The sequence below is a fragment of the Candidatus Edwardsbacteria bacterium genome (assembly GCA_018821925.1).
GTDB lineage: Bacteria > Edwardsbacteria > AC1 > AC1 > EtOH8 > UBA2226.
In genome coordinates this window covers 1-42,680 of record JAHJLF010000009.1, presented here as the reverse complement: position 1 = coordinate 42,680, position 42,680 = coordinate 1, and the positions used below count along the sequence as shown (strand labels likewise).

Here is a 42,680-nt window from a genome sequence, read left to right as displayed (position 1 = left end):
CGCCGGGGATGGTGGCGATCACCAGGGCCGCCACATGCATCATGGTAAAGAACAAGGCGGCATGGAAGAACTGGCGGTAGCCCACCTGAAGCTTTTTCCCCGCAAAATCCTCTCCGCAGGCATACTGGCAAAGCTTGGCGCCCTCATCCTTCAATTTTGGGGCCATCACATCGCCCAGCTTGTAGATCAGGTAGGAGACCAAAGCGAAGATACCGAACCCGATGAACGGGGTGATCAGTATATTCCACTGGCTGAAAATTGACATATTGATATCCTCGTTTATTTTTTGCTTTTTATTTCAACATCTTCCCCACGAAAAACACGAAATTTTATTTTTAGTTCATTTCGCGTGTTTAGCGGGTAACGTCCTTACCCCTTTAGCTTGGTCAGGCTGCGGACATCCAGATTTCCGGTGTTCTTATAGGCGTTTATCACCAGGGCCAGGGCCACCGCCACGATGGAGACCTCTATCACGATGAAGGTGATCACCAGGCTCTGGGAGAAGAAGGTCTCCCCCCGGGCATACCCGGCGGTGATGAAGGACAGCACCGCCGATTTGGCCATGATCTCCAGGCCGATCAGCAGTTTGATCATGTTACGACTGGTCAGCAGGCAGTACAGCCCAATGAAGAACAGCAGCCCGACGAATATCAGATTGGTCACTACCATAGTTTGTGCCCTCCATCCTTGGCTTTTTCGGCGTCTATCTTATCCTGGGCGGTCAGTGGTTTCTCGCGGAACAGGGCCAGCACCCCGAATACTCCGCCGAAGATCACCGCGATCTGCCCGATCAGGTCCATGGAGCGGATGCCCCACAGGGTGGCTCCGAAGCTTTTCTCGGCATTGCCGTATCCGGCCGGAACATTGGAGAACAGCCCCTTCATCACCAGCAGATCGATGATGCCGAACAGCACCAGGAACAACGGAAACAGGTACATCGGCCAGCGCGATTCCTTTACCTGCTCCTCCGTCTTGGTCATGGCGATGGTGGAGACGAACAGCACCGTGATCAGTCCGGCCACCACCGAAAGTTCAAACACCGCGGCGTAAGGCGAATCCATCCGGTACAGCACCACCGCCAGCACGGCGCTCATGAAAGCCAAGCTCAGGGCCGCCCGTAGCAGGTCCTTGAAGAACACCGCCATACAGGCGAAACCGGCCAGCATTATCAGCAGTATAAGATTTATTAAGTCCATATTTTCTCCAAAAATATTTCGAAGTTAAGAACGTCTATCAGTAACCCGGACTATTGTCCGAACATTGAAAACCCATTGGCCCCGATGGAATTGGTCAGAGCGGTCATCCCCGGCTGGATCAGCTTGGCCGTGACCCAGGGATAGAACAGGCCCACCAGCAGACACAGGGCCGCCAGACAGAAAGTGGCGAAGGCCATATAGAACGGAACTTCCTTGACCTTCTCTAAGCCCACCGCCAGTTTTCCGAAAAAGGCTTTTCTTTGCATCAGCAGGAAATACCACAGGGTTAAAATGCTGGTGGCGATGGCGATGGCCGCCACTCCGACGTGATTGGCCTCCACCAGGGCCACGATTATCAGCAGTTTGCTCCAGAAGCCGTTGAAGGGCGGGATCCCGGCGATGGAGAAGGTCCCGATGGTGGTGGTCAGGCTGGTGATGGGCATTTTGTGGCCCACCCCGCCCAGCTTGGAGAGGTCTCTGGTGCCGGTGGCGTACTCGGTGGCCCCGGCGTCAAGAAACAGCAGGCTCTTGAAGGTGGCGTGGTTGAACAGATGGAACAGGGCCCCCATGATCCCCAGCGGGGTCCCCAGTCCCAGGCCCACCACAATGTAGCCGATCTGGCTGATGGACGAGTAGGCCAGCATCCGCTTGAAATCGTTCTGCCCCAGGGCGATCAGCGCGCCGATGACCATCGAGGCCACCCCCAGCCAGATCATGGCCTGGGAGACCGAGGCCGGCAGCCCGAAGATGTCGTACACCACCCTGGTCAGGGCGTAGATGCCGGAGACCTTGATCAGCACCCCGGACAGCATGGCCGAGATGGGCGCCGGGGCCGAGGGATGGGCATCCGGCAGCCAGGCATGGAACGGCACCATGGCCGCCTTCAGGCCGAAGCCCATCAGGAACAGGGCCAGGCACAGGCCGATCAGTTTTACGCTCATGCCGGTTCCCACCATCAGACCCAGCTCCTTGAAGTTCATGGTGCCGGTCATCAAATAGATGAAGGACATGGCCAGCAGAATGCCGGTGGTGGCCAGCACCGACAGCATCAGGTACTTGAAGGCCGCTTCCACCTCGTCGTGCTTCTGGCCGAAGGCCACCAAAGCGTATGAGGCCACCGCCGCCACTTCCAGAAAGACATACATGTTGAACAGGTCGACGGTCAGCACCAGCCCGTTCATCCCGGCCACCATTAAAAGGAACAGGGCGTAGTACGATCCCTTGGCCCCGTAGTGTTCCATGTAGTTGATGGAATAGATGCAGGCGAACAGCGAGATCAGGCTGATGGTGATCAACAGCAGCAGCGAAAAACCGTCCAGCATCAGGCCGGCCTTTAAGGGCAGGCCGATGGCCGCGGCATCCCACAGTATGCGGTGTCCGGCCGATATCAGGCGGATCTGGTACAGGCTCAGGGTCAGGAGGGCCGCCATGGTGGCCACCCCCAGGATATCGGGCAGTCCTTTCCACAGCCTGGAAAGCAGCGGCATCAGGGCTGCCATGGCTAAGGGTATGACAATGAATAAAAGCAACATGTTTAAGCTCCGCTATATTATATCATTTGACGTATTTTTACTTTACCAGGACCGCCAGGTAGATTACCAACAGGGCGAACCCGCCCACCGCCCAGGCCAGATAATTGGCATACAGCCCGTTGTGGTATTCCTTGAGCACCCCGGTGGTTACCCCGCCGACGAAGACGATCAGCTTCTCGTAGATGGCGTCTATCCCCCGGTCCACCACCTTGAACACCGCCCAGGCGGCGCCTTTCAGCAGGCCGTTGACGAACCACTCGTAGATGTCGAACACTCTGGCCTCGGCCCAGTCATAAAGCGTATGCATTACCGGCAGGTTGTGGATGGGCTCGGAAGCCAGGTAGGCCTTGCCCTGCCCCTTCTTGACCCCGTACTTGTGGATCAGGGCGGCGATCACCAGGCAGGCCAGGGATACCCACACGATCCAACTGAGGTGGAATACCCAGAACTCCATGGGACCACCCTCATGGCCGGCCATGATGGCTCTTCCCTCCAGCACCGGCTGGATCAGGTATTTTAAGGGCAGTTTGCTGTAGACCCCGAACAGGATACAGCCCAGGGCGATCACCAGCATGGGAACGGTCATGGCCCAGGACGGATCCTTGGGCGATTTATTGGGCATTTCAGGGCTCTGCTGTCCGAAGTAAGTGGAATGCCCCAGCTTTAAGAATGAAGCGAAGGTGAATATGGCGCCGATCCAGGCCGCTATGGGGAATATCATCTTGCCGGTCTCCACCGCGCCGTGGAACACCAGTTCCTTGGAAACGAAACCATTGAAGGGCGGCACGCCGGAGATGGCGAAGGCCGCCACCCAGAAGGCCACCCCGGTGATGGGCATCAGTTTGAACAGCCCGCCCAGTTTTTTCAGTTCGGTGGTTCCGGCCTGCTTCTCCACCGCTCCGCCGGTCAGGAACAGGGTGCACTTGTACATGGCGTGGTTGAGCATGTGGAACAATCCGCCTACGATCCCGGCCGGGACTCCGGTGCCGATGCCCAGGATCATGTAGCCCACCTGGCTGATGGCGTGGAACGACAATAATTTTTTATAATCCTTCTGGACCAGGGCCATCATCACCGCCAGAACTATGGTGATGGCGCCGATGGTCATCAAAAAGATGGACATGGTGCTGTTCATATGAATGGTGAACATCTCCAGAGAGATGCGTCCCAGCAGGTAGATGCCCAGCAGTTTCTCCAGGGCCGCCGGCAGGTAGGCCATGAACGGCAGTGGCGCGTCGATAGCGGCATCAGGGATCCAGGTGTGGAACGGCATGGCGCCGGCCTTGGCCATGGCCCCCAGGCCCATCAGCACGAAGGCGGCCGCCCCCAGTCCCATCGGCTCCAGGTGGATCTCGGACATGGTCAGGGTGCCGGACAGGTGCCAGGCGAAGATGATGCCCAATATCAGGGCGAAATCGGCGATGCCGGCGATCACCAGGGCCTTGGTGGCGGTCTTGAAGGCCTCCTTGTTGCCTATTGAGATCATTCCGTAGAGGGTCGCCAGTAAGGACTCCCAGAAGAACAACATTAATACGAAGTTATTGGAAAGGATGGCCCCGTTGGCCAGTCCGGCGGTCAGCAGGAAGTAAGCAAAAAACTCCTTGGAGCGGTCCTTTCCCTCCATGAAAGAGGCGGTATAAAGGGCCAAAAGGATCTCAAAACCGGCCGCCGCTAAAAGGATGAATTTGGGGAAATGATAGGCCCACAGGTCGAAATTTATCCCGAAGCTGGTCCAGGGCACGAACATTCTCAGCCCCTCGCCCCCTACCTTGAATATCACCACGGCATAATACATGGTAATGGCGGTGGCGATGATGGCCAGGATCTCCTTGCCCCACTTTATGGACTTGGGCAGGATGAAGGTCAGAATCCCGGCGATGATGGGAACCAGGATCGGTATCAGCAGAATGTTTGGATTCATCTCAATACCCCCAATATATCATGAATGGCAGGATTTCCCAAGACGTCGCGGACGGCGATATTGACCAGGTCCATCGGGTATTTGACCAGGATCCCGGCGGCCAGCGAAAGGATGGCCAGGGAGGCCACCACCCAGACCATGGTCGGGGTCCCCTCTTTATGGGCATGAATGCTGGGGTCGCGGGCCTCGCCCAAAAATACCAGGGTGAACAGCCGCATCAGATAGACCAGGGTCAGCAGGGCGGTAAAGATGGCCAATGCGCCGATGACGATATGGTTGGACTTGATGATGCCCTGGATGACCATGAATTTGGAGAAGAATCCTCCGAAGGGCGGCACGCCCACAATAGAGAAGACGCACATGATAAAGGCCACTGCGGTGATGGGCATGGCCTTGATCAGCCCGCCCATCTTGGTGATATCCTTGGTGCCGGTGCCGTGCTCGATGACCCCGGCGGCCAGGAACAGCCCGCCCTTGCCCAGCCCGTGCATCAGGATGAAAAGCAGGGCTCCGGCCACCCCGATGGTGTTGAAGGCGGCCAGCCCCATGAATATATATCCTATCTGGCTGACGGTGGACAGGGCCAGGATCCTCTTTATATTTGTTTCGATCAGGGCCGCGCAGGCCGAGACCATGGCCGACAGCAGGCCTATGATCATCAGGTATGTTTGCCAGTCTCCCGGGATCACGAAGGTGTAGTTGAATATCCGGGCGAAGGCATAGACTCCTATCTTGACCAGCACCGCGGCGTGCAGCAGGGCGGTCACCGGGGTGGGCGCCACGCCGGCGTCAGGCAGCCAGGTGTGGAACGGCAAAGTGGCGCTCTTGGCGAAGATGCCCATGGTTATCAAAGCCACCGCCAGTCCGCCGATGGGGAAGCCACGCATGTCCAGCATATTGAAGGTGCCGGTCTTGGCGTATACCAGAACGAAGCCCAACAGCATGAACACCGCTCCCCCGGCTGTCACTAAGAAGGCCTTGTCAGCCTTGACCACCACTTCCTTATCGCGGAAGAAGCCGATCAGGCGCCAGGAGCAGATGCCGGTGATCTCCCAGAATACGTACATCAGGATCAGATTGGCCGAAAACACCAAGCCCATCATGGCTCCCAAAAACAAAACCACCATCAGAAAATATTCCTGCTGATAGTGGTAGTCCTTGATATAGCCCAGCGAGTAGATGATGATCATGGTGCTGATCAGAGACGAGGCGATGGCCATGAAGACCGACAGCCCGTCCACCACGAAGGTGGCATCCACTCCCAGTCCGATGGCCCTCTGGAAGACGTGGGTCTCGCCCGAGAAGGCCGCCGGTAAAAGCGTAATGGCAAAAAAAGTAGTGGCCAGCCCCAAAACAACCGCCCAGGCGTTACGCCCTGGCTTGGAGGCCAGCCCTATCAAAGGCAAGGTAAAGGCCCCGATGATAGGGACCAATATCGTTGCCAGCAAAGAGAATTCCCACCCCATAAAAACTCCTAATGCTGTATTAAATTGCTAAACTTTGGCAAAGGCCATCTTATTTTTTGCGATGCCGCTTGTGGTGAGTTGGACCGAACCATAAATGATCCGCCTAAGGCGGACTGGTATTGCCAACAAGGCCGTTTTGCGGCCTTTGTGAAGATGCCCAGCGATAGCCTTTAGGCTATCGCGCCCCAAGCAAGGCGCCTATAATGGGTATTTGCCAAAGAGTATTAAATTAAATGGAAACAAGATATTTTACAATAAATGGCCCGGTATGTCAAGGGTAAATTATCCGGCCGGTTTTAGGGGTGGATAACAATTAGTGGTATTAAAGCAGACTGTATGGCACTATCTGTAGTGGCGGATAAGACAAAAAGCCGCCTTTCGGCGAACTCACCCCGGCCATTCCCTTTCGCTCCGAAAATAGAGCAATGACCTGCCCACTTCGCTTGGCACAACAATGATGCAAACCTCAGTGCAGGCTCTCTCTTTTAAAGAGAGGGGTTGGGGCGAGTTAAACAAGTAGCCCCGCAGTAAGGCGGGGTTGATCTATTCCTATCTTAAAAACTAGCAGAATGCAACCATAGTACTAAAAACCACATAAATGGATGACTTCTCTCAATGCAAGTATTTACATTATATTATCGAAATTTATCACATGCATTATTTGATTTTAATGTTTCCATAGCCCGTTTTACATTTTTGCGGGCCATGTTGTAATCTATTATTTTATAAGGATAAATAATTTCAATTTCCTTTATACTTGGAATACGCTGTTTCCGTTTTATTTGTTTACTTATCGGCAAACCAGTCGACCAAAGCACATTGAATTCAGGCCCGATTATAGATATTATCAAATAAATTTGATTCTGAATTTCAGTAATATTTTTGGGTTCAAGTTGAGTAAGCGTTTCTCTGCTGAAATAAATATCAATAATAAGATAAGCATCTGCACCTAAACAATACAATATTTCATCGGATAATTGTTTTTCCCTTTTTTCATCAGCATAATAGCGATATGCCTTCCCATTCGGGAAATAACACGAATCCCCTTTTGTATTCGGATAAAATCTGAAATACCAAAGATATCGGTCGTCATTATTCAGAGCATTATAGATTGAATCGCATTTTTCTTTTGACGTTAGCGGAGAGATTAATTTAAATAATCCCCTAGATGCAAGCTCGCGCTGCACGATCCCGGTCAAACTGTCGCAACACGATTTGTATTGTGCCTTACCCCCCCAAAGGTTATACTTATTATTGATCACGTTGGTGCGATAAAATACAGAATTATCTATATAACTGTCAATTACCTCAGGCGAAATATTAAATAAATCCGAATTATCATATGTGCCATATAAGGAATCGAACAATTCCCAGGTTGGTTTCTTCCCCTTGGCCCTAACAACAGCTTTTACCTTTTCCAAAATTTTATCGGTCTTTATTTGATAACTGTAGGAGTCAACCCATTTGCCCATGCCTGACAGCGAATCTTTCTTTTGTACATCTGCATAATTGCCGACATAGCCTTTGATCAGTTTAGATTTGATTCTTTCCCTAAAATCATCGATGCATCTATCATCTGGAAAATTTGCGCTGTCGAACTCGCATTTATCAGCGTATTCATCAACATAACCGGCAGGCAATAGGGCTATGTTATTTATCTCAGGCGAAGTGAACACTGTGGTTTTATTCTCCCCGTGGGCTGTTACAAAACCTAATATATTCAAAATAAAACAGGCAAAAAGAATTTTCCGCATTTTAACTTCCTTTTTAAATTAATAACATAAATTAGCATACCAAAACCAACCTCCGCCTGTCAACAAGAAACCCCGCCTTTCGGCGGGGTTTCTTCTGAATTCAATATTCTAAATTCCGTATTCCCGGATATTAGTACATATCCCCGTATCCGCCGCCGCCCTGCGGCATCGGCATGGGCTTCTCTTCCTTGGGCTTCTCGGCGATGACGCACTCGGTGGTCAGCAGCAGGCCGGCGATAGAGGCCGCGTTCTGCAGGGCGATTCGGGCCACCTTGGTGGGATCGATCACTCCGGCTTCCACCAGGTCCTCCACCTTGTCCTTGTCGGCGTTGTAACCAACGTTGACCGAAGTGTTCTTCTTGATCTCGTCCACGATCACGGCGCCTTCCACCCCGGCGTTGTTGGCGATCTGCCTCATGGGCTCCTCCAGCGAACGGCGGATTATATCCACCCCGATCTTGATATCGCCCTTGGCCTTGATGGCATCCAGGGCCGGCATGGCGCGAATGAATGCCACGCCGCCGCCGGGGATGATGCCTTCCTCAACCGCAGCTCTGGTGGCATGCAGGGCATCCTCCACCCGGGCTTTTTTCTCTTTCATGGCAGTCTCGGTGGGAGCGCCGACGTTGATGATTGCTACGCCGCCGGCCAGCTTGGCCAGGCGTTCCTGCAGTTTCTCCTTATCGTAATCGGACTTGGTCTCTTCGATCTGGGCGCGGATCTGGCCGATGCGGGCCTGAATGTCCTTGGTCTTTCCGGCGCCTTCCACGATGGTGGTGTTGTCCTTGTCAACGGTGATGCGCTTGGCCCGGCCCAGGTCTCCGATGACGGTATTCTCTAATTTGAAGCCCAGCTCCTCGGAGATGACCTTGCCGCCGGTCAGGATCTCGATATCCTTCAGCATCTCTTTGCGCCGGTCGCCGAACCCGGGCGCTTTCACGGCGCAGACCTGCAGGGTGCCCCGCAGTTTGTTGACCACCAGGGTGGCCATGGCCTCGCCCTCCAGGTCCTCGGCGATGATCATCATCGGCTTGCCTACCTGGGCCACTTTCTCCAGGATGGGCAGCAGTTCCTTCATGGCCGAAATCTTCTTGTCGTAGATAAGTATATAGGCGTCCTCCATGACGGCTTCCATGCGCTCGGCATTGGTCACGAAATAGGGTGAGATGTAGCCCCGGTCGAACTGCATCCCTTCCACGGTCTCCAGGGTGGTGTCCATGCCCTTGGCCTCTTCCACGGTGATGACCCCGTCCTTGCCCACCTTCTCCATGGCGTCGGCGATCAGGTCGCCGATGGTGCGGTCGTTGTTGGCGGAGATGGTGGCCACATTGGATATCTCGGCCTTGCCCTTGGTGGGCTTGGATATCTTCTTGAGCTCGTTGATCACGGTCTCCACCGCCAGGTCGATGCCCCGCTTGAGGTCCATGGGATTGGCCCCGGCGGTGACGTTCTTGATGCCCTCGCGGCAGATGGCCTGGGCCAGCACGGTGGCGGTGGTGGTGCCGTCGCCGGCGATATCGGAGGTCTTGGAAGCCACTTCCTTGACCATCTGGGCGCCCATATTTTCAAAGGGATCTTCCAACTCAATTTCCTTGGCTACGGTCACGCCGTCCTTGGTCACCAGCGGCGAGCCGAATTTTTTCTCCAGGACCACGTTGCGGCCCTTGGGGCCCAGGGTCACCTTGACGGCGTTGGCCAATTTATCCACGCCCCTTTTTAAGGCTTCCCGAGCCTTGACATCGTATTCTATCATCTTGCCGTTTGACATATGATTTTCTCCTTATTCCTCTATATGATTTTTTATTTTCTGGTTTAAAAGCGCCACGTCATACCCGCGCAGGCGGGTATCCAGGTGGATTCCCGTTTTCACGGGAATGACATTTGGCATTCTATTAATTTATTTTTCGTGGATGATGGCCATGACGTCGTCGGACGACATGATCAGGTATTCCACATCGTCGATCTTGACCTCGGTGCCGGAGTATTTGCCGTAAAGCACCTTGTCGCCCTTTTTGATGTCCATCTCCATCCTGGTTCCGGAGTCGGAGATCTTGCCCGGGCCCACCGCTACCACTTCGCCCTCCATGGGCTTTTCCTTGGCGGTGTCGGGAATGATGATCCCTCCCTTTTTGGTTTCCTTGTTCTCTGCAGGCTTAACCAATACCCTGTCGCCTAATGGCTTGATTTTGGTAACCGTTGACATACCGTCCCTCCTGAATTGTTATGGTTTTATTACTTTTTTGAATTTGTGAAATTGAACAACTTATAATTATAATCAAAATTCCGCAGAATTTCAAGTCCTATTATCTTTGCCGGAGATATCTTTTTGCTCTTTTGTGCCCATTTAATTGGTAATAATAAGTTCGTCAGCCGTCAGCAATAGACCTAACATTTTTGTTTGCAACGGAATACAGATCAATGCGTTCAATTATTGCCTGCCCCTTTTCAATATCCTGGCCGGTGAGGGCATTGACTATCTGCCCGATCTTGGCCCCGCTGACGTTCATTTTTAGCCGGACGATAAACCCGCCTTCGGCCAAAATGATGTCCATCACCTGTTTTCTGATATCCGCTTCGATCAGCAGGCTTTTTTTCATTATCCGGATCGGCCAGGCAGGCTGATCTTCAAATTTTGATCTTATGGCCGCAGCATCACCCTGCCATTTGACCATATAATCGGCCGCTTCGGCCAATTCCGATATCGACCGGGCATTGCTCATGATCGGCTTGACGGCCGATATCTCCATTCCCCGGGGCAGATGTTTATTAAGATCATTGATAGACTCTGCCGAAGCCGGGCGGTCCAGCTGGATATCCATGTATTCCCCCCGGCTGGTGATGCCCAGCGGCAGCGGCGGCCCGAAAGAGACCTTGGGATGCGGCGAGAACCCCTGGGAATAGGCGATGGGCAATCTTGCCCGGCTGATGGCTCTCAGCCAGACCCTGGTCATATCCAGATGCGAGATAAATTTTATCTCCGGCCCCTTGGTATATTTTAAACGGAAGCGGGTCTTGGCCAGCGGCGCCGCCTGGGGCAACATCTTCCGCGCCCGCCCGAATCCATCATCCTCTGCATTCTTTTCAATCTTTTGAACCTTTTCAACCTCTTGAACATTTTCATCCTTACTCAGTCCGGCAGCCCGGCACCCTATCCCGCATCCTGTGCAATCACCGATCCGGCAATCCGGAGTAACGAAATTTTGATGGGCCCTTTCCCTTTCGGCCAGCAGGAATTGTTGTTTGACCCCGTAATCGATATGGCCCCAGGCCAGCGGCTGGCCGGTATCCCTAGCCCCGGTGTAGATAGCGCTATCGGTGCCGGACTCGGTCAGGGCCTCCTGCCACTTGAGCCAGGAGAAATGCTCGCTCCACTGGTCGAACTTGCAGCCCTTGCGCCAGGCGGCTTCTATGGCAGCTGACAATTTCCGGTCGCCCCGCGATAATATGCCTTCCAAAGCAGATGATTCGGGGTCGTGCCACTTGAATTGCACCCGGGCGCTTTTGAGCCCTTTGTTAAGATGGCCGATCTTGTCCCTGATGACCTGCAGATCGTCCTGGGCCTCCCACTGAAATGGGGTCTGCGGCTTGGGCACGAACGGCGAGACCGCCACCTTGATGCTGATGCCGAACCCGGCCGCTTTTCGGCACAAGGCGATCATGGCGTCCAGGTCCTCCTGGGTCTCGGTAGGCAGGCCGATCATGAAGTACAGTTTGACCATCTTCCAGCCGTTTCCCTTGGCCAGCTTGATCACCGCCAGCAGATCGTCATCCGACAATCCTTTGTTGATGACATCCCGCAATCGCTGGCTGCCGGCCTCCGGAGCAAAGGTCAGCCCGGATTTTTTTATCTTCTTCAGGGCCAAGGCCACCTCCTGATTGAAGGAATCCAGCCGCAATGACGGCACCGAGATGGAAACCCGCCGGCTGGCAAAACAGCCGTTGAGCTTATTGAGCAGTCCCAAAAAATCGGGGTAATCATTGGTGGACAGCGACAGCAGCGAGATGTCGTCCCAGCCGCTGGCGGCGATGCCCTCCTTGGCCAGCTTGACTATGTCCTCCTGGGAGCGGTAGCGCACCGGGCGGTAGATCATCCCGGCCTGGCAGAAACGGCATCCCCTGGTGCAGCCCCGGGTGATCTCCACTGTAAACCTGTCGTGGGTCACTTCTACCAATGGAACTATGGGGGGATGCGGGGCATCCTCTATCTTCAGGTTTGGGATGGTGCGTTTTTTTATCGAGTCGCTTGACGAGTGAATGGCCGGAACATAGACCCCGGATATCTTAGCCAGCCTTTCTATCTTCTGTTTTCTATCTTCTTTATTTTTCTTGGCCTCCCGCATGGCCTGGCAGATCTCAATTATGACCTCCTCACCATCGCCGATGACAAAACAGTCGAAGAACGGAGCCATCGGCTCGGGGTTGGCGCAGCAGGAACCGCCGCCGATGACGATGGGGTGGCCCTCCCTGCGGTCAATTGATCTGATGGGCACCTGGGCCAGATCCAGCATATTGAGAACGTTGGTATAGCCCAGCTCGGTCTGCAGAGTGATGCCCAGGATATCAAAATCCTTTAGCGGACGCTTGCTCTCCCAGGCCCACAGGGGAATGTTCTGCTCCCGGAGTTTGGCTTCCAGGTCTATATCGGCCGAATAGGAACGCTCGGCCAGGGCATAGGGTAGTTTGTTGACGATGGTGTACAGGATGGCCAGCCCCAGCCCGGACATGCCTATCTCGTAAAGATCCGGAAAGGCCAGCGCCAGGCGCACCTCGGCCTGGTCCCAGTCCTTGTGAACGGCGTTGAGCTCGTTATTGGTATACCGCCCCGGCTTGTTGATTAAGGGGAGAATCCCCTCTATGTGGCTTGAATTCTGCATATTGAAGCCGTCATTGTATCATATATAAAAGGATTATGCAAATGGCGATAAAAAGCCCAGGCATTGCTGCCTGGGATAGAATCACTTTGACCTAAACTTAACTTGTCAACTCCTCCATCTTCTTCTTATAATCAATATCCGGGGTCTTTTCGTAAAGCCGGGAATAGATTTCCAGGGCCTTCTTGCGGCATTGCTCATCATTGGCCAGCTTGAACAGCTCAAAATTTATCACCGCCTGCTGATCCGGCTGTTCGGCCTCAGCCAGAAGTTCCCCGATTAGCCGGATCCCTTCTTCTTTGTCCTTGATCCCGACAAGCTTTGCCTGGAGCAGATGGCATTTGAAGATTGTATCCTTTTTATTGATCGATTGGGCGATCTCAAGAGATTCTCGGCATAATTTTTCAGCCTTCGCATATTCACCCAGTTCGAAATGCGCCTCGCCAGCCTCCTGCAGAAACATTGTCAGGTAATATTTCAGTCCGATCTCCCGGGCCAGGCCGATGGCCCGGTCATAAGCCTCAATCGCCTGGCCATAATCCCGATTTATCAAATGGATACTGCCCAGGTGGCTGTAACTGAGACTTAAGCCTTTTTTATCGCCCAATTCGCCGGCTATTTTAAGCCGGGCCCGAATGCCCTCCATTCCCTTTTGATGATGCCCCAGCATCACCTGAACCGCCGACATGTTTCCCAGAGCGATGCTCAACGAATGTTTATCCCCAAAATACCTTGCCCATTTAATCAGGTGTTCCCAGCATTCCAGGGCCCGGCGGTAATCCCCCAGGGACAGGTACACCCACCCCATATTGCCCTTGTCTATACAGGCGTTAAGACGATCCCCGGCCTGGTCGTCGGCTTGGAAGGCCCTTTGGTAATACTCCAGGGATTTGAGGCTGTCGCCCATATCGCCGTAGATGTTGCCCAGGTTGTTCATAGCGATGGACATCCCGGCCCGGTCCTGGCAGGCGGCCGCCAGTTCCAGGGATCTTTCAAAGCACTCCAGGGCCAATTCATAATTTCCCTGCTGGCTGTGGCTGTTGCCTATCTTGTTGAGAACCTCGGATAGACTCCTGGAATCCCCGGTCGACTGGTAATGATCGCGGGCGGCGCCAAGCAGCTCCATGGCGTGACCCGATTCGCCCCGGTTATGCAGCATCTTGCCCATTTTGCTCTGGCTCCTAGCCAGGCACTCGGAATGCCCGGCGGAACGGGCCTGCTCCAAGCTCTGGCCGTAGATCGCTTCCGCCTCGGCCCAGCGGCCGGTAAGTTCCAGCACCTCTCCCTTCCTCAGGTGGACATCAAAGGCGTAGTATCCAGGCTGGCTCCTTCCGGATTTGAGCCAAAGTATGGCGGGATTGTATTTGTGCATCGGAACTCGTCCTATGATTGATGATCAGGGCCATCTTCAAAATTATATGATATGACATATCCCGGCATCGTGTCAACGATAATTTACCCGTTAGTACTTGACAACGGGGGCCGGGATATGTATAATTGGCATATGCTAATAACTGTTTGGAGAGTCTATGTCCCGGCCCTGTAAATTCAGAAACGTCAGCCACCGGCCGGAGGCGGTCTACTTCAAGCCCCGGGCCATTCCTATGACAATGCTGGACGAGGTGATATTGACCTTCGACGAATTGGAGAGCCTGCGGCTGGCCGATCTGGAAGAGCGCTATCAGGAGGAAGCCGCCCCCCGGATGGGGGTATCCAGGCAGACCTTCGGCAATATTCTCAAAAGCGCCCGTAAAAAGGTGGCCGACGCCCTGGTCAATTCCAAGGCCCTTCGGATCGAGGGCGGAAACATAAATATTTCAGATGATACAAGAACCAACAAATGTATAAGGAGAATAAAATGAAGCTATGCATACCAACCAGCGATGATCTGGGATTAAAATCCGCCATCAGTGGTCATTTCGGCGGGGCGCCCTTTTTCTTGATCGTCGACACCGAAACCGGCTCTCTGCAATCGGTAAAGAACCAGAACGAACACCACTCCCACGGCATGTGTCAGCCCTTAAAATCACTGGCCGGGCATGAGATAGATGCCGTGGTCTGCGCCGGCATAGGAGCCGGGGCATTGAACAAACTCAATGCCTCCGGGATAAAAATTTTAAAAGCAACCGGAAAAACAGTGGAGCAGCTGGTGGCCGCCTTCAAAAACAATTCATTGCCGGAATTCTCGGCTATAACGGTCTGCACCACCCATGACTGCCATTGAAATCCGACCAGATCAAAAAAGCCGTTGGGGTTTCCCAACGGCTTTTTGTTATATTCCTGGCTAACCCAAATTCCTCAGCACCTTCTTGGCCACTTCCTTCAGGGTCTCGAACACCCCGTAACCCTGATGAGCCACCGTCTCGAAATCCGGCACCCCCCATTTATTAAGTTGGGTCCGCAATTCGTCCACCGAAGCGATATTAGGCAAATCCCGCTTGTTGTACTGAATGATGAAGGGTATGGTCTCAATGTTAAACCCGTTCTCGGCCAGATTGTCCCGCAGATTGGCGATGGATTCCAAATTGGCGTCCAGCCGCTCCACCTGGGAGTCGGCCACGAATACCACCCCGTCCACCCCTTTCAGGATCAGCTTGCGGCTGGCATTGTAAAATACCTGCCCCGGCACGGTGTAAAGATGGAACCGGGTCTTGAAGCCCTTGATGCTCCCCAGGTCCAGCGGCATGAAGTCAAAGAACAATGTGCGGTCCAACTCGGTGGCCAGGGAGATCAGCTTGCCCTTGGCTTCCGGCGCCACTTTGGAGTATATGTATTTGATGTTGGTGGTCTTGCCGCACAGCCCGCAGCCGTAATACACGACCTTGCAGTTGATCTCGCGGGATGAGTAATTAATTAAAGACACAACAAATCCTCCCGCTCACTTGAAAAGGTTGTCCACCTCGGACTCGGCCTCCGAGGCGAAATCACTGCCCAGAGGAGACGGGCCGCCGGATCCCGGGCCGCCCTCCAGTTTGGAGAATATGGCCTGGAAAAGCTTGATCAGCTCGGCCACCGTCTGCTTGACCCTGACCCGGACCAGGCCCAAAGTGGTCCGCTGGTCGAACACCACCGCCAGCATTACCCGGGCCTCGATGGAGGCCACGTAGATGTTCTGCTTTTCCCCCTGGTGAAACAGGGTGGCGAATTCCTTCTCCCCAACCAGCATGGCCAGCTGGCTGGTGGCGGCGAAGTCCGCCGCCGACAGCGAGGCGAAAGAGGTGGTGTCCAGCTGGCTGATGTCTCCGGCCGTGGTGATCAGCTGTCCGGCCTTGTCGATCAACAGCACCGACAGGGCATTGGTGTTCTTGAGAAGCTCGTTCAGCTTCTCGCTGATCGTCCAGAAATCGTCTTCAAAGACATTTACATTTTCCGACACTTTTCAATACCTCATTATAAAAGGTAAATATTTTACAGGGAACATTTTTTGTTCAGATGCTCCCAACGGGCATCAATGTCCTTCTGTATCTGGGCGATGATGGTCTGATGTTCGGGTTTCTTTAAATGGCGGAAGCGTTCCTGCTGGAACATCCATTCGTCTATGGGCTTTCGTTCCTTGGGGGTGTAGTTCAGCTTGTACTGGCCGTCCTCCACCTCGTACAGCGGCCAGAAATTGGTCTCCACCGCCAGCCGGCCCAATTCGGCGGTCAACTCCGGCGGATAGCCCCAGCCCAAGCGGCAGGGCTGTAGTATGGCAATGAAGGCCGGGCCGCCCTTGGCCAGGGCTTTTTCCACCTTTTTGGTGAAGTCCGACCAGTTGCCCACCACGCTCTGGGCCACATAGGGTATGCCGTGAGCCGCCATGATCTCGGTCAGGTTCTTGCGGAACTGGACCTTGCCGGGTATCTTTTTCCCGTTGGGGCTGGTGGTGGTGGAGCTGCCCTTGGGGGTGGCCGAGGAGCGCTGGATCCCGGTGTTCATGTAGGCCTGGTTGTCGTAGCAGATGTACAGCATATTGTGGCCCCGTTCCATGGCGCCTGAAAGCGCCTGCAGCCCGATATCGTAGGTGCCTCCGTCGCCGCCGAAGGCGATGAACCGGATGTCCTCTTTGATCTTGCCCTGGCGATGCAACGACTGGTAGGCCGCCTCCACCCCGGAGATGGTGGCCGCCGAGTTCTCGAAGGCGCTGTGAATAAAGGGCACGTCCCAGGCGGTATAGGGGAAGATGGTGGATACCACCTCCAGACAGCCGGTGGCGCAGGTGGTCACTACCGGCTTGTCGCCGGCGGCCAGCAGAGCCTGGCGGGCCACGATAGTGGCCCCGCACCCGGCGCAGGCCCGGTGTCCCCCGGTGAATTTATCGCCCCTGGCCGCCAGTTCTTTAAGATTTGCCATTTTTATATTCCTTGTAATAAAATTCTTACTTCAGAATTCTAAATTCTGTATTCTTTTAGGTCTACTCCCTGACCCCCAGATAGTTCACCGAATCGGCCTTGACCTTGCCGGCCTTCAGGTCCAGGAACAAACCTTCGATCATCTCCATGTCTATCTCCCGCCCGCCCAGGCCGTAGACCACGCCCGCGATCTGGGGACGCTTGGCTGAGCCGTAGAGGGCCGAACGGACCTCGGTGAACACCGGGCCGCCGAAACCGCCCACCGAATCGGAGCGATCCAGCACCGCCACCGTCTTTATGTTCTCCAACGCTTTTACGATCTCTTCCGTGGGAAACGGCCGGAATACGCGAACCTTGAGCAGTCCGGCCTTGACCCCCTGCTTCCGCAGTTTATCAATGACCACCTTGGCGGTGCCGCAGGTGGAGCCCAGTGCCACGATGGCCACCTCGGCGTCGTCCAACTGATATTTTTCTATCAGGTCGTAGCCGGTATCGAACTTCTGGCCGAATTCGGTGCCCACTTCCTTGATGACTTTCAGGGCGTTGTTCTGGGCATCCACCATGGCCCGGCGATGCTCAAAATAATAGTCGGTCAGGTTGATGGCACCGATAGTAAAGGGCTTCTTGACGTCCAACAGGTGCATCATGGGGTCGTAATCGCCGATGAACTTCTGGACCTCGGCGTCCGACAGGGTATCTATCCGCTCCATGCCGTGGGAGATGATGAAGCCGTCGGTGGTGACCATCACCGGCAGACGGACGTCCTTGTGCTCTGCTATCCGCATCGCCTGGATCATGTTATCGTAGGCCTCCTGGGCGTTCTCGGAGAAAATGTGGATCCAGCCGGCATCGCGGCAGCCCATGGAGTCGGAATGATCGCAGTGGATGTTGATGGGGGCCGACAGCGCCCGGTTGACATTGGCTATTACTATGGGCAGTCGCAAGCCGGCCGCGATGTAGACCATCTCGTACATCAGGGCCAGGCCCTGGGAACTGGTGCCGGTCATGGTGCGGGCCCCGGCTGCGGCCGATCCGATGCAGGCAGACATGGCCGAGTGCTCGGACTCCACCGCCACGAACTCGGTCTTGACCTCGCCGTCGGCCACGTATTGGGAGAATATCTGGACGATCTCGGTGGCCGGGGTGATGGGATAGGCGGCCACCACGTCGGGATTGATCTGCTTCATAGCCAGAGCCATGGCCTCGTTGCCGGTCTTGGCCAAAATGATCTTCTGCATGCTATTTGACCTCCTCTTCCATGGTAATGGCCTTGACCTTCTTCTTTCCCGGGCACTCGTGGGCGCAGATGCCGCAGCCCTTGCAGTGCTCCAGATTGAAGCCTGTGACCTTGCCGTCCTTTAGTATGACGGCCGAATCCGGGCAGTATACCCAGCAGAACAGGCACTGGATGCAGTTCTCCGGGTTATAGATCGGGCGGGAGCTTCTCCAGTCCCCGGTCTTGAAATCGACGGCTGTGCCGCCCTTTTCTATATTGCCCCCCAGGGCCAGTTCCTTATATTTCTTCAGTTCGCTCATGCCGATTTTACCTCCTGTGCCGCCCGCTTCATGGATTGGATGTTCCCCTCGATCACCTCCGGCCGGTGGGCGAATTTTTTGGCCAGTTTCTTCTGGGTGTCCTCTAGCATGCTGTCAAAATCCAGCATCCCGGTAACCTTGACCAAGGCGGCCAGCATCGGAGTATTGGGGATCCTCCTGCCGATGGTCTCCTCGGATATCTTGGAGGCGTCCACCGTAAATATCTTGCCGTCAAACTTGACGCTTTTTTTTATCTCCGCTACGCTCAGCCCGGTGTTGATGATCAGGGTTCCCTCCTGGCCCAGGCCGGCGGTAACGTTGATCGAGGCCATCAGGGTGGGATCCAGCACCACCACCACGCTGGGAGATTTAACCGGACAATGCATGAGTATGGGCTGGTCGTCAATCCTATTGAAAGACTGCACCGGAGCCCCCATCCTCTCCGGTCCGTACTCGGGAAAGGCCTGCACGTACTTACCGACCGACAAAGCGGCATCGGCAAACAGCAGTGCGGCGGTCTTGGCGCCCTGGCCTCCCCGACCGTGCCATCTGATCTCTACCATGTTGTATCTTTAACTCCTGTAATAAGTTTCCAAAATCGTTGCCATTTTTTGAGAATACTTAGTATATTCCAAAACGGGATAAATGTCAATAAATTTTAACACCGCCCGGAATGGGGATGGTTAACGCCTAGATCGTCTTAATATGCAGATCCTTAAGCTGCCGCTCGTCCACCTCAGAGGGACTGCCCTCCATCAGGCCGCTGCCGGAAGTGGTCTTGGGAAAGGCGATCACATCGCGGATGCTGTCCCCTCCGGTGATCATGGTCAGGATCCGGTCCAGCCCGGGAGCTATGCCGCCGTGCGGCGGTGCGCCATACTCAAAAGCCTCCAGTAAAAATCCGAACTTCTTGGTGGCTTCTTCGGGCGAAAGCCCCACCACCTTCATCACCTTTTCCTGGATGTCGCGGCGGTGGATACGGATGGAGCCCGAGGCCAGCTCGGAGCCATTGGCCACCAGGTCATACAACTGACCAAGCACTTTACCGGGATCTGTTTCGAGATATTCCAGATGCTCCTCCCTGGGCATGCTGAACATGTGATGCTCGGCCACCCAGCATTTCTCCTCTTGGTTGTAATGGAACAGCGGGAAATCGGTGATCCAGGCAAAAGCGAATTTGTCCTTGGGGATCATATCCATCCGCTTGGCGCACTCGACCCTCAGCGCCCCCAGAGCGGCAAAGACGACCGACGGCTGGTCGGCCACGAACAGCATGATGTCGCCGTCCTTGGCGGACATGACGTTTATCAGTTCCTTGCCCAAGTCACCCACGAAGAATTTGGCTATTGAGCCCTCCAAAGATTCCCCGGAGACTTTGGCCCAGGCCAGCCCCTTGGCGCCGTATATTTTGGCGAACTCGGTCAGCCCGCCGATATCCTTGCGGGACCATTTTCCCCCGCCCGGCACGCAGATGCCCTTCACCTGGCCCTTATTCTCCAGGGCCTGCTTAAAAACGGTAAATTCCGATTTAGCGGCCACGGCGGCGATGTCGCACAGCTCCAGTCCGAAACGCATATCCGGCTTATCGGAGCCGAAGCGGTTCATGGCCTCGGCATAGGCCAGCCTGGGGAACGGGGTCTGGATCTCTATGCCAGCCACCTGCGAAAAAACCTCCTTGAACATCCCCTCGGCCATGGCGAATACTTTGTCCTGGGTGGCAAAGCTCATCTCGATGTCTATCTGGGTATGCTCCGGCTGGCGGTCGGCCCTTAAATCCTCGTCACGCAGACAACGGGCGATCTGAAAATACTTGTCGAAGCCGGCCACCATCAATATCTGCTTGTATATCTGGGGCGACTGGGGCAGGGCGTAGAATTTGCCCGGCTGGACCCGGCAGGGAACTAAATAATCCCGGGCCCCCTCGGGAGTGCTACGGGTCAGCAGCGGAGTCTCGATCTCTAGAAAATTCTGGGCGCTAAGATAATTGCGCACCGCCAGGATGAAATTGTGCCGCAGGATGATATTCTGAGCCAGCGCCGGACGCCGCAGGTCCAGATAGCGGAATTTAAGGCGCAGGTCCTCCGAGGCGGTGGTCTGGTCCTCAATCACAAAGGGCGGCACGGCCGAACTGTTGAGTAGTTTGACCTCGCCGGCCAGCACTTCGATCACCCCGGTGGCCATACTGGTATTGGCCTGGCCCTGGGGTCGGTTCCGCACCGCGCCCTTGACTGCGATCACGTATTCGGACTTCAGTTCCTTGGCCGCCTCGGTCAGTTCGGCGTTCTGGGCCGGATCGAACACCACCTGGGTGATGCCGTAGCGGTCCCGCAGGTTGATGAATATCAGCCCGCCGTGGTTGCGGCTGCGATGCACCCAACCGCATAGGATTGCCTGCTGGCCGATATGTTCAGAACGAAGCTCCCCGCAGGTGTGGGTGCGTTCCCAGTTGCCTAAGGTTTCAAGTTTCATAAAGCCTTTATTTTATTGAATAACTGATAAGTTTCGTAGAATCTTCGGGGTTAAAAACAAAGCCAACATTGGGCGCATACCATTTTACAGTTGAGACAGGATCCTCTCTAATATTATCCCTTTTCCTTAATATTTTATAGCAATTTGGGAAAGTACCAGCAGGAACAGTGATGCTACCAAGGCCAATAACATACATAGAATCATAATTCGCTAATAATGGGTATGGTGTCACTTCCCATTTTAAGCCAACATATAAAGGATACTTAAGCAACACCAAAATATAGTTTGTATCTGACAGGCTAGGATACCGGCGTATTTCCTTATCGGTTTTTTGTAAATACACCTTCATAGTATAACCTGCAGTTATTGTGTAAAGCGCATAAACCAAAGAACCGGTAGACAAGGTATCAGTTTCTCCTATGGAATCCGTATAATCCCAAAATGATGAATACTTCCACCATGACCCTGAAGATATTGGATAATAATCCGATTGTGTTGTACCATCACTCCCTACCGGATTTTTCTTGCTGCAGCTTAATAAAGTAACTAAAGTAAGAAGAATAGGGATCCATCTGTATTTTCCTGCCATAACGCAAACCTCCATTTATTTTGCAACAGATATACCTATAATTTATTTTCGCGTATTTTGCGGAAAATTATTTCTCCCCATCGTCCCACATCTCATACGCCTTGCGTATATGCGGTATGGTGATGGACCCTCCCACCACCAGCGAGATGTTCATGATTTCGTCGAATTCCTTGGTGCTTACCCCCAGCTCCTTGCACTGCAGAACATGATAGGTGATGCAGTCGTTGCAGCGCAGTACGGTGGAGGCGCACAGCCCCAGCATCTCTTTAGTCTTGGCCGGCAGGGCCCCGTCCTGGTAGGCGGCGGTGTCCAGATTGAAGAACCGCTTGATCCCGGTATTCTCCGCCGCCAGTATCCGGTCGTTCATCTTGGACCGGTAGGCGTTGAAGTGTTTAATTTTTTCGGACATGGGAGCCTTTCCTGCTAAAAACGCTAAAGTGATTACTGTTCTTTTAAACCCATCCCCCGTCCCCTTCCCTCGAGGGAAGGGGTGCAGGGGTTAGGTTTGTCCCCCTCCGCATCGGAGGGGATTGGGGGAGGTCTTCACTCGCACTGGCAGTACTTCAGCACATTGATCACCAGTTCTCCCAGCGGCACCTCTGTCTGGCTATGCCCATCCATGTCCTTCAGCGTCACTACGCCTTTCTTGATCTCGTCCTCGCCGATCAGTACCACGTAGCGGGCGTTGAGACGCCCGGCCTCGCGCATCTGGGCCTTTAAACTACGGCCTAAAAGTTCCTGCTCGCAGATCAGGCCCTTTTGGCGCAGCTGTGTGCAAAGCAGGCTGCCTTTCTTTACCGCCTCATCACCCAATGTGGCAATGTAGACATCGGGCCGTTTTTCTAACGGCAGGTTCACCCCCTGGTTCTTCAGTGCCAGGATATAACGTTCTAAACCGGAGCCGAAGCCCACCCCCGGCGTCGGATCTCCCCCCAGCTCCTCCATCAGCCCGTCGTATCGCCCACCGCCGCCCAGGGCATCCTGGGCACCCAAGTGCTGTGAGACGACTTCGAAAGCAGTCCGGGTGTAATAGTCCAAGCCGCGCACCAGGTTCTTGTCCAGTGTGAAGGGGATCTCAATGTCTTTAAGTCGGTCCTGCACAGTCTGGAAATGGATCTTGCATTCTCCGCATAAAAAGTCCTTCATCTCTGGAGCAGCCTTGAACTTTGCCTGGTCAACCTTGCAGTCCAGTATCCTTAATGGATTGCGATCATAACGTTCCTGGCAGTTGTCGCAGAGCCCCGGCAGCATGGGTTTGAAATACTCCATCAGCTTCTGACGGTAAAGCGGCCGGCATTGGGAACAGCCCAGGCTGTTGAGCCTTAAACTTAAGCCACCCAGTCCCAGTTTCTGCAGGGTGAAGAATAACAGCGCAATCACTTCCACGTCGGCCAGCGGGCTCTGGCTGCCCAACACCTCGGCCCCGAACTGGGTGTGCTGGCGCATCCGTCCGGCCTGGGGCCGCTCGTAGCGGAACATGGGGGCCAGATAGAAAACCTTTGCATAGGGCTGTTCCTTCAGGGAATTGTGTTCGATCAAAGCCCTTAAAACCGGCGGCGTCCCTTCGGGCCGGAGAGTGATGGAACGTTGCCCCTTGTCGGTGAAGGTGTACATCTCCTTTTGGACGATGTCGGTGGTGTCGCCGGTGCCCTTGACAAACAACGCGGTGTCCTCGAAGACCGGGGTCCGTATCTCCTTGAATCCGTATATCCGGGCCTGCTCCCTGATCACCGTTTCGATGTGCTGCCAGATATGGACCTGGTCCGGCATCACGTCATAGGTGCCTTTGCTGGCTTGAAACTTCATTTACCTGACCTCGCCCTTTTCGGCTTCCATGAAAATATCCATCACCTTCTGGGGATCGTCCGCCGCCAGCAGCCTGGCCCGGATGTCCTCCCGGTTCAGCAGGCGCGACACCAGGGCCAGCGCCTTGACGTGGTCGGCAATTATGCTCTGGGGTGTGGCGATGAAAAAGAATATCTGCACCGGCTGGCCGTCCAGCGAGCCGAAATCTATCTTGTTCCGGCAGAGGCCGAAAGCACCGGTCATCTTCTTTAGCCCCTTGGTGCGTCCGTGGGGAATGGCCACCCCCTTGCCGATGCCGGTGGACATCAGCCCCTCGCGCTCCATAGCCGAGTCCAGCAGTTCCCGGCCGTCGGTTATCAACCCGTCCTTGACCATCAGGCCGATAAGTTCGGCAATGATGTCCTTTTTGTTCTGGCTGGACAGAAAAACGCAGGTGCGCTGTTTATTTAAGATGTCTTCGATCTTCATGACAAAACTCCTCTACTGTATGGCCTGTTAGTATATTTAATTGTCATCCTGAGTACACTTACAAACGTGGCAGATCGTAGGACGTTTCTCGTCACCCGTTCAACTTATTAAGCAAGAAGTATCCCTCAGGGTGACATTTTTTCAACAGATCCGCGGCAGGGCCTCGCCCTCCAGCATCATCAGCGGCCGCCTGCTGCCCAAGAATGTGGTCAACAGCACCTGAGGCTTGCCGGATTCGACTTTCCCGATGATGGCCGCCTCTTTGCCCAGCGGGTCTTGGCGCATGACTTTTAAAATACTTTCAGCATCCTCGCTGGCTACTATGGCGATCAGTTTCCCCTCGTTGGCCACATAGAGCGGGTCCAGCCCCAGCATCTCGCAGGCGCCTTTGACCTCCGGCTTAACGGGTATCTTTTCTTCCTCGATATTGATGGTCACCTTGGACTGCCCGGCGATCTCGTTCAGAGTGGTAGCCAGGCCGCCCCGGGTGGGGTCGCGTAAAACATGGATGCTCCCTGCCTTCAGCACCGATGACACCAACCCATTAAGGGGTGCCACATCGCTAAAAAGATTGCCGCTCAGACCGAAGTTGTTCCTGGCGTTGATCACCGCCGCCCCGTGATCGCCGATGTTCCCGCTGATGATCACCACATCGCCCGGTGCGGCCAGGGAACCGGAGACATTGACGCCTTCGGGGATCACCCCCACTCCGGAAGTGTTGATGAATAACCCGTCGCAGGCTCCCTTGTCCACCACCTTGGTGTCTCCGGTGACTATTGATACCCCGGCTTCCTTGGCGGCGGCAGTCATGGAATCAACCACTTTCTCCAGGGTTTCAACAGAAAATCCCTCTTCAATGATAAAGCCGACCGAAAGATACAACGGCGTGGCGCCCTTCATGGCCAGGTCGTTGACCGTGCCGCACACCGCCAGCCGTCCGATATCCCCGCCCGGGAAGAATAGTGGCTTGACCACATAGGAATCGGTAGTGAATGCAATTCTGCAATTTGCATTTTGCATTTTAAATTCTGCCGCATCGTCCCCCTGGTCAAGCATCGAATTTGAGAACCGGGGTTTGAAGACCTTCTCTATCAACTCGTGGGAAAGACGCCCTCCGGAGCCGTGGGATAATAATACCACCTTACCTTCAATCATTTAGCCTTCCTTGGAAAAAAATCAAAGGTACTTAGCATTCCAATTCTATAAAAAAAACCACCCACTCCAAAAGACTCTGGATGTGTAATACCTGCAATATCATAACTCGTGCTATATGGTTTTAAGCAAATTGATACGCCACCTTGCATAAATATCCTGCACCAATGGGGTCCGATGCCTGCTTGAACTGCAGGTTCAATATTAATAAATGAGACATTTTGATATTCCGTTGGGTACTCATCTTCGTATATAGTGCCCAAATTAACATAATCCACAACATTAAATTTCGGATATAAAAGATATACTATTCTTCCACCGAAGCCAAATTCACTAACATCATTTAAATAGCCAATGTTCAATTGAGCAAACAATTTTTTATAATCGCCTTGTAGCATTCTTGGACGATCAGGCCATAAGGGCAAGTACTCTTTTTGATAAAGCTTTCCTTTCCCAAAACCTCCGAATATTTCAATTATTTTTTTTGTCGAATCAATCCTACCAATGCGATAGCCTACCCCGATCTCACCATACCATGAATCCGTTATATATTCCTTTAATTCTTGTGTTGCAAAAGTTCTATCAGAATATTCTTGTCTATCCACATAATAATTGATATAAGCCCTGATACGTCTATTACACACATAAACAACACTTCCGTCTAAACCCCCTTTTTGACTATAATATAACCCTCCTTCTAAACTACGGCTGTTATCCAATAATGCAACACATAGAGCATTGGGTTTATATGGGGGAGGTGCACCATCTGCAATAGTTGTTAAAGCGCCAAAAATAAACATTGTGACTAAAAACGATTTTATGTAACTATTTACCTTCATATATTACCTTTTCAATTTTGATATTTATACCAGGCGGCGCAGGCCCCCTCGGAGGACACCATGCACGGTCCCACCGGGCTTTCCGGCGTGCATTTTTTTCCAAACATCTTGCATTCGTCCGGCTGGTTCAGGCCCATCATCACTTGGCCGCAGAGACAGCCTTCCGGCTCGACGGCCGGCTCCACTTTGATATCGAAACGCTTTGAAGCATCGAATGCACTGTATTCTTCCCTGAAGCAAAGCCCGGTATCAGGGATACTGCCAATGGCCCGCCATTCGACGGTGCAGGGCATCATAACTTTATCTATTATCGACAGGGCATGGGGATTCCCGGCATCGGGCACGCCCCGACGGTATTCCGTCTGAACGGAGAAAGCCGAACCATCTTTTTTATGGACCCTGATCTGTTCCAGAAGCATCACCAAAGATTCCAGAATGTCCAGCGGCTCGAACCCGGCGATGACGCAGGGGATCTGGTATTGAGCCGGAATGAATTGATACGGCTTGCTGCCAATGATGGCCGAAACATGGCCCGGGCAAAGAAACCCGTCTATCTTGGTCTGACCAGATTCCAGTATCGCCTTCAGGGCATGGGGTACTGTCTTGAAGGCCGGATAGACCAAAAAGTTATTAATCCCTCTTTCTTTTGCCTCCAGCACCGTGGCGATGATGGTGGGCGAAGTGGTCTCGAAACCCACTCCGGCAAATATCACTTGTTTCTGCGGATTCTCGGCCGCGATCTGCAGGGCATCCAGCGGGGAATACAATATCCTGACATCGGCTCCCTGGGACTTGGCCTCCCGCAGGCTGCTGTACGAGCCCGGCACCCTAATCATATCGCCGAAGGTGGTGAAGATCACATCCTTCAGACTGGCAATGGCGATCATCTTGTCTATGTCGGACAAGGCGGTGACGCACACCGGACAGCCCGGTCCGGAAAGAAGCTTTATTGATTTGGGGATCAATCCCCTGATGCCGAATTGCGAGATGGCCATGGTATGGGTACCGCAGACCTCCATGAAGGCCGCCGGGCCATCGCAAAGGGCTTCGATCCTCTTCACCAACTTTGCGGCCACCGCCGGATCGCGAAATTTATCGAGATCAATCATTGCCGATACCCCGTCATGATATGGTGATGCCGGTGTCTTCCAGCAGTTTGTAGGTTTCCTCGGCCTCCTCCGGATCGATCCGCTGGATGGCGAACCCGGCATGCACCAGCACGTACTCGCCTACCTTGGCGTCGGGCATAAGCTGCAGGCCGATCTTTCTTTTAAGACCCCGGATGTCAACCTCGGCCTTGGTGCCGTCGATATTTTCGATTTTGGCTGGTATGGCTAAACACATATTATATTCCCATATTACTTGTTATTTATCACAACAGAAAGCGCCTGCCCCAACGCTATACCGCCATCGTTTGACGGCACCTGACGGTGAAGCAGGACATCATAACCTGAATTCTGAAGTTGTTGTCGTATCTGCCGTAACAGATAACGGTTCTGAAAGACGCCCCCAGACAGAACTGTGGTATTTATGCCGGTTTTTGACCTCAAATTATCGCACATCAGCAAAGTAAAGTCAACGATTGTGTTATGGAACTTGGCCGAGCAAACCCCAGCGTTTACACCCGACAGGATATCGTCGGTCAGCTGTTCCCACAGTCTTTTCACTGACACTAAAATCATTCCATTTTCTTCAGCCAGATCATACTCGTATCTTTCATTGATCCCTGAAGCAAGGCAGTTCTCCAGTGCCATAGCCGCCTGGGCCTCAAAAGTAATGCTCCGGCAGACGCCCAGCATGGCGCTGACCGCATCGAACAACCGGCCCAGGCTGGATGTCCAGGCCAGGTTAAAGCCGTTCTCCAGTTGTTTTGCTATCACCTCCAGCTCCGCTTCATTATCTTTGGACATCAGGTTCACGGGGAGCTGGTTGAGAAAATATTTGCTGTAGGCAGCAGCGATTCGATAGGGCCTTTTGATAGAGGCCTCCCCGCCCGGCAGGGGCAGATATTCCAAATGCCCGGCCCTTTCAATTTCTTTGCCGTCGAATACAAAGAACTCCCCGCCCCAAGTCTTTCCATCCTCGCCGTAGCCGGTGCCGTCGAAGGCCACCCCGATGGCCGGAATGACTTTTCCGTTATCGGCCAGGGTGCTTAAGATATGGGCTTTATGGTGCTGGACTGCGCGCAGAGTTATCCCGGTCTGTTCCCTGGCCCACTTGGTGGTCAGGTAATCGGGATGCAGGTCGTGAACGATAATTTCCGGTTTTATCTTGAACCACTTCTGGTATTTACCCACCATTTCTTCAAAAAATTCCAAGGTGGCAGTGTTGTCCATCTCGCCGATATGCTGGCTGACATAGGCCTTATCGCCCGAGGCCAGACAAAAAACATTCTTCATCTCCCCACCCACCGCCAGAGTCGGAGGCACCGGGACCGGGAGATTGATGGGATTGGGGGCATAGCCCCTGGAATGCCGGACTATCTGGATAAAAGATAATTTCTCGTCCTGCTGGTCTCCCTGGGTTTTTTGACCTTTGATCTTTGATCTTTGATTTTCATCATCGGTCACAAACACGATGGAATCATCGTTGCGATTCTCAATATCCCTATCGTTAAACAAAAAATAATCGGCAATGCCCGACAGTTTGTCCAAAGCTTCCCGATTGCCGATAACCACCGGCTCATCCTGTATATTACCCGAGGTCATTACTAATGCCTTGACTCCGGGGGATATTTTTTTCAGCTCTTTAAATAAAAGATGATGCACCGGAGCATACGGCAACATCACTCCCAGATAATTGTTCCCCGGAGCCACATGATTGGATATATTTGATTTTTTATTTCTTGCCTTGAGCGTTGCCGAAGGATTGATTTTTGATTTTGCCAAAAGAACAATCGGCGCCTGGCTTGACCCCAGCACCTTCGCCTCCCTATCGTTCACTTCGCAGATGTTCCTTACATCATCCAATGACCCGCACATCAGGGCCAGCGGCTTGTCCAGCCGGTTCTTTCTGTCACGAAGTTTTTTAACCGCCGGATCATTGCCGGCATCGCAGGCCAGATGAAACCCTCCTAACCCCTTTACGGCCAGGATATCCCCGGCCATCAGCAGCTTTGCCGTTTGTTCAATGGCCCCCTGCTTCCTGGCAATTTCATGCCCGTTCTTATGACATAGCCGGTATTGCGGGCCGCAGTCAGGGCAGGCGTTAGGCTGAGCATGGAACCGGCGGTTCTCAGGGTCGTCATATTCCTTTTGACAAGTGGGACACATAGTAAAGCAGGACATGGTGGTAAAGGGCCGGTCATACGGAGTGTTTTTGATGATGGAGAACCTGGGGCCGCAGTTGGTGCAGTTAATGAAAGGATAATCATGTCGCCGGTCTTTCTTGTCCAGCATTTCAGCAAGACAGTCCCGACAGAGAGCGATATCCGGTGATATTCGAGTGATGCCTTCTCCTTCAAGACTTTCCCTGATGGCAAAATCGTGATGTTCCCCAGGTTCCATTTCGGATACCGCCATATGATCAATAAAAGCCTGTGGCGGCAGCTGGCTTTTGATATCCGACAGAAAGGCATCGATGCCGGCAGGAAGTCCCTGGGCCAATATCTCCACCCCCCGGCTGGAGTTGAGCACCCAGCCAGAAAGATGGTGGTTTTTTGCCAGCCGGTAGATATAGGGACGGAATCCTACCCCTTGGACCATTCCATTGATGATTACTTTTACTGCTCTCATTTTAATAAAACTTTTTAAAAAGGCCGCCCCTGTCGGGACAGCCTTAAGGTATTAACAGGAATTAAATTTAGCGTATCGATGGTTCCGGTCAGGTGAACAGGCCGGATTTTTTATCTATCTGGAGTTCCAGGTCCTCCAGTATCCGCTTCTGCTCGTCTATCTTGCGGGACAGCTCGCGGGATTCCTTCTTCATGTTCTCCATCTCGGACATCTCCATAGAAAGCATCTGGAAACGCTTGAGCAGGGACGCTTCCTCGCTGGTCTTGGCGGCAATGGCCTCCTGCACCGATTTTAGTTTGGCCTGGGCAGACTCGGCCTCTGAAGCCAACTTCCCTATCTCCTGCTGCAGGCTCTCTTTCCTGGTGCTGATGCCGGCCATCTCCATATCAGCCTGGGCGTTCAACTCCTGATTCCGGTTCTTTAGATCGGCCAGGGTCTTCTCCAATTCCTCACGCTGGCGTTCCTTGCTCTCCACCTCCGATTGAGCTCCTCGCAGTTGATCGTTGATGCCCTCCAGCTTGCGGTTCTTCTCCTCCATCTCCCGCTGGATCTGTTCAACCTGCTCCGTCAGCTTCTGCTTGGAGGTCTCGGTCTCCTGGGCCAGGCTCTCCAACTCCCGGCTCTGCTGCTGGACCTGGTCCTCGAACTCCCGTTTGGTATCACTCAGCTGAAGATCAATATTTTCCTTTTGCGACCTGGCATCGGCCGCCGCGATTGATAACTCCTCCTGCTCGGACTTTAAATTTCCCGCCTCATCCCGCAGGCTGTTTATCTGGCCGGATAAAGTCTCCGACTCATCCCGGTCTTTCTCAAGCTGGCTCTTTACCTTCTCCAGCTGACCGCTAAGATCAGCCAGTTCTGACTCGGCCGTCTGGAGGCTGCGGGCTCTTTCCTGCATCAAGCGCTGGTTCTCGGAGTCTATCTCCTCCAGTTCTTTTCTTCCCTGTTCAAGCTGTGCCGCAAACTCCCCTGCTTGGGCCTTCAACTCCCGTGTTTTGGATAGCTGATCCTCAATGGAACTGCCCTGCTGGGTGCGAAACTCCATAGCTTCCTTGATCCACTGTTCCAGGCCGGTCCGTTTTTTCTGCAGGGCATCAAGCTGGTCATCCAGTTCTTCCTTTTCGGCTGTTAGCCGCTCGACCATCTCTTCTTTTTCAGTCTTTATCTGGTCTACCAGTATTTTCTGCTGTTCGATGTTTTCCGCCAAAAGCCGGTTCTCCCTGCTGTTGTCTTCCAACTTCTCCTGGACATCGTCGTGCCGGCCCTGGACCGACTTAAGTTTTGATTCCCAATCCGACAGTTCGTTCCGTCTTCTGCCGATTTCGTCATCCAGCGCTGTTTGCTCCTCAAGCATAGCGGAATATCGCTGACGAGCCTCATCTATCTGCCGGGTGGTCTGGGCCAGCAGCTCGGACTGGGCCCCTTGTTCCTGTTTGGTGCCGGCCAGCCGCTTCTCCAGCTCCTCCTGGCTGGACATGGCCAGGCTGATGGATTCCGACAGGTGGAGGTGTTCCTGCTGGCGGCCTTGGATCTGTTCCGCCAGATCATCCGATTCGCGCTGCAGAAGGTTCTGTTTATCCTCCAACTGGCTGACCTCGATCTGCCGGGCCTTGATGGTGTTTTCGGTGGAAATAATCTGGGCCTTGTTGGACTCCACCGCTCCGGCTGTATCATTCTTTTGTTTGTTGAGCTCATCTGTTTTCTGGGCCATTGCCAGGCCGCTCTGCCGGAGCGATTCTATCTTCTGCTGAAGCTGGATGATTATCTCCTGCTTTTTCTCAATGCTCTCTTTAAGTTCCGCCAGCCCGGTATCCAAGGCGGACACCTGACGGTTCCTTTCCACCAACAGACTGTTGGAACTGGTCAATTCTATATTCAGGCGATCCAATTCAGATTCGTTCTTCCGGCGCTGTTCCTCGGTCTTCTCCAGTTCCAGCCTGGCCTGGTAGGTCTGCTGATTGAGCTGCACCTTTTGGTTCTCCAGCTCGGAAAGCTCCTGGGTGGTTTGGTCCATCTGGGCCTGGTTCTGTTCCACCGTCTGCTTCAGCGATTCTATCTGGCCGGGCAGCTCCTGCAGCGAGGCCTGCTTGCCGGAGAGGTCCTTCTGCAATTCGGCCGCCACCGTCTCCAACACCGCCACCTGGTGCCGTTTTTCGTCCAGGGTTTTTTCTACCTTGGCGGTGGCCTCCGAGGCCATCACCCCTTGTTGCAGCTTATCCTGTTTATCCTGCTCGGCATGTATTATCTGGGAGTTCAGGTCCAGCAGGATATTCTCGTTCTCAGTCCGGCGTTTATCCAGGTCCGCCACTTCTGAGCCAAGGCTATCCACCCTCTGCTGGGTCTTCTCCATCAGCTCATTAAGGGCCTGCTGTTCGTTCTGGCGCAGGGCATGTTCGGCGGAGATTTTTTGCAGGTTCTGCTCGGTATCGGCAATCTTCTGTCTCAGCTGATCAAGTTTTGTTTCGGAGGCCAGGTTCTCCTGATTCAGTGTTCCCTGTTGGGCCGAATCCCTTTCGATCTCCTCCTGCAGCGATATGCTTTGTTTTTCCAGGGTTTTGACATCAGCCTCCCTGGCTTTCAGGGTGGCAATGGTCTCCTTGAGCTGATCCCGGTATTTGTCCAGTGAGTCTAGGGTCGATTTGCGTTCCTTTTTACTGCGCCTTATTTGCCTGAGTAATTTGGCCTCATCCTTGCGGCGCTGTTTTATCTGGCCGTCGATGAATTTTTTCTCCAGCTTCTTGATCTCCAGCGCCTCGTCAATCGGCTTCTCCTGGCGCTGGAAAATACGGGTCAAAATGCTCAGAGCAGGAGCTCCGGCAGGTTCCGGTTCCCGGCCCTGATCCATAGGTGCTTCGTACTCTACATATTCCGGTTTATCCTCGACAGCTGGCGCCGGGGCAAAACCCTCCGGCTCCACAGCTGGCACAGGATCGGATATATTTTCCGGGCCTTCATTATTTTCATTCCAAGTTTGTTCTGCAGGATCCTGTTCTGGGATGGGCTCGAGAGCTTTTTTGAAAATCCTGCCAAATAGTCGGCTAAAAATGCCACCTTTAGACTCCTTTTCGGATTCCACCTGCCGGGTATCGGGGTCCCCTTCCGGATCGTCCTGAAGATAGGCTTCCTGTTCCGACCCGACCTCGGTCTCTGCCGGAAAGGAGAATTCTTCCGAAGCATCAGCTTCCAACTCAACAGTTATATCTTTTGTCTCCTCGGAATCGGTTTCGGCTGAACTGTCTTCTGACGGCAATACGGGATTTTCGACAGGGACGTCTTCATCGGTCACCCGGAACTCATCCTTTACCGACAGGGCCCGGCTGATCCTCTTGGCGGACCTGGCCATCCGGCTGAAGAAGCCGCCACTGGAGTCCTCCATACCTTCCGGAGAGTTGCTCTGGCCGGGCTCTTGCTCATTCGGCATCCGGCTATTAAGCTCCCGGTTTTCCTGCTGGTCAAAATCTTTCAGGGCCATAGGTCATTCCTCTCCAGACATTTTTTTTAATTTGGCTAATCTGTTAAGAGCCTCGATGGGGGTCATGGTCTCGGGCTGCAGATGTTTGATCTCCCGCAGGATCTCCTGCTCCTCTCGGCTGAAAAGCTCCAATCGGTCTTCCTCTTGGCGGATCTGCCCATGCCTGGCCAGGCGGGGCGTGGCATCGGACAGCAGGGCATCCTGCTCCAGGTTGTCCAGTATCTCCCTGGCCCGGGAGATCACCCTGGCCGGGATGCCGGCCAGCCGGGCCACCTGCACCCCGTAGCTCTGCCCGGCGCTGCCCTTGACCACCTGCCGCAGGAAGATGATCTCATCTCCCCATTCCTTGACCGCCATGGAATAATTCTGCACTCCAGGTAGCTGGACGGCCAGTTCGGTCAGCTCATGATAATGGGTGGCAAACAGGGTCCGGCAGCCGATCTGATCATGCAGGTATTCGCTGACCGCCCAGGCGATGGCCAGCCCGTCGAAGGTGCTGGTGCCCCGCCCGATCTCATCCAGCAGCACCAGGCTCCGGACGGTGGCGTTGTTCAGGATATTCCCGGTCTCGTTCATCTCGGCCATAAATGTGCTGACCCCTTTGGCCAGGTCGTCGGAGGCCCCGATTCGGGTGAAGACCCGGTCGGTGATGCCGATATAGGCCTCCCTGGCCGGTACGAACGATCCCATCTGGGCCAGGATGGTCACCAAAGCTATCTGCCTTAGGTAGGTGGATTTCCCGGCCATGTTGGGGCCGGTCAGGATGATCAAGCGGTGGTCGCTGTCGTTCAGCAGGGCGTCGTTGGCCACGAACTGTCCCAGCTGGAAATTCCGCTCCACCACCGGGTGTCGCCCCTGGATGATTTGGATTCGGGGAGAGTCGTCCACCACCGGGCGGACGTAGCGGTTGTTTATGGCGGCCAGGGCCAGGCCGCAAATAGCATCGATAGCCGCCACCGACTCGGCGGTTTCCTTGATCCGCTGGCTCCAGGATGATATTTCCTGGCGCAGGCCGGCGAAGATCTCCATCTCCAGGGCCTTGATCTTTTCCTCGGCCCCCAGCACCTTGTCCTCGTAGGCCTTCAATTCCGGGGTGATGAACCTCTCGGCATTGCTCAGGGTCTGCTTTCTGATGTAGTCATCAGGAGCCAATGCCAGATTAGTTTTGCTGATCTCGATATGATATCCGAAGACCGAATTATATTTTACTTTCAGGGATGGAATGCCGGTGCGCTCCCGTTCGCTGTTCTGGTATCCGGCGATCCAGCTTTTGCTGTCGCGGGCCAGAGAGCGAAGCTCGTCCAGGTCAGGGTTGAACCCATCCCGAATGACCCCGCCTTTGGATAACGACAGCGGCGGATCATCCGCCAGGGCTTTGGCCAACAGATCGGTCAAACCACCGAAATCATGCAGGACAGTGCAAAGATCCTCCCAGTATTTTCCCGGTGGCAATCCGGTTTTTATATTCGGAATTTCGGCCAGTGATTGTCCCAAGGCCAGCAGGTCCCGGGGCCCGGCCCTCTGGCAGACGATCCGCCCCAGCAGCCTTTCCAGGTCCTGCACGTTCCTGAGCTGTTTCCCAAGTTCGTCCCTGGCGGCCCGGCCCTCCAGCAGGCTCTGGACGGCATCCTGTCTTAAGGTTATCTCATTCAGATCCAGCAGCGGGGCCGCCAGCCAACGTCTTATCAGCCGGCCGCCCATAGCCGTCACCGTATGGTCTATGGTGTTCAGCAGGCTGATGCCCTGGGGATGGCCCTCGGGGAAAAGATTCAGATTTCTGATGGTGGCGTTGTCCAGCAGCATCTGGCCCTGCAGGGAGTATGGCACCATTTTGGCAATGTGGCTGACGGCTATCTTCTGGTTCTCCTCCAGATAGCCGATGGCCGCCCCGGCCGCACCTATGGCCAGGGTCAGATCCTGGCAGCCGAACCCGGCCAGCGAGGCCGTTTTGAAATGCCCCAGCAGTTTCTTCAGTGCCGAGCCCTGCTCAAAATGATGATCCTTCCGGTCAGTCAAAGTGAACCCGGCCAGGGCCGGCCCGATCTTCGGACGGTCGGAACCGGACACCAGTATCTCTGAAGGCTGGTTGCGCAGCATCTCGTCGGAAAGCTCCGCCAGGGACATCTCGGCCACCCTTAAATTGCCGGCCGACAGGTCGCACAGGGCCAGCCCGCACCGTTCCTGATGGCAGTTGACCGCGGCCAACAGGTTCTCCCTTTTCTCATCCAGCAAAGAGGATCGCATCACCGTCCCGGGGGTGATCACCTCGGTGACCTCGCGCCGGACGATGCCCTTGGCCAGCTTGGGATCCTCCACCTGATCGCAGATGGCCACCTTGTGTCCGGCCTTGATCAGCCGGGTGACATAGCGCTCCAGGGCATGGTGCGGGATCCCGGCCAGCGGGACATCGTTCCCCTTGCCGTGGTTGCGGGCGGTCAGCGCTATCCCCAACACCTTGGAGGTCAGCACCGCATCCTCGAAAAATGTCTCGTAGAAATCGCCCACCCTGAAAAGAAGGATGGCCTCGGGCTGTTCCTGTTTGATCCGGTGATACTGGGCGATCATGGGGGTCACTTTTTCCATATCACCTTTCGACCACCATCGTTTTCAGTCCGAATTTTTCTTTCAGGGCCTGCTGGGCTTTTTTCAACTCGGATGAATTTTCATAAGGGCCGGCCTGCAATTTGTATATCGTGTTCTTGCCTTCCCTGACCTCCTCCACTACGGTGTCAAAGCCTTCGGCCCTCACTTTTTTGGCCCAGCCATCCATGATCGCCTTGTTATTGTAGGCTCCGATCTGCAGGTAATAAAAGCTGAGAGGAGCAGGTTCCTCCGGAGCCGGCGGCTGATCGGCCGTTTGGGGCTGGGTAATTTCGGCCGGGCTGGGCGAATTATTCTCGGGCCCGGTCTCCGAAAGGCTCTCGTCGTCCTGGTTTTCCTGGGTCAGGGCGGCTATCAGATATTCCCGGGCGCTGCCGGATTCCGGAGTCCCGGGGAAAAGATCCATGATCCTCCTCCAGTACTCCTTGGCCCTGGCAATATCGCCTTTTTTCTGCCAGTACCCGGCCAGGGCATTCAGCAGGGCGGCCCCTCCCGGGGCCCGGGGATACTGATCCAGATAGGCGTTGACATAGGCCTCGGCTTTGCTCAGGCTGTCATTGCCCAGGGCCATCAAAGCCAGCTTGGACAGGCTTTCCCTGCCGGCCGGGGTGCTGCCGTACCGCGAATAGGTGTAGAGATACCGCTCCCTGGCCTGGGCGACCGAACCCACGTTCTGCAGGTATTGGGCCGTAGCGTAAGAGGCCTGAGAAGCCAATGAATGGGCGGGGTAGTTGTCCAGGATGAACTGGTAATGGCCGAAGGCATTGTTTCCGCTGGTCTCGATACGGGCCAGGGTGAACCTGGCCTCGGGAATGAACTTTCCCCGGGGATGGCGGGAAAGATATTTTTTATAAGCCTCGGTGGCCTCGGGATATTTCCCGGCTTGGCACAACTGCCAGGCCGCTTCGTATTCCTTCTCCTCGCTGATCCCGAAGCAAAAAGAGCTGTTCAACAACAGGAACACGATCAATGGCCAGGCCGATCTCGCTGCCGGACCAAATATCCGCTTTATGTCATGACCTTTATATGGCATTCAATGTTAATAAAGATTGCGGTTATTGGCCTCGGTCTGAAGCACCCACTGGAAACTTACGATATAATAGGATGACTGTTGACTTGTTCCCGTAACAGTTAATTTACAGTAGTGTATTATTTTATCTGTTCTTACGAAATAGCTTTGTGCGTCAATAACACCAGAAGTTAGGAAATACCCCGTATCTGGGGCAACTGAACCGGAACCACTAATGATACCGTTAGCCCCTTCAAGAAGAAGTGGGATACCATAGTTTAAATAAATTTTCCCATAACTTAGACCACCACTTTGGAAGTAATACGTATTTCTTGTACTATCGGGAGAAACGGACATTTGCCCCGTCCCGGTAATCACCGTAGTGGTCGGAGCCTCGGTCGGTTTAGGTGTGCAGCCTTCAAAAGATAAAATGAAGGCCAGGGTCATCGCCACTAATGGCAACAACCACAAAAGGGTGTATTTTCTTTTATCCATAGTTGTTTATTTTAGCGCATTAAGGGAATAAATTCAACAAAAAACTGTCCTTAAATATTTAACTCAAGGACAGTTACAGCATCGAGCCGGTCAGGGTGGACTGGGTGGCCTTATTTACTCTTACTTTGACTACATCCCCGGGACTGACGCCCGATGCGCAGTCAAAGGCCACCGGCTTGTTCCCGGGGCTGCGCCCCCTCATCTGCCCCCTTTTGGGGACGGCTTTTTCCACCAGCACCGTTAAAGTTTTGCCGATATCGGCCTGGTTGGATTCCAGCGAAATTTTCTGCTGGAGCGATATCATCCTTGCCAGGCGATCCTGCCTGACATCTTCGGCCAGTTGCCCCGGCATCTGGGCCGCCTTGGTGCCGGGTCGTATGGAATACTTGTAGGTGAAGGCCGAGTCGAATCGGATATCCCGCATGACAGCCAGGGTCATTTGGAAATCTTCTTCGGACTCGCCGGGGAACCCGGCAATCAGGTCGCTGGTCAGCGCCAGCTCGGGCATCAGCTTCCGGGCGGAAATGACAATCTCCCGGTATTGCTCCAGGGTATATTTGCGATTCATAAGGCCCAGGACCCGGTCGCTGCCAGACTGCAGTGGCAGGTGCAGGTGCCGGCAGATCTTTTGATGTCCGGCCATGGTCTCCAGCAGTTTATTACCGCAGTCCTTGGGATGGGAGGTAATGAAGCGTATCCTCTCTATCCCCGGAACATCGGCCGCTTGGGCCAACAGGTCGGGGAAGTCAGCACCATCGGAGTGGTAGGAATTCACGTTCTGGCCAACCAGAGTGATCTCCCTGATGCCCCCCTCGGCCAGGCATCTTATTTCGCCGAGGATGTCGCCGGACGGGCGGGAATACTCCCGCCCCCTGACATAGGGTACTATGCAGTAACTGCAGAAATTGTCGCAGCCCCGCATCACCGCTAAAAAGGCGCAGACCTGCTTTTCGAATGATGGTATTATACTTCCCTCACCGCCTCTTTCCTCCAGGGAGGTCAGGGCCTGCCGCTGTCCGTTCTTCAAGTAATTATCAAGATGCCCGGCTATCTCCTGGAACCGTTCGGTCCCCAATACCAGATCCAATTGAGAATAGCGTTCCAGCAGGCTTTCTCCGTTCTCCTGCCCCACGCAGCCCATCAGCACCATCATCCGGCCCGGTTTCCCCTTTTTCCAGGACTTGAGTTCGCCTATACGCCCCAGCACCCGCTCCTCGGCATGTCCCCTGACCGCACAGCTGTTGATCACCATCAGCTGGGCCTGCTCCGGATCCTCCGTCTCCCGGCAGCCGGCCTGGTCCAGCAGGGTCCTTACCGCCGCCGAATCGTAAAGATTCATCTGGCAGCCGTAGGTCTCTATGTAATATATCAGATTCAACATTATTTAGGATTATCCAACCCCTCTATCGGCTCTGCCATCAGCCCCTGTTCATAAGGCTCCGATAATCTTACCCTAACCATTTTGTTCTTCATGTCCCGGTCCGTCCTGAAATACACTTTGTGATAGTGCTCACCGAAACCGGACCACAGCCCCCTGTCCGATGACTCCACCAGCACCAGCTCGGACTTCCCCGCCAGCCCGGATAAATATTCCTGCTGCAGGTTTTCGTGAATATCCTTCAGGCGGTGCAGCCGCTCCTTCTTGATATCCTCGGGAATCTGCCCGGCCATCAGGGCGGCCTTGGTGCCGGGCCTCTTGGAATAGGTAAAAATATGCAGATGGGTAAACCCCATCTCTTTTATGTTGCGGACGCTCTGGCCGAAATGTTCCTCGGTCTCACCGGGAAAGCCCACGATGATATCCGATCCGATGGTGATGCCCGGCATGGCCCGCCTTAATTTGTCCATTAGTTCCCGGTAATAGGCAACGCTGTATGGCCGGTTCATTTTCTTTAGAATGCTATCACATCCGCTCTGCAGCGGCAGGTGAAGATGTCTGGCCAACAGCGGTATGCCCTGCATGGTCTCTATCAAGTCGTCGCTCAGGTCGTCGGGCTCCAGGGAGCTCAAACGTATCCGATCCAGGCCGGGAATATCTTTTAACGATCTCAGCAGGATGCCCAAAGATGGCTTGAAATCCCCCAGCCGGATACCGGTGACCACTAATTCGCGGTGGCCAGAGGCGGTCAGGTTTTGGGCTTCGGATAATATCTCGTCCAGCGGACGGCTACGGGAAGCCCCCCGGGCCAGCGGCACAATGCAATAGCTGCAACGATGATTGCATCCGTCCTGGACCTTGATGAAGGCCCGGGTGTGCCCATGGAATGTTTTTATCCTGGAAGGCACTTTGTCTTGGCCGATCCCCAGCCAGTTCAGCAACTGACCGGCGGCTTCACTGCTGTGTCGCCCCAACACCAGTCCCACCCCGTCTATTCTGGAAAGGGTCTCTGCCGATAGCTGTCCGTAACAGCCGATGATGATGCTTTTGGCTGACGGATTATTGCGAATGATTTTCCTGACTGTCTGTCGGGCCTGCTGTTCGGCAGACAAGGTCACCGAGCAAGTGTTGACCAGATAAAGATCAGCTTTGTCCTCATCATAGCGCAGACCGGCACCCTCCAGGGTGGTCCTCCAAAGCTGGGAATCGTATTGGTTGGCCTTGCAACCGAAGGTGGTTATTTGAAATGAAATTTCTGACATAACGGTGAATTATATTACATCGGGCGGATAAATGCAAATAACTAAAAAAGGCGGCTATTCGCCGCCTCAGATAGTAACCATTATTTTAAAATGTCAATTGATATTTGCCGGTGCCGTCGGCGTTCATTATCCAAAGCTTGCCGTTAGTTCTACAGCAATTGCTGTATACTATCTTAGTCCCATCCGGCGACCATCGTGGGTATTCGCCGATATTATCACAAATGCTGGGGTCGCCCATCAGATTCTTGTGATTGCCCCCAGATGCGCTGATGGTATATATCTGCGATAAGCGTAAATATTTTTGGCACTGGACAGCTATGGTATTACCATCTGATGAATACATGGGATTTTGTGTTCTTCCATATATGGTATCAATTAATGTTGTATCGCATGTAAAAATATCTATTTTTTTCAAATAATAAAAATAATATGTGTAAGAAGGGTCATTACTGTAAACCAGTCCTAGTACTGTTTGGTTATCGATCCAAGCAGGGCTTTCATAATAAGGGGCAATTCTTCTTTGCGAATTACCATCCTTATCCATTACCCATATACCGCTTGAATCTATGCCTTTATAAAATGCGATATTATTTCCATCCTTGCTCCAAGCTGGATATGAACATAAACCCATATTTGTCAGCCTAATCAAACTATCTCCGTTGGCTTTTATTTTATAAATATCCAAATTCAATGAAGCTACTATCCACTGTCCGTCGGGGGACCAGTCGGTTCCGCAAAACAAAGTGTATTCTGGGTTGTCTGCTGTTATAAAAAATGGCTGCATCTCACTGCCATCAGGCTTTACAGTCCATAAACCCATGGAATCTGGGTAAGTATCGCCATCATGGTTATCAAAAAGTATTCTACTACCATCAGGCGACCAACTGGGCCAATAATGATATACACCATGCGGCGGGTTTACCGGCAACGGGTCTGGCTTTGGTTCGACGGGTTCTTCCTTACTGCACCCCATGCCGGCAACCAGCAAAAAAATCAATATTGATTGAATGTATGTTTTCATTATAGTATTATTCTATAGCTAATATCTATATGTTAGTTTAACAATATAAATTCCCATTGTCAATAATAAAGTTGAACCAACCGCCATTTTCATGAAAAGACTTTTATACAACTCTTGCATTTTACTTATAAATGAATTATCCTTATCCCCGTTATGCCTGAAGATAAATATTCAAAAACTCAATCTACGGCCCGGCCGGACAAAGAACCCGGCCGGAGCCTGAAGATATCCATCATCGAGGGCTCCTTTGCCTCGGTCCACATCGCCATCACCATCGGGGCCCTGGTGACCGGGTATGCCCTGATGCTGGGGGCCAACGATTTCCACCTGGGCCTGCTGGCCGCCCTCAGCGCCTTATCCAACGTTGGAGCGATATTCAGCGCCTATCTTGTCGGCCTTCTGGGGCACCGCAAAAAACTGACCATATGGGCGGCCACCCTGGGGCGCCTGCTGTGGGCGGCCCTGTGCATACTGCCCTTCCTCAATGTCCTGACTGGATGGAAATTATTGATATTCTTCCTGGTGATATTCGTTGCCAACACCTCTGTCAACATGGCCAACAACGCCTGGCTGTCCTGGATGACCGACTTGGTGCCGCTGAAACGACGTGGCTCCTACTTCGGGCTGCGCAGCACCATCCTGGGTGCGGTGACCATGGCCGCCAATTTCGGCGCCGGGAAGCTGTACGATGTCATGAACAGCCAGGGCCATCAACAGCAGGCCTTCGCCCTGATCTTCGGGGTGGCCGCCCTTGCCGCCGTCATCGCCGGGATCATTCTATCCAAGCAATGGGAACCGCCCCTTACCGGCGAAAAACCCCTGCCCATTTCGGAGTTGTTCCGGCTCCCCTTTGCCAACCGGGACTTCCGCCGCCTGCTGCTGTTCTTCGTCCTGTGGTCAATGGCTACCGCCGTGGCCGGGCCATTCTTCGCCGCCCACATGATCAAGAACTTAAATATGCCTTTCGCGGTGATCGCCTACTATTCCATCATCGCCGGGATCCTGAACTTCGCCTTCCAGCCGGTTTGGGGCCGGATCATAGACCGCTTGGGCAACAAGCCGGTGATGATCTTCAACATGCTGGGCATCTTTACCCTGCCCCTGTTTTGGCTTTTTGCCGCCCCTAATTTCTATCTGCCGATATGGATCGACGCCTTCATCAGCGGCCTGGTCTGGCCCGGGTTTACCCTGGCCACCTTCAATCTGCTTTTGGTGAGCGCCCCCGAGGAGAACCGCACCGCCTATCTGGCGGTCCAGAGCATGGTGACCGGCCTCGCCATCTTCGCCGCCTCGCTGATCGGAGGCTGGCTGGCCAACAGCCTGCACGATTTTAAATTTATAATCTTTGGGCAGACCATAATCAATTTCCACCTGCTTTTCGTGCTGTCCTCCATCTGCCGGATATCGTTGCTGCCCCTGGCCCTCAAACTAAGGGAGGACCAGGCCCAGTCGGTGGGGACCCTGCTGGATATGGTGGGCGACAAATCATCCCAGCGGTTCAGCGAGATGCTTGATTCGGGGATAATGACGATAAAACAAATACGGAATCAGTTGCAGTAAGTTTTAAGGGCCCGGCGATCAGCCGGGCCCTCTTATTGAATCCCTCCGCCTCGAGCGGCGGGTTCTAAATTAACCATTAAAAGTTCCAGATCCAGGTTGTCTTAAATCCCTTAAACGGCGGCTCGTATCGGCAGTAACCGCCGGAGCACACCAACCCGCCCTTATTCTGTCCGGCCGACATCTCAAGCTTTTGGCCCGGCCCCAGGTTTATGACTGCG

Annotated in this window: 37 protein-coding genes; 3 read left to right on the top strand and 34 right to left on the bottom strand. The window is 53.8% G+C overall.

Annotation, left to right across the window (positions count from 1 at the left end; translation table 11 throughout):
* The 11 genes from KJ869_00745 to KJ869_00695 all read right to left on the bottom strand — a co-directional run.
* The coding region (locus KJ869_00745; GenBank protein ID MBU1575719.1) for a hypothetical protein at nucleotides 1-265 on the bottom strand (265 nt) is incomplete at its 3' end.
* A gap of 104 nt (nucleotides 266-369) precedes the next feature.
* Nucleotides 370-663 carry an NADH-quinone oxidoreductase subunit K gene (locus KJ869_00740; GenBank protein MBU1575718.1) on the bottom strand — a complete coding sequence of 98 codons (294 nt, stop codon included), beginning with the start codon at nucleotides 661-663 and terminating at the stop codon, nucleotides 370-372.
* Entirely contained in the window at nucleotides 663-1,196 is a 534-nt protein-coding gene (locus tag KJ869_00735) for an NADH-quinone oxidoreductase subunit J (GenBank protein ID MBU1575717.1), read from the bottom strand. Before KJ869_00735 ends, KJ869_00740 begins: the two co-directional genes overlap by 1 nt.
* Before the next feature lie 50 nt (nucleotides 1,197-1,246).
* Nucleotides 1,247-2,728 carry an NADH/ubiquinone/plastoquinone (complex I) gene (locus tag KJ869_00730; GenBank protein ID MBU1575716.1) on the bottom strand — a complete coding sequence of 494 codons (1,482 nt, stop codon included), beginning with the start codon at nucleotides 2,726-2,728 and terminating at the stop codon, nucleotides 1,247-1,249.
* 37 nt (nucleotides 2,729-2,765) lie between these two features.
* Nucleotides 2,766-4,649: an NADH-quinone oxidoreductase subunit L gene (locus KJ869_00725; protein MBU1575715.1), complete on the bottom strand. Its 1,884-nt coding sequence runs from the start codon at nucleotides 4,647-4,649 to the stop codon at nucleotides 2,766-2,768.
* The gene (locus KJ869_00720) at nucleotides 4,646-6,115 is read right to left on the bottom strand and encodes an NADH-quinone oxidoreductase subunit L (protein ID MBU1575714.1); all 1,470 of its coding nucleotides are present in this window, start codon (nucleotides 6,113-6,115) and stop codon (nucleotides 4,646-4,648) included. Before KJ869_00720 ends, KJ869_00725 begins: the two co-directional genes overlap by 4 nt.
* Nucleotides 6,116-6,750: 635 nt before the next feature.
* A complete protein-coding gene (locus KJ869_00715; GenBank protein ID MBU1575713.1) occupies nucleotides 6,751-7,869 on the bottom strand; it encodes a hypothetical protein in 1,119 nt (372 codons plus the stop codon).
* A gap of 130 nt (nucleotides 7,870-7,999) precedes the next feature.
* Nucleotides 8,000-9,637, bottom strand: coding sequence for a chaperonin GroEL (groL, locus tag KJ869_00710; GenBank protein ID MBU1575712.1), 1,638 nt, complete (start codon nucleotides 9,635-9,637; stop codon nucleotides 8,000-8,002).
* A 129-nt stretch (nucleotides 9,638-9,766) separates the two neighbouring features.
* On the bottom strand, nucleotides 9,767-10,072 hold the full coding sequence (groES, locus tag KJ869_00705; protein MBU1575711.1) for a co-chaperone GroES: 306 nt from the start codon (nucleotides 10,070-10,072) through the stop codon (nucleotides 9,767-9,769).
* A 163-nt stretch (nucleotides 10,073-10,235) separates the two neighbouring features.
* A complete protein-coding gene (locus KJ869_00700) occupies nucleotides 10,236-12,743 on the bottom strand; it encodes a TIGR03960 family B12-binding radical SAM protein (protein MBU1575710.1) in 2,508 nt (835 codons plus the stop codon).
* 97 nt (nucleotides 12,744-12,840) lie between these two features.
* Nucleotides 12,841-14,112, bottom strand: coding sequence for a tetratricopeptide repeat protein (locus KJ869_00695; protein MBU1575709.1), 1,272 nt, complete (start codon nucleotides 14,110-14,112; stop codon nucleotides 12,841-12,843).
* Nucleotides 14,113-14,269: 157 nt separating this feature from the next.
* Here KJ869_00695 and KJ869_00690 point away from each other — a divergent pair, with 157 nt between their 5' ends.
* A complete protein-coding gene (locus KJ869_00690; GenBank protein MBU1575708.1) occupies nucleotides 14,270-14,602 on the top strand; it encodes a DUF134 domain-containing protein in 333 nt (110 codons plus the stop codon).
* Nucleotides 14,599-14,964: a NifB/NifX family molybdenum-iron cluster-binding protein gene (locus tag KJ869_00685; protein ID MBU1575707.1), complete on the top strand. Its 366-nt coding sequence runs from the start codon at nucleotides 14,599-14,601 to the stop codon at nucleotides 14,962-14,964. The genes KJ869_00690 and KJ869_00685 overlap by 4 nt, the downstream gene beginning before the upstream one ends.
* Before the next feature lie 60 nt (nucleotides 14,965-15,024).
* Here KJ869_00685 and KJ869_00680 read toward each other — a convergent pair whose 3' ends face one another.
* The 23 genes from KJ869_00680 to KJ869_00570 form a co-directional block, all read right to left on the bottom strand.
* The gene (locus KJ869_00680; GenBank protein MBU1575706.1) at nucleotides 15,025-15,603 is read right to left on the bottom strand and encodes a gliding-motility protein MglA; all 579 of its coding nucleotides are present in this window, start codon (nucleotides 15,601-15,603) and stop codon (nucleotides 15,025-15,027) included.
* A gap of 15 nt (nucleotides 15,604-15,618) precedes the next feature.
* Nucleotides 15,619-16,116, bottom strand: a complete 498-nt coding sequence (locus KJ869_00675) for a roadblock/LC7 domain-containing protein (GenBank protein MBU1575705.1) — start codon at nucleotides 16,114-16,116, stop codon at nucleotides 15,619-15,621.
* A 32-nt stretch (nucleotides 16,117-16,148) separates the two neighbouring features.
* On the bottom strand, nucleotides 16,149-17,072 hold the full coding sequence (locus KJ869_00670; protein ID MBU1575704.1) for a pyruvate ferredoxin oxidoreductase: 924 nt from the start codon (nucleotides 17,070-17,072) through the stop codon (nucleotides 16,149-16,151).
* Nucleotides 17,073-17,133: 61 nt separating this feature from the next.
* Nucleotides 17,134-18,309, bottom strand: coding sequence for a pyruvate ferredoxin oxidoreductase (gene porA, locus KJ869_00665; protein ID MBU1575703.1), 1,176 nt, complete (start codon nucleotides 18,307-18,309; stop codon nucleotides 17,134-17,136).
* A gap of 1 nt (nucleotide 18,310) precedes the next feature.
* A complete protein-coding gene (locus KJ869_00660; GenBank protein MBU1575702.1) occupies nucleotides 18,311-18,607 on the bottom strand; it encodes a 4Fe-4S dicluster domain-containing protein in 297 nt (98 codons plus the stop codon).
* Nucleotides 18,604-19,170 carry a 2-oxoacid:acceptor oxidoreductase family protein gene (locus KJ869_00655; GenBank protein MBU1575701.1) on the bottom strand — a complete coding sequence of 189 codons (567 nt, stop codon included), beginning with the start codon at nucleotides 19,168-19,170 and terminating at the stop codon, nucleotides 18,604-18,606. Before KJ869_00655 ends, KJ869_00660 begins: the two co-directional genes overlap by 4 nt.
* Nucleotides 19,171-19,297: 127 nt before the next feature.
* Nucleotides 19,298-21,076, bottom strand: coding sequence for an aspartate--tRNA ligase (gene aspS / locus KJ869_00650; GenBank protein ID MBU1575700.1), 1,779 nt, complete (start codon nucleotides 21,074-21,076; stop codon nucleotides 19,298-19,300).
* A gap of 7 nt (nucleotides 21,077-21,083) precedes the next feature.
* On the bottom strand, nucleotides 21,084-21,665 hold the full coding sequence (locus KJ869_00645; protein MBU1575699.1) for a hypothetical protein: 582 nt from the start codon (nucleotides 21,663-21,665) through the stop codon (nucleotides 21,084-21,086).
* A gap of 67 nt (nucleotides 21,666-21,732) precedes the next feature.
* Entirely contained in the window at nucleotides 21,733-22,074 is a 342-nt protein-coding gene (locus KJ869_00640) for a carboxymuconolactone decarboxylase family protein (GenBank protein ID MBU1575698.1), read from the bottom strand.
* A 134-nt stretch (nucleotides 22,075-22,208) separates the two neighbouring features.
* Nucleotides 22,209-23,471, bottom strand: coding sequence for a histidine--tRNA ligase (hisS, locus tag KJ869_00635; GenBank protein MBU1575697.1), 1,263 nt, complete (start codon nucleotides 23,469-23,471; stop codon nucleotides 22,209-22,211).
* Nucleotides 23,472-23,939, bottom strand: a complete 468-nt coding sequence (locus tag KJ869_00630; GenBank protein ID MBU1575696.1) for a PTS sugar transporter subunit IIA — start codon at nucleotides 23,937-23,939, stop codon at nucleotides 23,472-23,474. It lies immediately after the preceding gene.
* A gap of 141 nt (nucleotides 23,940-24,080) precedes the next feature.
* On the bottom strand, nucleotides 24,081-25,091 hold the full coding sequence (gene hypE / locus KJ869_00625; GenBank protein MBU1575695.1) for a hydrogenase expression/formation protein HypE: 1,011 nt from the start codon (nucleotides 25,089-25,091) through the stop codon (nucleotides 24,081-24,083).
* Complete coding sequence (locus tag KJ869_00620; GenBank protein MBU1575694.1) at nucleotides 25,091-25,930, bottom strand: hypothetical protein; 840 nt, start codon at nucleotides 25,928-25,930, stop codon at nucleotides 25,091-25,093. Before KJ869_00620 ends, hypE begins: the two co-directional genes overlap by 1 nt.
* An 11-nt stretch (nucleotides 25,931-25,941) precedes the next feature.
* Nucleotides 25,942-27,039 (bottom strand): hydrogenase formation protein HypD, encoded by a 1,098-nt coding sequence (hypD, locus tag KJ869_00615; protein MBU1575693.1) that lies wholly within the window; start codon nucleotides 27,037-27,039, stop codon nucleotides 25,942-25,944.
* A 13-nt stretch (nucleotides 27,040-27,052) separates the two neighbouring features.
* Nucleotides 27,053-27,274: a HypC/HybG/HupF family hydrogenase formation chaperone gene (locus KJ869_00610; protein MBU1575692.1), complete on the bottom strand. Its 222-nt coding sequence runs from the start codon at nucleotides 27,272-27,274 to the stop codon at nucleotides 27,053-27,055.
* A 14-nt stretch (nucleotides 27,275-27,288) separates the two neighbouring features.
* Nucleotides 27,289-29,664, bottom strand: coding sequence for a carbamoyltransferase HypF (locus KJ869_00605; GenBank protein ID MBU1575691.1), 2,376 nt, complete (start codon nucleotides 29,662-29,664; stop codon nucleotides 27,289-27,291).
* Between the two features lie 88 nt (nucleotides 29,665-29,752).
* A complete protein-coding gene (locus KJ869_00600) occupies nucleotides 29,753-33,136 on the bottom strand; it encodes a hypothetical protein (protein ID MBU1575690.1) in 3,384 nt (1,127 codons plus the stop codon).
* Nucleotides 33,137-33,139: 3 nt separating this feature from the next.
* Nucleotides 33,140-35,719, bottom strand: a complete 2,580-nt coding sequence (gene mutS / locus KJ869_00595; GenBank protein MBU1575689.1) for a DNA mismatch repair protein MutS — start codon at nucleotides 35,717-35,719, stop codon at nucleotides 33,140-33,142.
* 1 nt (nucleotide 35,720) lies between these two features.
* Nucleotides 35,721-36,770 (bottom strand): SPOR domain-containing protein, encoded by a 1,050-nt coding sequence (locus KJ869_00590; GenBank protein MBU1575688.1) that lies wholly within the window; start codon nucleotides 36,768-36,770, stop codon nucleotides 35,721-35,723.
* A gap of 6 nt (nucleotides 36,771-36,776) precedes the next feature.
* Complete coding sequence (locus KJ869_00585; GenBank protein MBU1575687.1) at nucleotides 36,777-37,241, bottom strand: hypothetical protein; 465 nt, start codon at nucleotides 37,239-37,241, stop codon at nucleotides 36,777-36,779.
* A gap of 73 nt (nucleotides 37,242-37,314) precedes the next feature.
* Nucleotides 37,315-38,622, bottom strand: a complete 1,308-nt coding sequence (gene miaB / locus KJ869_00580; protein MBU1575686.1) for a tRNA (N6-isopentenyl adenosine(37)-C2)-methylthiotransferase MiaB — start codon at nucleotides 38,620-38,622, stop codon at nucleotides 37,315-37,317.
* Nucleotides 38,622-39,881, bottom strand: a complete 1,260-nt coding sequence (gene mtaB, locus KJ869_00575; protein MBU1575685.1) for a tRNA (N(6)-L-threonylcarbamoyladenosine(37)-C(2))-methylthiotransferase MtaB — start codon at nucleotides 39,879-39,881, stop codon at nucleotides 38,622-38,624. Before mtaB ends, miaB begins: the two co-directional genes overlap by 1 nt.
* 85 nt (nucleotides 39,882-39,966) lie before the next feature.
* On the bottom strand, nucleotides 39,967-40,902 hold the full coding sequence (locus KJ869_00570; GenBank protein ID MBU1575684.1) for a hypothetical protein: 936 nt from the start codon (nucleotides 40,900-40,902) through the stop codon (nucleotides 39,967-39,969).
* Between the two features lie 153 nt (nucleotides 40,903-41,055).
* Between KJ869_00570 and KJ869_00565 the strand changes: the two genes are divergently transcribed.
* The gene (locus KJ869_00565; protein MBU1575683.1) at nucleotides 41,056-42,462 is read left to right on the top strand and encodes an MFS transporter; all 1,407 of its coding nucleotides are present in this window, start codon (nucleotides 41,056-41,058) and stop codon (nucleotides 42,460-42,462) included.
* Nucleotides 42,463-42,680: the final 218 nt, after the last annotated feature.

Coding starts and splice junctions, on each gene's coding strand:
- KJ869_00720 (MBU1575714.1), bottom strand. CDS start 6,115: ATGGGGTGGGAATTCTCTTTGCTGGCAACGATATTGGTCCCTATCATC.
- KJ869_00590 (MBU1575688.1), bottom strand. CDS start 36,770: ATGCCATATAAAGGTCATGACATAAAGCGGATATTTGGTCCGGCAGCG.
- KJ869_00565 (MBU1575683.1), top strand. CDS start 41,056: ATGCCTGAAGATAAATATTCAAAAACTCAATCTACGGCCCGGCCGGAC.
- KJ869_00585 (MBU1575687.1), bottom strand. CDS start 37,241: ATGGATAAAAGAAAATACACCCTTTTGTGGTTGTTGCCATTAGTGGCG.
- porA (MBU1575703.1), bottom strand. CDS start 18,309: ATGCAGAAGATCATTTTGGCCAAGACCGGCAACGAGGCCATGGCTCTG.
- hypD (MBU1575693.1), bottom strand. CDS start 27,039: ATGATTGATCTCGATAAATTTCGCGATCCGGCGGTGGCCGCAAAGTTG.
- KJ869_00600 (MBU1575690.1), bottom strand. CDS start 33,136: ATGGCCCTGAAAGATTTTGACCAGCAGGAAAACCGGGAGCTTAATAGC.
- KJ869_00570 (MBU1575684.1), bottom strand. CDS start 40,902: ATGAAAACATACATTCAATCAATATTGATTTTTTTGCTGGTTGCCGGC.
- KJ869_00700 (MBU1575710.1), bottom strand. CDS start 12,743: ATGCAGAATTCAAGCCACATAGAGGGGATTCTCCCCTTAATCAACAAG.
- KJ869_00640 (MBU1575698.1), bottom strand. CDS start 22,074: ATGTCCGAAAAAATTAAACACTTCAACGCCTACCGGTCCAAGATGAAC.
- KJ869_00655 (MBU1575701.1), bottom strand. CDS start 19,170: ATGGTAGAGATCAGATGGCACGGTCGGGGAGGCCAGGGCGCCAAGACC.
- KJ869_00620 (MBU1575694.1), bottom strand. CDS start 25,930: ATGAAGGTAAATAGTTACATAAAATCGTTTTTAGTCACAATGTTTATT.
- groES (MBU1575711.1), bottom strand. CDS start 10,072: ATGTCAACGGTTACCAAAATCAAGCCATTAGGCGACAGGGTATTGGTT.
- KJ869_00605 (MBU1575691.1), bottom strand. CDS start 29,664: ATGAGAGCAGTAAAAGTAATCATCAATGGAATGGTCCAAGGGGTAGGA.
- KJ869_00610 (MBU1575692.1), bottom strand. CDS start 27,274: ATGTGTTTAGCCATACCAGCCAAAATCGAAAATATCGACGGCACCAAG.
- KJ869_00735 (MBU1575717.1), bottom strand. CDS start 1,196: ATGGACTTAATAAATCTTATACTGCTGATAATGCTGGCCGGTTTCGCC.
- KJ869_00685 (MBU1575707.1), top strand. CDS start 14,599: ATGAAGCTATGCATACCAACCAGCGATGATCTGGGATTAAAATCCGCC.
- hisS (MBU1575697.1), bottom strand. CDS start 23,471: ATGAAGTTTCAAGCCAGCAAAGGCACCTATGACGTGATGCCGGACCAG.
- mutS (MBU1575689.1), bottom strand. CDS start 35,719: ATGGAAAAAGTGACCCCCATGATCGCCCAGTATCACCGGATCAAACAG.
- KJ869_00695 (MBU1575709.1), bottom strand. CDS start 14,112: ATGCACAAATACAATCCCGCCATACTTTGGCTCAAATCCGGAAGGAGC.
- KJ869_00660 (MBU1575702.1), bottom strand. CDS start 18,607: ATGAGCGAACTGAAGAAATATAAGGAACTGGCCCTGGGGGGCAATATA.
- KJ869_00730 (MBU1575716.1), bottom strand. CDS start 2,728: ATGTTGCTTTTATTCATTGTCATACCCTTAGCCATGGCAGCCCTGATG.
- KJ869_00725 (MBU1575715.1), bottom strand. CDS start 4,649: ATGAATCCAAACATTCTGCTGATACCGATCCTGGTTCCCATCATCGCC.
- KJ869_00690 (MBU1575708.1), top strand. CDS start 14,270: ATGTCCCGGCCCTGTAAATTCAGAAACGTCAGCCACCGGCCGGAGGCG.
- KJ869_00630 (MBU1575696.1), bottom strand. CDS start 23,939: ATGAAGATCGAAGACATCTTAAATAAACAGCGCACCTGCGTTTTTCTG.
- KJ869_00645 (MBU1575699.1), bottom strand. CDS start 21,665: ATGGCAGGAAAATACAGATGGATCCCTATTCTTCTTACTTTAGTTACT.
- KJ869_00715 (MBU1575713.1), bottom strand. CDS start 7,869: ATGCGGAAAATTCTTTTTGCCTGTTTTATTTTGAATATATTAGGTTTT.
- miaB (MBU1575686.1), bottom strand. CDS start 38,622: ATGTTGAATCTGATATATTACATAGAGACCTACGGCTGCCAGATGAAT.
- KJ869_00670 (MBU1575704.1), bottom strand. CDS start 17,072: ATGGCAAATCTTAAAGAACTGGCGGCCAGGGGCGATAAATTCACCGGG.
- mtaB (MBU1575685.1), bottom strand. CDS start 39,881: ATGTCAGAAATTTCATTTCAAATAACCACCTTCGGTTGCAAGGCCAAC.
- groL (MBU1575712.1), bottom strand. CDS start 9,637: ATGTCAAACGGCAAGATGATAGAATACGATGTCAAGGCTCGGGAAGCC.
- aspS (MBU1575700.1), bottom strand. CDS start 21,076: ATGAAACTTGAAACCTTAGGCAACTGGGAACGCACCCACACCTGCGGG.